Here is a 57,671-nt window from a genome sequence, read left to right as displayed (position 1 = left end):
AATGCCGGTGGGGATGAGTGTCTTTCTCCCCCCAAACTCCAGGTGAAATAGTATTCTCTCTTTTACCCTGGTGGCGGTAAACTGGATTTCGTTATAGCGGTGGTATGCTAAAACACTAGGACGACTGCCAATACCTACAATACCGCCTCCATCTATGCCAATACTGAATTTAGCAGGTAGGGTTGCTATTTTGTTGGGGTTATCTTCCATGTAGGTGATTATCTGTTTCAGCCAAACACGGGTATCTACCAATTCTTCTGCATCAATGCCTGCCGTGGGGCTTATCATTATATTACGCAGATGATCTATTTGTAATTGACGACTGGCTAAACCAACTTCTTGTAGTTTCTGGTAGATATAGTTGGGAGGCGACTGTGTTAACCCCCTCAGTTGTAGGTTTCCCCTATTGGTAACCTGTATCTTCTCCTGTTTACAGCAGTCTAATAGTAATTCTATGGCTTCCATCTGTGGCAGAGTTAGTATTCCCCCGGCAACTCTTATTCTGAGTAGAAATCCATCTTTTGCTTCCGTGCCATAATATAATCCTGGGCATTTCTTTGCTGGTAGTGGCCAATTCAATTTTTCTCCTCCCTTTCTAGTCAGACTCTATTATGACTAATTATGGCAAGTGGTTGTCTATTATAGGCATAACCGAAGAGGGTTTAGAGTCTCTTTCCCCTGTGGCTAGGTTTCTACTGCAACAGGCGGAGGTGATTGCTGGTGGTAGACGTCACCTTGAGTTTTTATCCCCTGAGGATACCAGGAAAAAAATTGTTTTACAATCCCCCTTGGAAAACTCTCTCCAGGAAATAGAGACATACCGAGGCAAGGCAGTTTGTGTCTTGGCTAGTGGTGACCCTATGTGGTATGGTATTGGGGTTACTCTTTGCCGTCGTTTCCCTCTACAGGAGATTACTATTATTCCTTCCCCTTCTGTTTTTAGTTTAGCTTGTGCTCGTTTGGGTTGGTCGTTGTCTGAGGTGGAAACTGTTAGTCTATGTGGGCGTAATTTTGCTTTACTACATCGCTTTTTATACCCCCAGGCTCGTTTATTAATTCTAAGCGCTAATGGGCAAACTCCTCTACAGGTGGCTTCCCTCCTCACACAAAAGGGTTATGGCAACTCAGAAATGGTGGTTTTGGAATGTCTCGGTGGTAAGAGGGAAAGAATTGTCAAGGGAATAGCTTGTCAATGGCATCACGCTGACTTGGCTGACTTGAATACTATTGCTGTTGTCTGTCATCCGGATTCTCCGGCTACCCCTATTCTCAATCCCCGTATTCCCGGGTTGCCTGACGAGGCTTATCTGAATGATGGACAGTTGACAAAAAGGGAAATCCGTGCTATAACCCTCTCTACTCTATCTCCTTTGCCCTATCAACTTCTTTGGGATGTGGGGGCAGGATGTGGTTCAATTAGTATAGAATGGCTTCGTAGTGATTCTCGTTGTAAAGCTATTGCCATTGAGAAACACCCTCAGCGTCTACAGTATATCGCCGACAATGCTATTGCTTTGGGCACTCCTCATTTGCAGATTATAGCAGGGAGTGCGCCTGAAGCCCTACATAATCTTCCCTCCCCAGATGCCATATTCATAGGCGGCGGCATTACTACCCCACAACTGGTAGAAACCTGTTGGCAGTTTCTCAAACCGGGTGGCAAACTGGTGGCTAATACTGTCACTGTGGAGGGTGAGGCGATATTATACCGATGCCTCCGAAAGTGGGGAGGGAATCTTATTCGTCTGGCTATCCAAAAGGCTACTCCTCTTGGCAAGTTTTTCTCCTGGAAGCCAATGACTCCTGTCACCCAGTATGTGGTTGTCAAACCCTAACTGTTTACTTTTTCCTCAAAAAGCCTGATGTATTTTTCGTAATTCTCGTAGATAGACAAGCCGGGTATTTCTTTTTTGAATTCTGGTGGGAGTTGATACTCATTTTCCGGATATTGACTTCTAATTTCTAGGAGTTTGCCATAGAATTCTTTCCAGGAATTCATTACCTCCATTAATTTCATAAACTGTTGTATGGTGTTTTTGTGCTTGCTTTCCAGCACCAGGTATTGTAACATTTTTCCGTAGGTTTCTGGATTTTCTCTGTTTCTTGGCAACCCAATTATCCTCCCCAAGGAAACAAATATATGTTGATTCTTCTCCACCAAATCCTCCATCGCCTTCATATTTTTTACATTTTTATCTTGCAAATAAGCCATCATGTCAGATATAGTTCGTAGGGTGGCAAAATCGGTGAAGTTGTATCTTTTGAAGAGGTATAACAGTTTCAAGCCGAATTCCCTTTCGCTAGCCAAACTTTCTAGACAGTCTTTATACTCTACCAATGCTTGTCTTCCTTCCTCTGTCTTCAACTCCGGTGTAATCTCTTCTAATTTCTCCCGAATTTTCCGCAAAAATTCTTGCCTGTCATAACGTTTTCTTGGCTGATTATTGTGGTTTTCTTTCCCTTGAGGCTCGTCGCCAAACATTTCTTCCAAAAGGAGAAAAACAAAATTATAATACTCTTGTTGTTTACTGCTCAAATAACGCAATTCTATTTGTGCCATTTGTTGGAAACTACTTTGGGCAGAAACTGCCAGAGACAATAATTCCACAATCTCATTCAACCCCTCGTAGCCCTTGTCATTTGATAGGAAGTGCGATTTTATTTCCAGATAGTAGCCGAAGTCGGGGGTTTTAAAATTGGGATTATCTAGTGTCTTGGCGATGGATGCTAAGACTTTCATCTCTGCCAGAAATTGGTTATGTAAACTAACACCACTTTCTGGTACTTCTTTTTTTTGTTGGCCTCCCTTTACCAACTCGCTCACATCTTTTTGCAGGAAAGAAGCTATTTTTTTAAGCATATGCCTCTCCTTTGTATCGGCTAATGCTGTAAATTTTACTCTGAGTAAATTATAGATTTTTTGTGGCTTTTTTGTCCAGAGTATTTTATTTTTTTTACCATTAAAAATTTTCTCTTACGAGAAATACTTAAAGGTTTTTACTGGCAGAGGCTACCCCACTGAGTGGATGATTTGCTAAGTTTTGTTAAAATAGATGGGAGTTATAAGATGGCAAAGTGCAATGGAAGAGAAGGAAATAAGCCTCAGTTATAGGGTAGCAATGCCTCAACCAGAATCTCACTTATTTGAGGTGGAATTGAGGGTGAGTAATTGGAGGGAAAACCAGTTGAATTTGAAGATGCCGGTGTGGACTCCAGGTTCATATTTAATAAGAGAATATAGTAGAAACGTACAAAATTTTCAGGCCTATGGTAGGAGTAAAAAACCCCTGCAATGGCGGAAATTGAGGAAGAATCATTGGCTAGTCTTTACAGAAGATTGCGATGATATTATGATAAAATATCAGGTGTATAGCAACGAGTTGACGGTAAGGACTAATCATCTGGATTCAACTCACGGTTTTTTCAATGGCGCTGCTTTATTTTTTTATATACCGAACTATGAAGCTCATCCCATCACGGTGACTATTTTTTCTCCCGATAATTGGCGGATATCTACCCCTCTTCCTGCTACTAAAAATAAGAACACATTTTTGGCAGAAAATTTTGACACCTTGGTGGATAGTCCCTTTGAAATAGGTGTCCAGGAGGTGTATGATTTCACTGTAGATGATAAGCCCCATCAGTGGGTTGTTTGGGGGAGGGGAAATATAGACATAGACCGAGTAATTTATGATACCAAGAGAATCATAAAAACCACGGCGGAAATCTTTGGCAGTCTCCCCTATTCAGAATACAAATTCATCCTGCATCTGTCGGGGGAGGGGTTTGGCGGGTTGGAGCACAAAAATTGTTGTGTTTTAAATTACCATCGTTTTGGCTTTCGGAAACCAGAGAAATATTATCAATTTATGCAGTTAGTGGCTCATGAGTTTTTCCACCTTTGGAATGTGAAAAGAATTCGTCCTAAGGAGTTAGAAAAATTCGATTACGACCAGGAGAATTATACCACATCGTTGTGGTTTTGTGAGGGGGCTACCAGTTACTATGATTTACTGATTCCCCTGCGGGCGGGGATATATGGTGTTTCAAGATTTCTGGAATTGCTAAGCAAGGAAATAAGTCAGTATTTCAACACTCCGGGAAGGAAGATTCAGTCTTTATCTGAGTCTAGTTTTGACGCCTGGATTAAGTTATATAGACAGGATGCCTATAGTAAAAACAATCAAATATCTTACTATCTCAAGGGAGAATTAGTGACAATGTTGCTGGATTTACTGATAAGGAATAACAGTGATAACCGTAAATCTTTTGATGATGTGATGAGGATAATGTGGCAAAGATTCGGGAGGGAGGAAATTGGCTTTACCCCGGAGGAATTACAGGGGGTGATTGAGGAGGTAGCCAACCAGGATTTATCAGAATTTTTACATTTATGTCTGGAGACAACAACAGAACTACCCTTTAATAAATATTTTGAACCATTTGGTTTAATTTTAGAGCCCAAGGCAGAGGAAAATAATACTCCCTATCTGGGGATAAATGTGCAAAGGGAGGGAAACGTAGATAGAATTACCTTTGTGGATGCCAACTCGCCGGCGGGGAAGGGGGGGATTTGTGCGGGGGATGAGTTATTAGCTATAGATGGTTTTAGGGTAACGGCGGAAACCCTCTCAGATAGACTGCAAGACTACCAAGTGGGAGACTGGATTGAGTTGACTGTCTTCCAGAAGGATATTCTGAAAACAGTAAAAGTCTGTTTAGCTTCTCCCCTGGGTAGTTATCAAGTGAGAATTCGCAAACGTCTTAGTCAACGACAAAAGGAAAATCTGCGACAATGGCTTGGTTTTGTTCCATGAGGGGGTATAGGGATTTATAATCATAAACCTGTATGGGGTGGGGGTTTATAATTGTAGGCCAATACAATAACTGTGTTATTCTACTAGTATGAGTCAGCTTGTGGAACGAGTATACACCTCTCCCAATTGTATTCTCTCTTTACAGGGTTTTGCCCAAGAGGAGAAAAACAATCAAACCCCTCTACCCACCATGTCAGTGGTGAGTCTAGTTAACTTGCAAATAGTGGGCCATCCTTTAACTTTACAGGGGGGGTTAGTCTTCTTAGAACACTTATTAAGGGCAACTAGTGCCTACTGTCAACAATTCTTAAGCGGCTTACCACACCCTGTGGAATTTGCTGACAATCACCACCATATCTCTTTTAGTTTTATCCCAGAAAGAAAAAGACACCTGCTGACCTGGCAACCTGAAAAGGACAATATAGAGAAACAGTGGCAAATAGAATTAACTACAGTTCAGCTTTTCGACTTGTTGGACACTTTAGACCAGTTAATAGTAGACCCCTACACTCTACCACAATTAAGGGACGAAGTCAAGCCCTTACCAAGACATTATAAAAGAGGGGAGAAAAACCCAGTAGAACAGAGTGCACCGGCTGCCTTGGGATTTGTGTTCTTTGCGGCGGCGGCGGTTGTTCTTTTCTTAATGCCCCATCCTAGCACAATAAAAGACCCAAATCAAGAACCAAGGCCTCCCAGAAACGAAACCAGTCAGCCTGTGGCGCCGATACCCCTAGAAACACCAAAACCGGGGCAATAAAAAAGGGCGTACTGCAATATGAGTTTTGTATTGCAATGCCGCCCCTTTATCATAACAAACCCCTACATCCTAATCCCTAGTCCCTAGTATACCTCCACGTGCCAACGCTCTTCTTTCTTCATCTGTTTGCGCAATTCTTCCCAATTCATGCCTCTTTTTGCGGCTTCAGCGGCGAAGGTTTCGGAGATGGGGGGTTCCATCCCTTTCAAACCACACATGTAAACATGAGTATTGGGTTTTTGTATTAATTCAAACAACTGATCGGCATACTCGCTGACACGATTTTGGACATACATTTTACCACCGTCAGGGGTTTTCTGCTCCCGGCTGATGGCATAGGTGAGACGGAAGTGGTTGGGATACTGGGCGGCCATCTCTTCCAAATCCTGCCTATAGAGGATATTCTGAGTATAGGGGATGCCGAAAATCAACCAGGCAAATCCTCTAAACTGATAGTCGGGGTTTAAGTCTTTTTCTTTAAACATCCGCCACAGGAAGGCACGGAAGGGTGCGATGCCGGTGCCGGTGGCTAACATGATAATATTAGCCTCTTCATCGTCTGGCAGTAGCATTTCTTTTCCTACTGGCCCAGTTATTTTAACTTCTTCCCCTACTTTCAGGTTACAAAGGTAACTGGAACATACCCCATATACTGTTTCTCCTGCTTCATTTTTGTATTCTAACAGGCGTACACAGAGAGATACAGTTTGGCCGTCTCTGGTATCGCCATGGCGGGTAGAGGCGATAGAGTACAAACGTACTTTATGGGGTTTGCCATTTTTGTCGACGCCGGGGGGGATAATACCGATACTTTGGCCTTCTAGATAGCGGAGATTGCCGCCAGAGATGTCGAAGGTGATGTGACGGACAATACCACTACCCCCTTCGGCAACCAAGTCGTAGTTTTCAATACACTTGCCGATGTAGGGGTTAGAGGGTTTATAGATGTTAAGGGGGATGTCTTTTTTCTCTTTGGATTTGACAGTCATGGGTTTCACATCAGTTTTTACGTTAGGGTTAGCTGGGGGGGAAGAAACGGTGGAATTCCCATCCAGGGGGGTGATATTGACGATTTTCCCTCCCAACAGGTGAATTCGTCGCATTTCTTGGTTCATTCTGGCATAGGGCACTACGATGAAAGTGCTGCCACAGAAGCGGATGGGATAGTTGAAATTATTCCCATCCTTTTTGGAGATTCCCACTACTTCAACGAGAAAACGACGGTTGTCATTGGCTGGATTGGCAAAGGTTTTGACAGTGTTAAAGGGACTCATTTAACTCTTAATATACTCCTGATTTTTAGAAATTTAGTTAAAGTTTGTCTTAAATTAATGATGATGTCAACGCAGGCCTACATGACGTCATATAGACGACGTCAGTGTTTATCTTACCTCAACTGCGGACCAAATACAATTAAAACTGTGATAGTATCTGAGTTAGTTTAGTCCATGAAGTGGGAAATTATTTTGTGTTGAGGAGTGTTTAACCGATGAAGAATCAAAGACTTTCTTCTGAACATTTGATAATACATAAAAACTACGAAAAACCTTTAAGGGTGGGGGTAATAGGAGTGGGAAATATGGGGCAACACCACACGCGGGTATTAAGTTTACTAAAGGATGTGGAGTTAGTGGGGGTTGCCGATGTGAATGTGGAAAGGGGTTTAGATGTGGCGAGTAAATACAGGGTACATTTTTTTGAAAACTACTTGGATTTGTTGCCTCATGTGGAGGCGGTGTGTATTGCCGTGCCCACCAGGCTGCATTACAAGGTTGGGTTAGACTGTCTCAAGGCGGGGATACATGTATTGATAGAAAAGCCCATTGCTGCCAGTATAGAGGAGGCGGAGTCGTTGGTGAATGCGGCGGCAGACAACAATTGTATTTTACAGGTGGGGCATATAGAGAGATTCAACCCGGCGTTTCAGGAGTTGAGTAAGGTATTGAAGACGGAACACATTTTAGCATTGGAAGCGCACCGTTTGAGCCCTTATTCCCAAAGGGCCAATGACGTGTCAGTGGTGCTAGACTTAATGATACACGATTTGGATCTATTGATGGAATTGGCGGGGGCGCCTGTTACAAGACTTAGTGCCAGTGGGAGTCGTGCGCCAGAATCCCCCTATCTTGATTATGTCACTGCCACTTTAAATTTCGCCAATGGCATTGTTGCCACTGTAACGGCTAGTAAGGTTACCCACCGCAAAATTCGTCGTCTTGTGGCCCATTGTCGTAATAGTTTGACAGAGGCTGATTTCCTCAACAATGAGATTCTTATTCACCGTCAGACTACTGCCAATTGTACTACCGACTATGGTCAAATTCTCTATCGTCAAGACGGTTTGATCGAAAAGGTATACACAAGTAATATCGAGCCTTTACACGCAGAATTAGAACACTTTGTAAGTTGTGTGAGGGGAGGCAAACCCCCGTCTGTGGGAGGCGAACAAGCCTTGAAAGCTCTACGGTTGGCCAGTTACATTGAACAGTTAGCCTTGGATGGCAGAGTATGGTTAGACTCGCCCCAGCTGGAACTAGCGGGGATATAATTATTATTGGGTGTTACTGCTTAGTAGTCTGGTCGGTAGTCTTTAAAGTCCAGAAGGGCAACTGTTGACTAGGGTTGAGATACACCCCTTCAATGGAGTTTTGGAAGAAGACATAGTCTTTGTTTTGCCATAGGGGGATATAGGGCACATCCTCCGCCAGAATTTTCTGGATTTGGGCAAATATAGCTTTTCGTTTTGCCTCTTGTTTTTCTTGTCTTTGTTGGTCAATTAATTGGTTGACGGTACCATTGTAGTAGAAGGAGCCCTGAGTTTGTGCCCCCCCTTCTACACAACCCTGTTTCTCGTCGCCACGGGTGCATTGTAAGAAGGGTTGAATGTAATTGTCTGCATCGAGGAAGTCGGGATACCAGTCTCCCAGGAAAGAGGCATAAACTCCCTTGCCCAGGTTACTAAAGGCGGTGGCGCTTTCTACCCCTGAGGGCACAAATTGGATTATACCGCCTAACTTCTCTTCTGCCAAGGCCCTGAGGGTGGAGGCAACACCACTACGCACTTTTGAGGCTGAGGGGTACCATATTTCCACCACTGCTGGATTGCTGGCAGAAAATCCCGCTTTTGTCAAGAGTTTTTTAGCTAATTCTATATCCCCTTCCCCCTGTTGGAATACTGGCAGGGAGACGTCAAATACGGTGGGGATTAGACTGTATAGAGGTTCAGCTTGACCTTGTAGTACTCTTTCTATAAACAGACTGCGCTGTATGAGGGAGGCGATGGCTTTTCTGACTTCTGGTTTGTCAAGGGGGGGTTGATTGCGATTTAGCACCAGGTAGCTGATAACGGTGCCCTTGCCTTGAAGTACTTGAAAAGAGCCATTTTTGGCCTGTTGGAGGAGACTAGTGATTTGGGGGGGGGCGAAAGTCTGATAGGCTACATCAATAGCACCAGTGAGGAAGCTGTTGTAGAGGTTGGCGGAGTTGCCGGCGTAGATTTGAATATCAATTCCTTGGTTAGCTGGTTTTTCTCCCCAGTAGTCAGAAAAGGGGGTAAGGGAGATGGAATCTCCGTCAAAAGAAACCAGTTTGTAGGGCCCTGTACCCACAAGCTCATTGGGTTTAAACTGTCCCTCGCCTATAGTATAACTTTTGGGGGAGACGGCACAGGCTCCGGGGAAGGCTAAAAGGGAGGTAAAGGCGGCAAAGGGTTTTTTCAGGGTGATGGTTAACTGGTATTCCCCTGAAACTTTAATATCTTTGACGATATCACTGAGGAGGAAGGATGGCTTGCCCCCGTTTTGAATAAATCTATCTAGGGAGAATTTCATTGCCTCGGCGTTGAAGGGGGTGCCATCATGGAATTTTACCCCTTTACGTAGGGGTATTGTGTAAACCAAACCGTCATCACTTATTTTGGGCATTGCCTCTGCTAGCAGGGGAATTAATTCAGTTGTGCCCACTTTGTAGGTGTAAAGACTTTCTGCCACATTGTAGATTATGTTCAACCCTGCTGCTTCGTAGCTATCGGCTGGATCTAATGTTCTAGGCTTCAGGGTAGTGCCAATTACGATTCTACCATTTCTGGGGGGACTATTAGTGTTACTGGTGCTGGGATTCTGTTGCCTGTTGCCATTACAGGCCACAATCAGGGAGAAGCAGAGGAGGGCCAAGGTAATATATTTTAAAACTTGTCTAAGGGGTTTCATGGGCACTGTCTCAAACACATCTATAGCCTTGTTAAATTTTGACATAAGGGGGATAACAAGGGGTTTTATTTCCCTTTTGCCTTCGCGCCCCTTTTCAAAATTTGTTACCCTAAAAAGAGATGATGAACAAATGTTAAGAAGTTATAAAGATTGTTAATGTTTGTCAATATTAGTCTGTCAAAAAAGCTGAAACAAATAATAGAAGAGAAACTGTTGTTTGGGAATAGACTAACGCCGGAATTAGTGGCCATCCTAACGGTTTATTTTGTCCAGGGGATTTTAGGATTGGCAAGACTGGCAGTTAGTTTCTTCCTAAAGGACGATTTACACTTGTCACCGGCCCAGGTTTCTCTTCTGATGGGTATAGCCGCCCTTCCTTGGGTAACAAAACCCCTTATTGGCTTTTTCAGTGACGGCAGACCCATTTTTGGGTATCGTCGTCGTAGTTATATTGTATTATCAGGTTTTTTGGGGGCATTGGCGTGGTTGAGTTTAGCCACTATAGTGAATGATTTGATAGGGGCAATAATAGCCATTTTAGGCACCTCCTTATCAGTGGCAATGAGTGATGTAATAGTAGACTCAGTGGTGGTTGAAAGGGCTAAGTCTGAATCATTAGCGAAAGCCGGCTCACTACAGTCACTGACATGGGGGTTTTCTGCCTTAGGGGGGATTATAACTGCTTATTTCAGTGGTTTATTGTTGGAATACCTTAGCAATAGACAGGTATTTCTGATAACCGCCTGTTTTCCCCTTCTGGTGGTGGCAGTGGCCTGGTTAATTGTGGAAAAACCCGTAAGCCAACCAGTAGACTTTTCTTGGCAAATTAGGCAATTATGGGATACTTTTCGGCAAAAATCCATTCTTGCGCCTGTAGCTTTTATTTTTCTGTGGCAGGCTACTCCTAGTGCTGATTCTGCCTTTTTCTTTTTCAGCACCAATGAATTGGGTTTCTCTTCGGAATTTCTGGGCAGGGTGAGACTAGTTACCAGCATTGCCTCCTTATTAGGGATATGGTGTTATCAGAAATGGCTAAAACAGCTTTCCTTCAGGGTAGTGTTAGGCAGTGGGGTAGTTTTATCCTCCCTATTGGGCATGACAACCCTGATTCTGGTTACCCATCTCAATCGCAAATTAGGGATAGACGATCATTGGTTTAGTTTGGGGGACAGTCTAATTTTAACAGTGGTGGGACAAATTGCCTTTATGCCCGTTTTAGTGCTATCTGCTCGTCTTTGTCCAGAGGGCATTGAGGCTAGTTTCTTTGCCCTATTGATGTCCATTTATAATCTAGCAGGTTTGATTTCTCACGAAGGAGGGGCATTATTAACCCATCTGTTGGGGGTTACGGAGAACAATTTTGACAATCTCTGGTTGCTGCTGGTAATTACTAACCTGTCCACCCTTTTACCTCTACCCCTAATTAACTTTCTTCCTGCCGGCGATATTCAACGAACATCCCATCCCGAAAACCTACCGCCTTCCGAAATTTACGAACATCATACCCCCGGCGAGGTACTGGGGGGTCAAATCTTACCAGAAGTCTTGGTGGAGGTTGATTTCTCTTCCCCCTCTTCCCCTCCTGCTGGGGATAACTAGGGCCTCTAATCCCCTTATTCCCGGGATGGAGGCCTTCTCCATGGGACAGATTCTCAGAAAAGGGCTAATACTTAAAGGGTACGGTCTTTTGGAAAGATAGAAGAATATGGACAAATACAGGCTTATTGATGAGAAATCAGGCTTGCCAATGAGAATAAGAGAGCTATAAGGGGCATCAGGGGGTTAAAAAGAAGGCTGAGGAACCTGGTATAAGCCTTGTGTACTCATCGCCAAAAAGTCCTGAGCCCAAAAAGTGGATAAAGATGTGTTTAGGGGTGTTTGCCATGAGTTTGCAGGGAGTCTTAGCCTTTGTAGAGGGGCTTAAAGGCTCCAGTCTGCCATCTTTCTGCATGAGGTATTGTTTTACACTATATATTGTCCATTGGCCAGACAAGTAAAAATAAATATGAATATAGATGCACTGGTGGACGAGGCGGAGAGGGAATTATGGCCTACTTTTGCCCAGATAGATCAACAAGTGAAATACCATCTGGAAAGGATTTTAAGTGCCTTCCGAGACAATGGGGTGGGGGTACACCATTTTGCCAGTGTCAGCGGCTATGGGCATAACGACTTGGGGAGAGAAGTTTTAGACAGGGTGTTTGCCCAGGTGTTTGGTGCGGATTCGGCGGCGGTGAGAGTCCAATTTGTCTCTGGCACCCATGCCATAGCCTGTTGTCTATACGGCATACTGCGACCAGGTGACGAAATGTTGGCAGTGGCAGGCCCGCCCTATGACACCTTGGAAGAGGTAATAGGCATAAGGGGCGAAGGTCAAGGTAGTCTAAGGGAATGGGGGGTCAAATACAGACAACTGTCTCTGACACCAGAAGGTATTATAGACTGGAAAGCCCTATCCACCGCCGTTACCCCGGGAACAAAACTCGTTTTCATCCAAAGATCCTGCGGTTATTCTTGGCGACAAAGTTTGTCTGTGGCAGATATTGAACAAATTGTCAAGATAGTAAAACAACAAAATCCTAACACCGTCTGCATGGTGGACAACTGTTATGGGGAATTCATCGAAAAATATGAGCCGACGGCAGTGGGGGCGGATTTGATAGCAGGATCCCTCATCAAAAATCCGGGGGGTACAATTGTTACTGCGGGGGGATACGTGGCAGGGAGGGCAGACTTAGTAGAAAAGGCTTGTTGTCGTCTGACGGCCCCGGGGATTGGCAGTAGTGGTGGGGCTACCTTTGACCAAAATCGTCTTCTGTTTCAGGGGCTTTTCCTGGCACCCCAGATGGTGGCAGAGGCGATGAAAGGGGGGCATCTTATTGCCTATGTCTTCTCCCGTCTAGGTTATGAGGTTAATCCTCTCCCCTTTGCTCCCCGTCGTGATATTATCCAAGCTGTTAAGCTGGGCACCCCCGAAAAGTTGATTGCCTTTTGCCGTGCCATACAACGTAATTCCCCCGTAGGGGCTTATCTAGACCCAGTGCCAGCCCAAATGCCAGGGTATGAGAGTGATTTGGTGATGGCTGGGGGTACTTTTATTGATGGTAGTACATCCGAATTCTCAGCTGATGGTCCCTTGCGCCCTCCCTATATAGTATTCTGTCAGGGGGGCACCCATTGGACCCATGTGTCTATCGCCCTCAGGGCTGCTCTAAAGGCCATTTTGGACTAGGGATTGGCAATGGGGCTGAGTTTCAAGTCTGGGTAGTCTTCCTGAATTTGATTCAGATTCCAGGTATTCCGGAATAATATTACTGGTCTATTACGAGAGTCTTTCACAATAAGAGTGTTAAACAGACGCCCAACCTTTTTCAGGGCTTCCCAACCGTCTACTACCCAACGAGCGACGGTGAAGGGGAGGGGCTCAAGATTTGTTTCTACATTGTACTCACTAGACAAACGATATTGTACAACTTCGAACTGCAGTTGTCCTACAGCGGCGAGAATGGGATCTCTGATAAACTCGTCCACAGCATACATTATTTGGATAGCCCCCTCCTCTTGTAGTTGGGCAATGCCTTTTTGGAATTGTTTGAATTTGGAGGGGTTAGGGTTTTTTATGTAGGCAAACAATTCCGGAGAAAAGGAGGGTATCCCCTCATATTCTATCTTCTGTCCTAAGTAGATGGTGTCCCCTATGGCAAATATCCCCGGATTGTTTAAGCCAATTATATCACCGGGATAGGCCTCTTCTATGGATTTCCTTTCTTGGCCAAATAGCTTCTGGGGATGTGACAGTCGTATTGTCCTTCCCAGGCGGGCATGGTTGACTGTCATATCTTTTTCAAACTTACCAGTACATACCCTCACAAAGGCCACTCTATCCCGATGTTTGGGATCCATGTTAGCCTGTAGTTTAAATACAAAACCGGAAAAATAGGGATGGGTGGGCTCTAATTGTCCCATGTTACACTTGCGGGGGGTAGGGGGCAAGGCATAGTCCAAAAAGGTTTCCAAAAACAGACGCACCCCGAAATTAGTCATGGCACTGCCGAAGAATACTGGTGTCATCTTGCCGGCATGAACCTCTTCTAGATTGAAGGGGCATCCCACCTCATCTAGTATTTCCAACTCCTCTCGCAGTTTACAGTATAAATCCGGCTCGATGTAGTCTTTTATCCGCAAATCCCCTTCTGCAATGACAATCTCTTCTGCCTGTTTGCTTCCATGGGCTACTCTTTCAAACAGATAATAATTACGGGATAGACGACAAAATACCCCTCTAAAGGTGTCTCCACTGCCTATGGGGTAGTTTACCGGATAGGTTTTCAACCCCAATTCTTTTTCAATCTCATCCAACAACTCCAGGGGTTCCCTTCCCGGTCTATCCATCTTGTTTACAAATGTAAATATAGGTATAGACCTCATCTTGCATACTTCAAAAAGCTTACGGGTTTGAGGCTCTAACCCCTTGGCGGCATCGATTAACATTACCGCATTGTCTGCCGCTGCTAGGGTGCGATAGGTATCCTCACTGAAGTCTTGGTGTCCTGGAGTGTCTAACAGGTTAATACAATAATGTTTATACTCAAATTGTAACACGGTGGAGGTGATGGAAATCCCCCGTTGTCTTTCCAACTCCATCCAGTCGGAAGTGACCTTTTTTTGTTCACGTCTAGCCTTTACGGCGCCAGCTTCTTGGATTGCGCCCCCATACAGCAGTAGTTTTTCTGTAAGGGTTGTTTTCCCAGCATCTGGGTGGGAGATGATGGCAAAATTTCTTCTCCTGCTAATCTCTTGTTTTAATTTCTCTTCTGGTGTGGCAGACATACTTCTCCTTTTTTATTTTATTTTCTCCAAGGGGATAGACGTACTATTTTTCCTCTCTTGTGGTCAGAATAGCAACTAAAACTACCAAGGTCACCTGGTTATACCTAGTTTATTTATTGTTACTTTTTTTTGCATTTTTTGAGAGTATAATTGAATTTTCCCCTGGAACATTGTATCATAACATAGAGTAGTAATGGGGAGTATATGGCCAGAAAAAAGACAAATCAGGAAATCGCCATTGAGGAGGAAAGACTAAAACAAATACACCTGCTTTTAGAACAATTATTTAAAAGGGAAGAGGTTACAGCCAAAGCGATTGTTGGTTGTCTATACGATATTGCTACCATCAATCTTATTAACAAATACATACCTTTTTGGGGAATTAATCCTACTGTTAAATATCTTACTCGTTTTCCCCGTCCCGTTGCCCAGTGGTTGGGGGTAAAATTGTATCTACAACCAAAGTGCCCTAAACTAATAACAGATTGGCTTTATTCTCTAGTAGAATTTCCTCCTCAGCCGCCGCAGCATGCCAACTCCCAAGTGCTAGCCACAGACTCATCGGTTATTCTAGAGAAAAACCTACAGGAAATCAAGTCCCTCCGTCAGAAAGTACAGTTTTTGACTGGCACCCTTATAACTACAGTGGTGGTGTTTACTGGTAGTTTTTTTTGGATTGCCCACAATTTGCACCTCAATCCCATAGAATTACTCTCCCCGACTTCTTCTAATTCTAGAGATGAACGAGTTTTGTCGCCTCTGAGGCAGAGGATTTTTTCAGTCCAAAATTAGTTTTAGGATGGATAAATCATCATTAAAATTGGGGGACCTATTGATAGCTTTAACCTGTTCTATTATTCTTTCTAGGTTTCCCCGGTGTTTGCCATGATTTTCTAGTAAAAGATGAAGAAAATTAGTCAAGCCAAAAACGGTGCCGTTTTCCTGAGGAATTTCATAAATGCCATCACTGAAAACGTATAAAAAACTATTTGTAGGAATCTGACACACCCTTTCCTCAAATTGGACATCTTCAATCATGCCAATGGGTAAACCTGGAGTGTGTAATGTCTTGTATTGCCACTGTTGCCCCTCCTTATAGATTAACACTGCGGGGGGGTGTCCCGCAGAGGCATAGGCCAACTCCCTGGTGTTGACATTATAGACTCCATACCATATGGTAAAATAGTTGGGGCGTTCTCCGTCTATTTGGAAGAGTCTATTCAATTCCTCTAAAATCGTCCAGGGCAGATAGGGATCTGTATTATACAGTGAGTTGTTTCGTACTAAGTTTAACACGGACACGGACAACAAGGCGGAATGAATCCCATGTCCTGCCACATCTAACAAGTAAACTACAAATGTTTCCTCGTCCAACCAATAATAGTCGAAAATGTCCCCCCCCAGTTTAGCACAGGGGATAAATTTTTGTTCCACCCTAATGCCCTGTTTTTCCGGAGATGGTAGTAGTGACAACACATACTCTGAGGCAATTTGTAGTTCCGATTGTAATAACAAATTAGTAGCCTTTAGTTCTTCTTCTGCCCGTTTTCTTTTGACAAACTGTCCAATTTGATTCCCAAGTTTAGCTATGTCCTTCAACAGTTCGTAGTCATATTCTATGGGTCTGCGGGAGTAAAACGCCATTAATCCTATATTTTCTTCCCCACTTTTAACGGTAAATAGAAACACCAGTCTTATCTTCTTACAGTTGGGATAACACAACAATTTTTGCTCATCTAGTTCCCTTTCATCGTAATTTAAATCCCATTTTTCCCAGGGGATTGGCTTTACTTCTTCCTCTCTTTTTTTTACCACCTCTAATATTTCTGGCTCATTAATGTGCCAGAGATTCTGCGGATATATTAGATTAGCCTCTGGTTTTAATTCCCAATAATCAGCGATTTCTGCTCCTATATTTTCGGCCAGATTTTCCAAAATTTTTTCGATTCCTTCCTCCTGGGTTTCCGCCTCGGCAAGGATTTTAATTACATCCCTTTCAACAGCCTGATATAGTTCAATTCTTTTTCTGTCAGTGATGTCATTAATTGTCCCAGAAATACCGACAATTTCCCCGTTAGTGATAATAGGAGAGGCAGAAATGCGCATCCAGCCAAAATTGCCATTGGGTTTTACATACCGCACTTGGCATCTTTTTGGGGGGGTGTTTTCCTCGGCTTGAAGGAGGCATTTCCAATAGTTTTTATAGATTTTTTGATCCTCGGGGTAAATATAAATCAAAAGGGGTTTACCCAGACAAGATTCTGGAGGTAGACTAGTTAATTCTTCCCAGGCAGGATTGAGAAATGTTAAATTCCCCTCTCTGTCGGCGTAGAATATTACCTCCTTAAGATTTTCTACTAAAAGACGATACTTTTCCTCACTTTCTTTTAAGGCTTTTTCTGCCTTTTTCACTTCTAACAGATAGCGGAGACGACGACATAGTACTGCGGGATTGATGGGTTTAGTAAGAAAATCGGTGGCGCCTACCTCATAGGCCTGATTTACTGATTCAAAGTCGTCTAATCCTGTTATCATTAGAATGGGGATGTCTCGATAGTAGGGGGATTGTCTCAAACTGCGACAACACTCAAATCCATCCATCACCGGCATCAGGGCGTCCAACAATACCATGTCCGCCTTTACATGAGAGGATAAGTCTAGGCATTCTTTGCCGTTTTCCGCCTCTATCACCTCATAGCCGTCTTTTCTCAGAATCCTACTGAGGTATTTTCTACTGGTAGACTCGTCGTCGGCAATCAGGATTACATTTTTTCTCCCACTGGGTTTAGACATGGAAAGGCATCACCTTTGCGGAGAGAGTATAAAAACAAAATCATCCCACAGTCGCTCCTGACAGACAATTATATACCCTAATGGGAGCGGTTAACTACCAGTACTATAGTCTAATTCCTAGCTCCGTATTATGCCCTCGTCATACTGCCTGCTGGGATTATATTTTAAGAAAATTAACAGAAATTTTTGTTATCCTATTAGACAGAGATTTTGGGGAGAAAAAGAGATGAGACAAGGTTTGAATTTATCCTTTTTAAACGGCTTTGGGAGTTTGATGCGGGCCCTAGGTGTGGCTTTGATGAAATTTGGCCCCGTTTATTTCCTTATTTTCATAGCCTATGGGGATAAATTTTTGCCCTCTCCCCTCAAACAGTGGAGTTATAATACTAGAACCACCATCAACAGTGTCCTGATAGGCTCTGTGAATTTAGAGGGTTTGAGGAATACAAAATATAATAACAAAAGGTCAGACCAGATTGTAGATGAGTACATGAATAAAAAATAGGCAAAAAAAGGAACTTTTACTGTCAACAATCCGTCGGCTAAGCCAAAATTTAGGGGGAAATCCCATGGGGAAAAAGTGTCGGAGAAGACTACTTTACTGTCTCCTCTCTCTCACCATAGCCGTCAGTATTGTCGTCACTAACCTTCAAGTAAGTGGGGCAATACCCTGGGGAGAGTTAATACTGAGGGGAATTCAGTTTATCCAAATCAGCAACCTCAGCGAGAAACAAGAGGTGGAAATAGGCAGTCGCATCCGGGAAGGACTATTATCCCAGGGTAAGATAGTATTATACCAGGAGCCGGAACTAAATGCCTATGTGAGGGAAATAGGTTGGCGACTGGCAAAGGTAAGTAAAAGACCAAACCTGCCCTATAGTTTTGAAGTGGTGGATGACTCCCAAATCAACGCCTTTGCCACCATGGGGGGGTTTGTCTACCTCAATACGGGATTGATTGCTGCCGCAGACAATGAGGCCCAATTGGCTAGTGTAATCGCTCATGAAATAGGACATATAGTAGCACGCCACTCACAGAAAAAACTACAACAACAGGCAATTACTCAAGGATTGTTAACAGCGGCTGGTCTGGAACAGTCCAAACTGGTACAATTGGGGGTCACTCTTGCCGTAAGTCTTCCCTATAGCCGCAAAGACGAAATGGAAGCCGATAGCCTGGGTTTGGAAATGCTACAGGCTGCCGGTTATGCCCCTGGTGCTATGGTTGATTTCATGAATAAGTTGGCTCAGCGAGGTAAAAATAATTTCCCCAGTTGGCTTAGCACACACCCCGCTGCCGTAGAAAGGGCAAAGGCTTTGGCGCAAAAAATCCCCCCCCTGCTTGCCTATCAGGGAGACGGTTTAGACGAAAATTATTATCGTTTTCGCACCCGCTCTCTACGAGCCCGTAAGTAGGGCAGTCTTCTCCCCGGGGCATATTATACGCCTGGTGGTTTCTTTTTTTTTGGCCCTTTTGTTAAATTTGGTAAAATAAATATTAAAAAATGTAAAATAGGGAACAGAAGACTTGACAAAGTTGACGTTTTAATATCCATGTGTTAGCTTAAAAATAACGGGCTCAATGGAGGTATAGCATATGGAACTATCAGGGAATCTTACCCTAGAACAACAGTTTAAGTTACAGGTTTTGAAGGAGCAAGTGAAAAAACTGAGTAAAGAGGAAGCACAAGAGTATCTGATTGAGCTTTTCCGCCAAATGATGGTAAAGGACAATCTAATCAGGCAAATTCTCAAAAATGTCTAAGAAACCCCCCGAAAAAGGGGTGGGATATTTTCTCTCACTCTCCCTACCCCCAACAAAACCTTTTATAGATTCACCCAATTCTATTGTAGCCCCTTTCCTCCCCTTTTCCCCCAGCTCTATTAAACATTTTCCTCCTCCATACACGGTAAGCTGGATGGTAGACAAGGTGATGTGAAAGGGGTCATGTCATTTTCATCCCAAAAGGGTTTAGTTAATCTGCGGGGGGTTAATCATTATTACGAGTGGGTTGGCTATTCTGACTCTTTCCCCTCCAAGCCGGTGATGGTTTTTCTCCACGGTTGGGGAGGTTCCTGTCGTTACTGGCGTAGCATTGCCGAATTATTAGCCCCCGACTATGACTGTCTACTATACGATCTAAGGGGTTTTGGTCGCTCCAGGGAGAATAACAGGGTTGCTATTGGCTACGAGTTGGAGGATTATGCTGAGGATTTATATTTGCTATTGGAGGCATTTAATTTAGACAAGGTTTATCTTCATGCCCATTCCATGGGAGCTTCTATTGCCCTAACATTTCTTACTATTGTCCCAGAAAGGGTACAAAAGGCCATTCTAGTTTGCAATGGTGTTTATACCTATAATCCTCTTACTTTTAATCTCTTTTACAGGGCCAGTATTTCTGTGATAAAATCCAGGGGGCAGTGGCTTCTTAAAATCCCTTTTGCTGATAGAATTTTCATGTCTAGATTCCTCCATAAGCCTATACCAAAACCCATGTATTCATGCTTCCTTGAGGACTTTCTCTTAGCAGAAGAGAAGGCTGCTATTAACACTATTTTTTCTTCTGTTAATCAGAAAAATGTGGAGATAATGCCTCGTCGTTTTGCCCAGATTTCTATCCCCACTTTAATGATTTCTGGAGAAAAAGACAGAATAATACCCGCCTCTCTTGCCAAAAAGGCAGTGGCTTTAAACAAGAAGAATATTGTCTATCACGAAATACCTAATACTGGACATTTTCCCATGTTAGAGGCGCCAAATCAATACCTTGATGTAGTCGAAAACTTCCTCAACGCCTCGCCATCATGAGTCTATGTGATGCCGCCAATGCTGGTATCCTTCAAGAAATGTCTAATACTGTTGCCAATTCCTTCTGCTGCTACTGTTTGAGTGGGATTATTTACGATTTGATTCACCAGTGTTTCCCCTCTGCCAACATTCCCTCTAATTTTTCTCTCTGTTTATCCCGGGATACAACTTCTTTCACCTATAACACCCCCCTGGGTAATTTTTTGCCGTTATCTTCCCTCCAGGAAATTTGTCTTTTCTGCCAACAACACTATAATCTATTCCACATAGAGGCTACTTTGTCTAATGACAGGTGGTTGAAGTTTACCTTACACCCCCCTGTTATAAGTCAATGGCTGAATACTCTCACCTCACTCTCCGCAATAACCGATTACTACACCCCTGCTGCCATAGCCAAGGCCACAGTTAGTAGACAGAAACAATTGCGGTTTATCCACTATTATACCCATGCTCGTTGTTGTTCTATACTAAGGGATGCTCATTTACAACAGATAATTGCTTTGGATAATTTGGATTTCCGGCTAAATCAGTGGCAACTGTTAAACCCCTCCTTCATCGACTACACCTGTCTGGATTTATCCAACTCCCATGAGGCTTCCTTGGTAAGGCAAATAGTTATAATCTGTGAAATGATATATAGGCAAAAGAATTTTTCCCTCGCCGCCGTTGACAATCTGGGGAAGGCTATTTTAGATGTAGAATGTCATGGTCGGATTTGGGGAGAAACTCTCAGAAAACACAAGAATTTATCTCTTGCCAGACTGGGATTGTTTGTGATTGGCCTTAAATTCTATCAGTTTCTAGTCTATCACCACTACCATGCCCAATTGCCCTCTGAGATTTGAAGATTTGTTTTGAGGGTTTTTTTGTCTGTTTGTGTCTATGTTGCCTGAAGGATGTTATTGGGAGGTGACAAGATGAGGAAAGTGATAATAAATGAAAAGCGGCATACTTGTTTTTATTTCCACATTTGATTATTCAATGCTAGTGACAGACAGCTTTATAATTCTAGTTTGTAATGGAGCAGAATATAAGACGGTAAAACGTGGTTTGAGGGATACGAGTCTGTCTGACAGAATCATCCCTATACCCATAGGTATCCAGGCAGTATACCGCTTTTTGGAGACATCAAATATAGACAAAAACACACCAGTTATATTGCTGGGATTGGCGGGAAGTTTGTCTAAGGAATACTCAGTGGGAGATGTAGTGGTTTATGACAGTTGTTGTTATTTGGAAAAAGGAAAGTTACTGACTAAACCCTGTAATGGGATGCTAAAAAACTATCTTGTTAAACGACTAAATGCTTCTACAGTCGGGGGGATTACTAGTGATATTTTACTGTGGGAGTCTAGCCAGAAAAAGAGACTATTCCAACAGTCTCAGGCTATGGTGGTGGATATGGAAAGTTTTGCCATTTTGAGTTATTTTGCCACTGCAGCGGTTGTTAGGGTTGTTAGTGATGGAGTGGATGACAATCTCCCCCAGTTAAATCAGGCTATCACCCCTACTGGAGAATTGGATGGTGTCAGAATGTTTTTTGCCTTCTTACGACAGCCAGTAAGGGGAATTAAACTTGTCAAAAACAGTCTAATCAGCCTGAGAAAACTAGAAGCGGTTGTAAGAAAGTTGGGGGATGGGGGATAGGGGTATTGGCGACATTTTTACTGATTGAGACGAACATCAGACAAATGACTCCCACTCCAATTTACAACAATCTACAACACCTGGCAAGAGAATTTGTCCTGGTAAGACACTGGGGTGACTATTCTAACATATGCTTATCCCCACAGATGCCTGACGAAATTTTACTGGCATATAATCTTCCTAGTAATGGTAGAGGGATATTGATTGGGGGTGTGTTTTTTGCTTTCCCGTTTTTCCCGTTACTGCCGGCAAGAGACATTCTCCAAGAGAATAGTCTAATCACCTTGGAAAAACTAGAAGCATGTTTAGGAGATATCCCTGGTGAAAATTAGGTAAAACAAGCTGGGGTGTTGGGTGGCAGTTGTCAAGAGAGGCTATATCAAGAAACTAATTTGCCTTTTTACAGATAGCTAGCAGGGGGTATAAAATCACTAACTTCTAAGACAACTAGCCTAAAAAAAAGACACTATTCGATACACGATGGTTGAAATAGACATCCCTGTTGGGAAGTGTGAGAGGGCTTTGACTTGTTTAAAATGGTAGATGGGTAGGTGATATTTCCCTTTGTTTTCCTGCAATGGCGACAGCTGAAAACTGGAAAAGAGGATTAAACTACTAAAGAAAACATACGAAACGTAGTCTAACCAGCCTAAAGAAACCCAGCCTAGAGAAACAGTTGTCAGATAGATTCCCACTGCTGGCAAGGAGGGTTAAATTCCCGAAACAGAGAAACAGTTGTAGGAGATATCCCGATATTGGTTGGCAGGGGAAGTTGAATTATGGAAACAGAGAAGGGGTTGTAAGAAATATTCTCACCCGAGATGGAGATAGAAGCAGTCAAACTGGCAAGAAAAATGTAGAAGTTGCTAGAAAAATTTTACTATAGGCTTACACGGACACCATATAGCCTTCACCCCCCAGGAGGCGACGGCAGACAAAGGCAGTTAAACTGGTGAAAAACATAGTCTAATCATCCAAAACCAGAAATTATTGTTAAAGACACTTCTCCTACCTACGGGTGGTAGGGAAAGTTAAATTCCCGAAATAGAGAAACAGTTGCGGGAAATATTTTTACCAGCAATACGATTTTCCATGGAATAATCAGCCTCAAACTGGAAACAGTTATTAGGGACATTTTGGCTGACAAAAGCCGACAAGGAAAGTTATACTCCCAGTCAAGACTAGCTAACAGACAGTGGAAACAGACGTCAAGTGGCTGATTCATACTCCACCACTCACCTGCTATGCTGACTAGAGTTTCTGCCGAATGGTGGAGGATGTGATGTCTTTTTACTCGTCTGCAACGGCTGGTGGGGAGATGGGGACCCATTCTAGTCTGCCTAATAGCGTTTGTCAAGGAGTTGGGTGTGTTTTTTGCCTTTTTGTGACGGCAGACAGTAACAGTAGGCAGGGAAAAGTCAGACTGATACCTGAAAGCAATAGAGACACTGGAAAGTAGCCGCTAGAGTATATAAGAGTATGTGAGTATAAAAAAAGTGTCTACTGGCTGTCTAGCTGCAGGGGGAAGTCATGAAAATAGAAACCACATATAGTATGCCTGAAGGAAATAGAGGCAGTTGTTAGAAGATGGCTTGACTGTGATACTGACTAAAATATCTACAAAGAAAGGACAGTGTTTTTATCTGTCCAAAAAGGCAGATGGGGGAAATTATAATCAGACTGGTGAGATTTTTCAAAAAAAGCAGGTTGGCAGACTTATAGGGGGTGGATTTTTTGCTTTTTTTGTAAAGTTAGACAATAACAGCAAGAAGGGAAAAAACAGTATTAGCAAAGCTTGAGGAGGATGGGGTGGCTGTTGAGGGTAGCAACTGGGAAACCCATTAAACTGTCTTGGGGAATATCTAAAATTGTTTAGTGACAGGTGTCTGGTGAGGGAATTGGGAAAGATTATAGTCGTCAGGAGGTTAGGAAAATTTCATAAAAGCAAGAGAAATCAAACCGGCGAAAAAATAGCATAAAGCCTGGAGAAAGCATAGGCGAAATGTCTAAAAGTATCCATTAGAGGATGTGTAGCAGGTAGGTGAGAATTTTTGTTGGCTTGCCACAGCCGACAACAGCCGACAAGGACAAGAGGTATAATCGGGCAGTGTGGGAGAATGGGATAAGTAGTAAAAAACATTTTCACTGGTGATTGATACCAACGTCAAACAATTAATCCATACTTCTACTAGATGCCATGCCGATTAAAATGTCTGCCGAATGGGGAGTGTTTCTTACTAGTTTAAAAGTTTAAAAGAGATTTAAAAAGACGAGAGGAATTATATTGGCAAGGCAAATATGATAATCAGACTAACAGCAGACAAGGAAAGGCTGAGGAGAGGGGATGTCTTTCGCCTTTTCATTTCCAACAGGGGAAAGTAACTGTAATGCCTCTCTGGTAGTAGCCATAAGCCAACAGAGACATCAGGAAACCACAATGCCCACCTCGAAGTGGCATACTAAATCCATAATAAACCTTAAGAAACCTGAACAAGAGTAATTATCAGGTGATACAGACATGGTAAAACTAAAATGCCAACTCCTAACTGGAATAGTTGTTGGGGTAGGTGTGGGGTGTTTTTTTGCCTTTTTACCAATGGCAGACAAGGGAAAAAACCACTAACCAATATAACTCGCCCAAAAGGGATATCGGGGTATTATTGCTGATAGTTAAGACAAGTATCGAAACCCGATTATTATTTCCACTAGTGTTTTTGCCTTATTACTCATAAAAATGGATAAAGGGAGTTTTCAGGGGGGATTTCTTTTTGTTTTCCTGCAACCACTGGCAAGACAAGGGAAGTAATGGGGTAAAAAAAAAATAGTGTAAGGGGGAGAAGGTAGAGACAGTTGTCAAAATTTACCACCTCGGCAAACTGATTAGTTCAATTAGTTAAAATGTCCAATGGGGCTAATGAAGAGTATCTAAAAGTCTCCAGTGAAAAACGCCCGCGGGGTGGTGGTTTTTTGCCTGTCTGAATAAAACAAATAAAACGGCAGACAAAGGCATTTAGACTAGTAGGTGAAGGGCTCATTGCAATCATAAGGGGGTAGAATTGAAAAAATAATGGGGGGGATTTTTAGCTTTTTGTAATGGTAGACAATAACAAATAGCAGGAGAGAGAAATTAGACTGGGGAAAAACATAATATAAAGCCAGAAGCAAATGGAAACAGTTGCAGGGGGATATCAACTGGGAAAGTGAATTAATTTAAGTAGTGTGTATTGGGAGACGTCTAAAAGTGTCTAGTGGAGGGTGTCTAGGGGTGGGGGGTTTTTTTCCTTGTTTAAAAACAGCCGGCGCCAGAAAAGACAAAATTGCCAAAAAACAATATCAACCAAGCCAAGTGGCGAGGCGGAATTGCTGACAAATAACATGACTAGTCTGAAAAAGTAAAAGTGATTGTCAGCCAAGACAAACGTCAAAAAACTGATTGACGTCTCTGACAGGGTGAATTTTAACCCCCAGGCGAGATTGTAATTCTCCTAGTGTCATGTCATCCAGGAATTTATCCTCGTCGTGTTTCAACATAATTGCGGGTAGAATAATCTCTTTTAGAGGCTGACGCTTCTGCAGATGAAATAATAAATCCTCGCCGGTAAGCAATCCTGTGACTGTAATTTTTTGACCCCAATAAATGCTATTCAAAGCCACTAATTCTACCTGTAGATTTTCTACTCGATTCAACATTTCTACCAGGGGTTGGAAGGCCTTTTCTACTGCATTGCCCACAACCCAAAAAAACTCTTTCTTTTGAGGAATTTTTGTGGGCAATCTTTTCCGAGCAATGGTTTCAAACTCCCTGAGGAAAAGTCGAATTGAGCCAACACCATTGCCGATTTGCGGATAGTCTTCATAATGGGATTCTGGGGGCAATTCTTCTTGGGCAATTAAAAACCATTCATCAGCTAACCAAGCAAAATTAGAACCACATTTTCTCTTAAATTCTATCTGTAATTGTTGCACCTGCTGGATGACTTCCCTTGCTTTTTCCCTGGTAACAGGTATTAATTCATCTCCTGGTGGCCGAAATTTGGTCAACCCCACCGGCACAACTGCTACACTAATTACTGCGGGTATTTCTCCTTTGTGGAAAGAAAACAAATCTAACAAAGTAGTGGTTAAGTGTTGCCCGTCATTAATATTAGGACAAACTACGACTTGGGCGTGAATTTGTAGTCGTCTTTCTTCGAACCAGGCTATTTGTTTTTTTATCTCTCCTGCCCGAGGATTTTTTAACAATCTTATCCTTATATCAGGCTCTGTAGCATGAACAGATACATAAAGAGGAGAAAGACGCATTTTCTCAATTCTTTCCCACTCTTTTGGGGTCAAATTGGTCAAAGTCAAGTAGCTACCATAGAGAAAACTAAGACGATAATCATCATCCTTGAGATAGAGTGTTTTCCTTTTGCCAGGCGGCTGCTGGTCAATAAAACAAAAAGGACACTTATTATTACACTGAATTAAACCATCAAAAAGCGCCGTTTCAAACTCTAGCCCCAAATCCTCATCATAGTCTTTTTCTATCTCTATAAAGTGAGTGTTACCCCATCTGTCTATGACTTCTAACTGCAAGTATTCGTCAGCACATAAAAATTGGTAGTCAATCAAATCCCTTGGCTTAACGCCATTAATACTGACAATCTTGTCTCCCACCTCAAAACCAATTTCGGCGGCAATGGAGTTGGGGATAACACGACTGATGACGGCAGGTTTCATGATGCTTTTATCAGATTTACCCAGACAGTATGGCAAAATCGCCAAAAATTCGATAAACTATTTATTAGTTTACAAAACTTAACTTGCTTTTGGGGCCGTAGCTCAGTAGGATAGAGCAAGCGCCTCCTAAGCGCTGTGCCGGCAGTTCGATTCTGCCCGGTCCCGTGTCTTTACTAATTTGTAGCACGAAAGAGACGAAAATAATTCCAGTAGTTGCCAAAGACGGTTTCTACGTAGTTTTTGGTTTCGGGGAAGGGGATGTTTTCCACGAATTCGTCTAAGTCGGCAAGGGAATAACGACTAATCCAATTACTAACATTACCAGGTCCAGCATTATAACTGGCTATGGCTAAAAGGGAGTTATTATTAAAGGTATCATGGGTATAGGCCAAATACCATGTGCCCATCTGAATATTGTCTTCGGGGCGGGTGAGGGAGTATTGTTGTAGTTTGATTTGCGGTGCAATCCACTGGGCGGTGGCGGGCATTATTTGCATCAAGCCGATGGCGCCGGCGGGGGATTTAATATCCTTCTCGAAGCGGGATTCCTGACGGATTAAGGCTATTACCAGGAGGGGGTTTATTTTTCTTTTCTCCGACCACTTTAGGATTATATCCTTATAGGGGAAGGGGAATAGGGCATACCAATATTCTGGACTTTCTCGCAACAGCCGCCATTGTTCATAGTCTTCTGGCTTAGTGCGGTTTCTTAGATTTAAAATATCATTGATTCCCTCTAAGTATTTACCCTGAATTTGTTTAAGGACACCCAGGACAAATTGCTCAGAAACACTGAGTTCCTTTTTGTCGGCTATTTCCGCCTGGAATAAGTCAATGGCGGTAGAGTCTTCTCCCAACAGGAATAATTCCTTGAATTGGGGGGATCCGGCTGGTAAAATGGGACGAGTGGAGGGGAAAGAAAGGTTAAAGGTGAGGTAGCGGAGATTGTGGAAGTCACCAGCTTCTTTTTTGCCCAGTTTTACTGCGGAACGCCAGGCATAATAGGAATAGGGGTAGTTTTGTAGGACGTATTCATATGCTTTGATGGCTTCCTGCTGCTGCCCCAGTTTTTCTGCCCATTTGCCTACCCAGAATGCGGCCCTGGGGGCTAAAATACTGTCAGGGTTGTAGACACTAATTTGTCTTGCCCACTGCCAGGCGGAGGTATAATCTCCTTTGTTGGCATATTCCTGGGCGATTTGCCAGCGAAAGTGGGCGGCTTCTTCACTGTTAGGGAATTCTTTAAGGAGTCTATCTCTTGTGGCAGTGGCATCGGAGTAGCGTTTAAGGCGGGTGAGGATAGTAAATTTTTGTTTCAGGGCGGCGGGGATTTCTTCTGGGAATTTTTTATCTACTTTGTTAAGATAGGAAAGGGCTTCATCGCCACTGGTGAGGCTTGCAAGACGTCTGTAGGCTAAGCCGGCGTTAGGGGAGGAGGGAAACTGTTTAACTAGTTGTAAATAGGCGGTTTTTGCTTCTCTTTGTCTGTTTGCCAACTGATAACTACGGGCAATGCGATATAGGTTTTCTGGGGTTTTGCCTGCTTTTTGATAGGCTGTAGCGGCGGCGAGATAATTCCCTGTCTGCCAGTAGAAGTTGCCAATGACATCCCAGTCTTCGGTAGACAGTTGGGGGGCGAAATTTTGCACCAGTCTATCCACTATACTCTTATTTTCGGGGATAATTTGGTATTTGGCCAGTACTAGATATAATTCCTTCCGTTGGGGGTTAGTTTCTAAGAGTTGCTTAGCTATTTGGTGACTGCGGGGGTGTTGGGGGAATTCTGTAATAGCCTTTTCCCAGTATTCGGGTTGATATTTGCCTAACTTGTAATAGGTTTCGGCGAGGATGGGATTTGTGGGGTATTGGGATATTAATTTTTCCCAGGTTTTAATAGCCTTTTCTGTATCGTTGGTTAATTCATGGGCTCTTCCTTGTAGGAGAATGATATAGGGGGCGAGAATGTGGTATTCTTTTTCTAGATTTTGCAAAAGGGGTAGGGCCTTGCCACCGTCTAATTCTCCTCTGATTATATCCAGTGCCAGGAGGTATCTTGCCCTACTTCTGTCGAGGGAGATTTTTTTTTCGTTGGCAATGGCTAGGAGTTTTTCTCTCCTCTGCTGGGGGGGTAAGTCAACGAGGGGTAAAACTCTGGAGGAGGAGGTGAGGGTATACTGGGTTTTATCACTATAGCGGGAGGCGACTATTTGCTCAAACATTCGTAGTAATTCTGGCGTCAAAGCAGTTGCACCGGCTATACTCATTAGAATTAGTAAAATTGCACCAATGGGCCACGTCTTCTTTTTTTTCGCCATTGTAAGCTGAGTGTCTGATTGGTTTTATTGCTTGATAATACTGGTATACTGTCTGAGAAAATCCATATTCATTAGTACCATTTTCTCTTATAACCATGAAAGTGCCACCTTTATTCCTTTGTTTTCTTACTCTAATGGTGGGGGTAACTGGGTATGGTGTCTCTTACCGGCTTAATGCACAAGAGAAGGAGATAACAGGGATGCCGCAAAAGTTGCCGGTGGAGGCAATGCTGCTGGTGGGGGGGAAGCAAATCGAGTTGGAGGTGGCAAAAACGCCCCAACAACAACAACTGGGATTGATGTTTCGCCCCTTTCTTCCTCCTAACCGGGGGATGCTATTTCCCTTTCAACCGGCTAGTCTTGTGACTTTTTGGATGAAAAATGTCCTTATCCCTCTGGATATGATTTTTGTGGCTGATGGCACTGTTGTCCAGATATATCACTCCTTACCGCCGTGCTACAGAGAACCTTGTCCTCTTTATCACTCTGACACCCCTGTCGACTACGTCATTGAATTGGCGGGGGGTAGGGCACAACAGTTGAATATCCGCCGGGGAGATAAATTGACGATAAAAATGCTATCTTCCCCTGCACAATCTGAAAATTAATGGCAAAATAGGAAATAATGATGTATAATACCCCCCCCGGGTTCTAAAAGGTCACTCCTTTCCCATCACCCCTATACATACGGCTGTGACTGACTCAGCAATACTGTTTGTTAAAGAAACAGAGTCTGGGTGACTATCCTCCAGCCGCGTCGGTGGGGTAAAGCTTAAAATCTAGTACAACAAAATACATACATAATCAAAAACTAAAAGGGTAGACAAACCATAGTAGTCCACTCGCCACCGGGTGGTGGTAACCTTTTTTGCCAGTTGATTTTTTAGAAATTTTTTAGGAAATAAATTTTTTTTTTGCCCTAAGATAATTTTCTAACAGAATAGTGAAAAATAGGGCTAATTTTCCTACAATAAGCCACCGAATGGGGGGAAAAAGTTAAACAAATTTAAAACAAATTTAAGAATATTAACGGGTGGAGAGGAGTGCTTATGATTATGATTTTTAAACCTTGTACTATTTTGAAGTTCATGGAGAGGATATGCCTAGCAAGACCTATCAGCGTTTCATCCAATTCCTTCAAGAGGAAATAAATCTATCTCAGGACTCCATTGCCATGGCACAAAAGACGGTGGAAGAAAATTTGGGCCTGATGCCGGTAGTATTGTGGCAATATGGCCTGGTGAATATCGAACAATTAAACAAAATCTATGAGTGGCTGGAAAAGGCATAATGCCTCTTCCCTTCGGCAGCCTAGGGGGGTGTTATTGTGTGGGGTAAAAGATGCCGAAGACTGAGGTGTATCCGTGCAAAAAAGTACTACTGCCGAGGGGGCCAATCTCACCATTACAGAAAAAGCCGCCTAGGGGGATGCCGGGGAAATAGTCGGAAAATAACTGGGAATCGAAGTTGGGTTGTTTATATAAGCCTTCGCCACGCCCCAAACAGGAAAACATGAGTGCGCCCAAGGGGTGGGAGGATTGACGGTAGCTGTAGTTGACCAGTAGTGTTTCCAGTTCGTCAGCTGAGGCTTTGGCGTCTCTAAGGTGAAATTGTACTCTCTGTCCTGGCCTAATTCTATTTCCTAGGGCAAGGGCTCCGTATTTGGGTTCTACTCCAATGAGGTTACGGATAAGAAAGTCGCCTGCTCCTAATTCTAATTGGAATTCGTCCTTAGCAATACCGATGAAAAGGGAATGTGTTGCCAATTTTTGTTCTGTTGGGGAAAGGGTGGCGATGAGGCGGCGTAAACAGTTTAGGGCGGTGTCGCTATTGCCACTGCTGTCAGACATTTCTAGGATAATATTTTTTTCGGCTTTGGTGACCTGATAAATCTGGCCTACGGGGCGACAACCCTGGGCAACAATGGCGTCCACTGCCACCCCTGATATGGCCACGCCGATGGCGCCCCTGGTGAGGAGTTGCCGTTTGGAATTACCGCCGTCATAATAGAATAGGGCACTGGTGCTGGCTAGGCCTCCGATTTTCACTGTTTTGGGATAGGCGTAATCTAGTCCTTCTAACAATTCGTTGATTCTACTGGCAAAAAAGGACTCTGCCAGGAGGATGAAATTGGGTTTTTCTTGGGCGTCTACCCCTATCAAATCATACCAGGCGGAGGGGGGACTGTCTAAATCGGGGAGATTTTCAGAGAGGATGTGGAATGGAGTTACCTTTGCCCCGCTCAAAGTTGCTACTGTCAGACTTAAACCGCATTTCCCCTCCATCTCCACTGGTTGATTGGCGTTTTTCATGCCGATGACGCCGACGGCGCCACAACCGATTACACAGGGAATGGGTAATTGTTTCTGCAACAGTGGCATGAGGCGGGAGTAGTCATTGGCATAGGTGACAGAGGCAAAGATTATACCTAAGTCTGGGGTGGAGGTTAGCTGGGTTTTGATTATTTCTACCACTTCCGCCACTGCTTCTTCGAGGGAGGGTTTAGTAGAGAGGGCATTTACCCATTGCATCCTTTCAGACATGTCTTTCCACCATCAATGGGGGTTTTTCAATTATCTCTTATTTCTAGGTTATCCTCAACGGGGGGTGCGGACAATTCCCCCCAATTACCTGACATGAATGAATTGGCTAGAATTTGCCAGCTAGGGCGTTTTTACAACGGGCGCAAATTAGGGGCTCATCCTCAAAACTGCCCACAGTGGTGGAATAGTTCCAACAACGATGGCATTTTTGCCCATCAGCCTTGACTACCGCCACTTTCAAAAGGGTATCAGTGAGGGGTATTTCGCCCTTGTATTCACTGGCTTGTAGGGAGGATTGTTCTGTGACTAATTCTACCTGGGATACAAGTAGAAGATAACGTAATTCGTCTACCCTATTGCCCTCATTTACCTCTTCGACGGGGTTGAGGCTATGGAGGGTTTCCAGCCAGTTGCCGGTGGTGTCATGTATCAATATTTTGGCTTCTAGAGATGCCCCTATTAGTTTGCCATTTCTGGCTTCTTCTAATACCTTGTTCACCCCTGTGCGGATTTTGCGTAAATCGGTCCATTTTGCCTCCTCAACGGGGCTTAACACCCATTTAGGTTCTAATTTGACCCAACCGGCCTGAAATACGGATAGATGGGATTTGGGGTAGGGGAGATTTTGCCATATATCTTCTGCCATGTGACATAATACAGGAGCAATGGCCTTAGTGAGGTTTTCTAGGATAATGGCCATTACTGTCTGACAGCTACGACGGCGTTTTGAGTTGGCGTGGGAGATGTAAAGACGGTCTTTGGCTATATCTAGGTAGAAGTTAGAGAGGTCTACTACACAGTAATTCTGTATTTTTTGGAAGAATTTAAAGAACTGGTAGTTTTCAAAAGCATCGGTGATTTCGCTAAAAACTTTATAGGTTTCGTGGAGAATGTATTGGTCGAGCTGAGGTAATTCTTCGTAGGGTACGGAGTGTTTTTCTGGTTCAAAATCGTGGAGGTTGCCGAGGAGAAAGCGGGCGGTGTTACGAATCTTGCGGTAGACATCGGCTAGTTGTTTGATGATGTTATCGCCAATGCGGACATCGGTGGAGTAGTCGGCGGAGGAAACCCAGAGGCGTAAAACGTCTGCCCCATAGGGAGGTTGTTCTTTTTGGTTTTTGCCGCCGTTAATGATAACATTAGGATCTACCACATTGCCGAGGGATTTGCTCATTTTATTGCCCTTTTCATCCAGGACAAAACCATGGGTTATAACGGTTTTGTAGGGGGCAATGCCGTTAACTGCTACACTGGTGAGAAGACTAGACTGAAACCAGCCGCGGTGTTGGTCAGATCCCTCTAAATACATGTCTGCGGGGTATTTCAATTCTGGTCGTTGTTTGACTACTGCCGCCCAGGAGGTACCGGAATCGAACCAAACATCCATGGTATCGGTGCCTTTGCGGTATTTTCTGCCGTTTTTGCGGTATTTTTCCGGCAACAATTCTTCCACTGACAATTCCCACCAGGCATCGGAGCCTTTTTGTCTTATAATGTCCCGGACATGGTTAATGGTTTCTTCATTTAAAAGGGGTTCATTGGTTTCCTCGTCGTAGAATACAGGGATAGGCACTCCCCAACTTCTCTGACGGGAAATACACCAGTCACCTCGTTCACTTACCATGGGGGTAATGCGGTTTTCTCCTTGGGGAGGAATCCAGGTGACGGTTTTGATGGCTTTTAGGGCTGCTTCTCGGAAACCGTCTATAGAGGCAAACCATTGTTCAGTGGCGCGGAAGATGGTAGGTTTTTTGGTACGCCAGTCATAGGGGTATTTGTGGACATAGTCTTCTTCCTTCAAAAGACAGTTTTTGGCGGCCAAGGCGGCGATAATGGCGCCATTAGCGTCTTTTAGGACGTTCAGACCTGCAAATTCTCCGGCTTCCTCGGTAAAATAGCCCTTTTCATCTACTGGGGATAGGACGGGCAAATTGTACTTCTGGCCCGTCATGAAGTCCTCAAGGCCATGGCCTGGTGCTGTGTGTACCAGCCCTGTCCCTGATTCTGTAGTAATATAGTCACCGCCAATAACTACAGGACTTTCCCGGTCAAAGAGGGGGTGACGGTAAAAACAGTATTCCAGGTCTGCCCCTTTGACGGTGGTTTTAACGGTTAATTGTAGTCCGAGGGTATCTCTAAGTTTTTGCACTAGGTCTAGGGCGACGATAAGGTATTTTGCCCCTTGCCAGTTGCCCTCTACTTCCACCACGGCATAGGTCAAATCGCCATTGACTGCCACCGCTAGATTTCCTGGGATTGTCCAGGGTGTGGTTGTCCAGATGGCCACTGCCAAGTCTGGCATGAAGGGGGATAGATGAGAAAGTTTATCATTTAGCCTGAGAAGGGGGAAGGTGGCATAGATGCTTCGAGAGACATGTCCTTCGGGGTATTCCAATTCGGCTTCAGCGAGGGCTGTTTGGGAACTTGGACTCCAGTGTACGGGTTTTAGGCCTCTGTATATATAGCCCTTGAGAGCCATTTGTCCGAATACTTCTATTTGTGCTGCTTCATATTCTGGTTGTAGGGTCAAGTAGGGATTATCCCAGTCGCCCCAGACTCCATAACGTTGGAATCCTTCTGACTGTTCTTTTTGGGTTTTAAGGGCGAATTCCTTTGCTTTTCTCCTCAGTTCCAGGGGTGTTAGACTTTCTCTTTCTTTCCCTGACATCCCCTGTAGTACTTTTAGTTCTATGGGCAGTCCGTGACAGTCCCATCCTGGCACATAACGAACTTTATATCCTTGTAAGATCTTGTACTTGTTGATAATATCTTTGAGGATTTTGTTGAGGGCATGTCCCATGTGGAGGCTGCCATTGGCATAGGGGGGGCCATCATGCAACACGAATACTTCTTTTGGGTTTTTTGCTGCTAATTCTTCATATATTCTGTTTTCCCGCCAAAACTTTTGGATTTCTGGTTCTCTCTTTGCCGCATTTGCCCGCATTTCAAACTTTGTTTTCGGCAGATTTACTGTGTCTTTGTAACTCTTCTCTTCCATATCCTTTCCCTTTCTCCTTGGGGAGCCTATTTCTATATGCCCCTAGCTTATCATCATAGGTCCTTTTTATTTTACGTTTACTAGCTCCTCTTTATGTGCTTCCTTTTGCTTTTTTTCTTCCCCTTTGTTGATATCCTTTCTTATTTAAATTATTTGCAGCACAGCTGTTTGAGCAATTTACCCTACATTGCCCCACTCTTTTACTCTCTCTATCCTAGCCCCCTCCCCCTTCTCTTGTCAAGGCTAAAAGAGCCTAAGATATAAATGTAGTTGTTGATAAGTTTGAGGAAAGGGTAAAAATGTATGCGGATGGGGAAATATTGGGGCTGCCAAGGGTGGAGTTGAAAGAGAGGGATTTGCTGCCCCCATGGCCGGGGATATACTATGTGGTGGATGGAAAGAAAGTTGTATGGTATATCGGCAAGGCGAAAAATCTGAAGAAACGTTGGCAGGGGAAAAGCCATCACCGGATATATCAACTAATGACTCAGAAGAAGAAGGAGTTTATTATTTACTACCAGTTGGTGGGAGAGGGAGATTTAGATGAGTGGGAGAGGAAGGCGATTGCTAAGTACAATCCCACTTTAAACGATGGGGAGGCAAAAAGGAAAAGGATAAGGCCAAGTGAGAGTCTGTTGAGGGAGACTATAATATCGTTGGGGGATTATTTAGTAGTGATTGGCAGGGAGTCGCCACGGATACATGACAAGGAGTTGTTGACTTGGTGTGAAAATTGGGGGGAAAGATGGTGGGTTTTGAATAAGATAGTGGGTTTAGAGGTGGTGCATATAGGGGTAGACTGGTATGAGTTGTTGAAATTTGCGGGGGGAGAGGAAGTTGCCCTAGGGATTTTAAATAGTATCTTCAAAAGCAGGAGGGGGTATGCTCACAAATGGGAGGGGTTTACACCAAAAAACCCTTATATTCCATTATGTGGCGCGGCTAGACTGTTGGTGAATGGTTATGGGGTGGAGGTGAGTATAATCAATTTCCAAGAATTTGAAACTTATAGGGATAGACTGACTTCGGAGTGGGTAAGGGTGATGACGCCGGAGTGGGTAAGGAGGTTAAATAATTTTGGCGTCAGAAATCCCTTTGGGTTTTTTCTAACAGACGGGGGGGAAGGAGAATCCCGAAAAAAAATAGCAAGAAGACTGGCTATGAGGATTCAACCCTATAGTGGCAATTGTATACCCAGTGTGTTTCAGGAGGAGTTGGAAGAGGAGAATCTGAGGGGAAAAATGATAAGGATAAAAAGGGAGTATCAGGAGGGGAAAAGGGGGTTTGGTAGTAGAAGTGGAGATTAGGAGGCGACGCTGGTGGTAGCAGTGGTGGTGGGAGTGGGAGTGGAGTCTGTTTGTCTTTCCCTTTGACGGGAGGCGGCTAGAAGCCCTAACAGACAACAGATGGTGGATTCCGCTCCTTGATTCATGTTAACGCCTTGAGGGTCAATGCCGTCACAACAAGCGCCGGTGGTGAAGTCATATAGCCTTACCCCTAGCCGATTTCTGCCCAAAAACCATTCTACTGCGGCTCTGGCCATGTCTAGGTAGAAGGGGTTTCCGGTAATTTCATAAGCAAGACAACAGGTTTCAATGGTATAGCCGGCCTCGATGGGTTGCTGTCCAAAAATGGCTCGTTGTTGACCACGGATATACCAGCCTTGATTGCCAATGAAGTCAAAGTAGCCGTTGCGATAGGTTTGTTCTAACAGAAAGTCGAGGGATTGGAGTCCTATTTTCTTGTATGATTGTTCGCCAGTGACCTGATAAGCTAAAAGCATAGCCTGAGGGAGTTTAGCATTGGCGTAGGTGAGTTCATCGCCAAACCATAGCCAGTCTTCACTGCAGCTGGAGTGGTAGAGGGAGGCTAATTGTTCGGCCATTTCTGTGAGAAGACGACGGACGGCTACGGCCCCTTCGTATCTTTCCAAAAAGCTAGACAGGCCACAAATGGCATAGGCTATGGCACGGGGGTATTGGAGGGAAAGGGTTTCGATGGTGCGCTCAAAGATGTTTTTTGCCAGCATCTGCATCTTGTCGTCGGGGGAGGTGGAGACTGTAACGCCTAAACCCCACAAGGCACGCCCAATGGTGTCTTCACTGCCACATTGGTCAATAAACTGCCTGGAATAGTTCATAAAATTGTGGAATCTGCCATCGGGCATCTGGGCATAGTGGATAAAACTAAGATAGCATCTGGCCAAGTCGAGGGCGCGGGGCTCTTTATATTGCTGATAGTAGTTCAAAACAGCTACAAGAGCGCGGGCTACATCGTCGGTGCAGTAGCCGTGTCGTCTATCGGGAACACTGTAGATGGCATGTTGAAATATGCCCGTGTCATCGGTGAGGTGGATGATGTGTTCCAGACGAGCTTCAGCCATTTCCCCCACAAAGACGGTCTTGCCTCTAGTTTGCAACAAGGCGATGGTCTTTTTCTGTCCGGAGATAATCTTGTCAAAGAGGAGGGCATAGGATTTACCTACATTTTGCCACACCATCTGACGGCCGAATTGGTAGGCCAGCTTACGCATTCTGTGACGGCCCGCTTCATCTTCTATCAGTTCGAGGAGGGTATTGGAAAGGGCTTCTACATCTTGGAAGTTGACTAGTCTACCCCTGCCGTCGGCCAGCATTTCTTCTGCGTAGAAGTAGGGAGTGGAGACGATAGCCTTACCCATGCCAATGGCGTATGCCAGTGTGCCACTGACTATTTGTTCTTTTGACCTATAGGGAGTCACATATATGTCGGCGGCGCCTATGAATTCGCAGAGTTGTTCAAAGTCTACATATCTGTCGAAGAAGAGGACATTGTTTTCCAGATTCAATTCTCGCACGCGTCGTTTAAGCCATACACGGTATTCTTCCCCCTCTCTTCTTTTGACTTCAGGGTGCGTGGCTCCAAGGATGATATATACTACTTCTGGGTGAGCCTTGACCACGGGGGGTAGGGCCTCTAACATGAATTCTATGCCTTTGTTTCTGCTAATCAAACCGAAGGTGAGGATGACGAAACGGCCTTCTACTTTAAATTTGTCCTTGTAGAAGTTGGGATCTATAAAGGCTGTATCCGGCACTCCATGGTGGATCATGGCGATTTTACCTTCTGGAATGCCGTATACCTCTTTTAGGATGGCAATGGCTTTTTTGCTGAGTACTACCAGGTATTCTGACGCATCTGCTATTCTTAGTAGGGTTTCTCGCAGTGCTGGTGTCGGCTCTTGTAATACAGTATGCAGGGTTGTAACTACTGGTTTTTGAAGGTTTAGAAGTAATTCTGTCACGTAGCGCCCATAATTTCCGCCGAATATGCCAAATTCGTGTTGGACGCACACTAGGTCCACCCCTGAAAAGTTTATATATTCTGCTGCTAGCCTGTAGTCGTCTATCCTATTTTGCTTTATTTCAAATACTACCTCTTCCGGGTAGTCCAGGGAGTCTGCCTCATTGGTTATTGCTATTACCATCGACTTTTGATTGTTTTTCCTTAATGCCTGTCTTAGGTCCGCCGTAAAGGTTGCTATTCCACATGCTCTTGGTGGGTATGTCCCTATCAGCGCTATTTTGTTTTCTTTTTTCATATCTTTTCTCCTTTTTTCTCCCATCCTAATCTTATCTTCTCCTCACTTCTCTTCTTCTTTTTTCTTCCCCTTTACGCCCATCGCCTTGCCCTTCTCCTCCTGGTACCCCCCACACTTCCTTTCCTTCTATCCTCCATCTAAATAGTTGCGAATTTTTTTTATTAAAAAAATGCACATCACCGACGCCTTGGTAGTACCTTCGCCTACCGCCAACAACCCTATTTTATCACAAACACCCCCCCTCTGTCAAGGGGTAGGGGAAAACCGGAAAGGGGGAAAATATAATGGGAATAGTACTAATGAGGAGGAAGATATGACCATAGCAGAAAAGTTGAGGATTACAGAATTAACAAAGAGTAATAGAGAGATGGAAAAATGGTGGCAGGAGACGATGGCATTGACCAGGAGGCTATTTATACAATTACAGAGAAGGCCCTCAACCTTGATGGCAGGGATAATACAACCGTTTATTTGGTTGATTTTGTTTGGAGCGTTGTTTGAAAGGGCGCCGGCGGAGTTGTTTGGCGAAAAGGGGAGTTATGCCCAGTTTCTGGCGCCGGGAATAATTGTGTTTACCGCATTTTCCAGTGCCTTAAATGGGGGTTTGCCGGTGATGTTTGATAGGGAGTTTGGCTTTTTGAATCGTTTGTTGGTGGCGCCCCTGGTTTCTCGTTTTTCCATCGTAGCAGCTTCGGTAATCTACATTGTCACTTACAGTTTCATTCAAACGGCAGTGATTATGGTGGCAAGTGCCCTTTTGGGAGCAGGAATACCAGATATTACAGGAATAGTTGTAATTGGGCTGATAATTTTCCTGATAGTTATGGGGATAACAGGGTTGAGTTTGGGTTTAGTCTTTGCCTTGCCTGGGCATATTGAGTTGCTGGCTGTTATATTTGTGATTAATTTGCCCTTATTCTTCGCCAGCACGGCCTTGGCGCCGTTATCATTTATGGCGGGTTGGTTACAAATAGTTGCCAGTGTTAATCCCCTAACCATCGCCATTGAGCCAATACGTTATATTTACCAACATGAGGACTGGAGTTTTGCAAGTCAGGTAATGACTACGGCCTGGGGAAGTCTTACCTTAACTCAGGTTTTTGTCATTCTTCTGCTGCTAGATGTGGTAGTCTTACTAGCAATTAGACCTTTACTGAATCGTCGTTTAGCCTAGAAGTAGGGGATTGGAGTGGGGGAAACCTTCCCACCCCCCTTTGCTGTCTCTTAAGTGGTGGAAGGGCTGTTGTTGAACTACTGGAGGTGTTATAATGAGGAAGGTGGCAACTGGTATAGGTTTGGTTATTTCTGGACTACTGATTCTTCCCGCAAATGCCCAAACTGTTTATCAGAGACAACTGAATCAGCCTTTTCAGAGGAATGAAATGAATCCTCTCAGTGGTGAGGGGATTAACCCTCTGGATATTATTCACAATGCTAATTTTGGCAATCTGCGAGGAATGTCGGAATTTGTGGAAGATAGTGCTAATGGTATTAGCAAGGCTGCGGAGGATTTCAAGAGACAACAACAAAGGTTGATTCTGGAAAGACAACGACAACAACAAGTGAATACTAATTCTTCTTCCCCATAGGTAGACAACTTTATGGGGGGATGTCTTTGTTGGGGTGAAGGTTAGCCATCTCCCCTAGGAAGGCACAATCCACATGGAGGGGGAATTGATATTTTTTCCCTTGAGTTTGCTGTCTTAGTGGCTGAAGAGAGTTATTTTTAGCTGAGGGTTATACAGTGAGTGGGGTTAAACCCAGGCACCGTAATTGGCGACTAGGGCAACCAGTTTGGGGATGTGTGTTGTATTAGAATATTGGCAAAGGGGTGTTGATTTAGACGACAATAAATCTTCGTGAAAATAGCAATACAAAAAATAGTAATACAAATACTGCGAGGGCTTTTTGTTTTGATGGAATTGGGTCAATTGTAGGCATTTAACTGTGCCATTGCTGGGGGGTTTTGTGTAGTTAAAAACGGCAGTATAAAACACGGTTAGAATACTCAACCATATGAAGATGCCAACACCCTGTCTTTTTAGTCTTATTCTGTCTGGTATGACAAATAAGTAGGCCACCAACAAACTCGAAGGGACAGCTGGGCCAGTTTTTATGTTATAGTTGTTCAGTAGACTATTAGTTTGTGTTAATATAGTAATTGTATCTGAATTTTGGGGGAAAGGAGGAGCGAAAAAGTACTAAAGTAACCAACTAAATATATTCTAGGATAATAGCCATAAATGAATGGTTATTGTTTTTAGTAATCAGTTATAAATGCTCAAGAGAAAAAATTCAGATTGTATGACGTATTTGTAGCCAAACAGAGGGAAAGATGGTGGTCATAAACTCGTACAATTAACTTTTTGAATAATAGCCGGGATGACTCATTGTACTGGCTATTGTACCCCGAGATGGCATCATTTTCTATTGAGCCAGGCTAGTAACCAAACAGTATATAATTGTGATGGTGGAAAAGAGAAAAGTAGAGAAAGTGACGTAGAATGTTGCCCTTTCTGGGGAAAAGAAAAGAGATAAAAAGGGGAATAAAAGAACCCCTCTAGAATTATTCGGTGGAAAAGAAAACAAATTAGGGCACGAAATGCAAGCCATTGGTAGGGAGTGCTAGTGGTATTAATATTAATTAGGACAGAATGGCTATAATTAGTGCGACAGTTAGAAATAACTTTTCGAGACAATGTCTTAGGGCTAGGGCGTGGGCGACAAAACAGTTAGTGATATTGATGCAATAGTCATGGTAAAATGGGTGCCAATAATGGTCAATATAACTTAACTCACCCGGAGGGGGAAGGAAAGTTGGGGGGGGAATTTTATTGTCAAAAAAGCAAGATATCGACTGGATTATAAGTAGTGCTATACCAGAGGTAAGGTAAGAGAAAAATATCCTGTAAAAACATATAAAATCAGACAAAGGCAAAGCCATTAATAACGGCTTTTGGGGACAGAAAAGATTGGCATTGTAGGAGAAAACTATGGAAAGGGAATAGAGGGGGAAGGAGGAAGAATGAGAAGAAAAGAAAACAGAAAAAAATCCCCACTCCTGGGGATTCGGAAGTATCGTATTTTTCCCTGTATCAGAGGATAAGGGAGAGGGGGATTAGAAGGGATATTTCTAGAGGGTAATTATGAGATAATTGTCCTGGAATTTGGCACTTTTAACGGGTTGGCCTTTGAGAGGAGGGGGCAAAAAGATATTGCGTCGTTGGTCACCGGCTGATATAGTAATTTCAGGGCCGGACTGACTAAGTTTCACCTCTTTTTTACTGAATCCTGGCAAAAAGACTCTAATTTCCCGTTGAACAGGATTAATAGTAAGGGGTTTTGGCGCGTCGGCTGCAAGGATTTGGAAGTCAGGCAAGTCTTCAATAATAGTTTCCCTGTTGCGCCTAATAAGACAGACTGGCAGGGGTTTAAACTCATTGCGGAGTTGTTCTAGTGTATTATCACGGTCATAGTTACCAGCTACAAAACCGGCTATCTTGGCGACGAGACTAGAGGATTCTTTTTCCCCTTCATTCAATAAAACACCGCCGACACTGAGGTTAACCTGTTGCGCGCCACCCCAGCAATACTTAGCGGCGGCAATGGCATTAACACTGGCGTCGGTGACAAGGAAGGCACAAACACGGGTAGAATCAGCAATAGCCTGTTTTCCTTCTTCTAGGATATGACTGAAATCTTGGACGGGTTGAGGAGTGATATTTTCGGGAGTAAGGGTGACATTGAGGATGGCACTACTGACGGGTTGAACAAAGGGGGATAAGGCCTTTACAATGTCAGAGTTTTCTAACAGATTTTGGAAACGGCGGAGATACCAACTGAGGGTATCGGGGAGGCCAAACATTCTAAGGGTATTGAGGCTGCTGTGACCATCGTAGATGATAATATCATAGTTACCGGATTGGTATTGTTCTCGTAAGAAGTATAGGGCAAGGGCGTCATCCATGCCGGGGATAATAGACAATTCCTGGCCATAGATGTGTTTTAATAGGGGAGAGCGGAGGTATTGGGCTTCTAATTGTTTAAGTTTTTCCCAAATTGTCTCTAGCAGTTGACTGGTTTGCAGTTGGATGGCGTCGAGGTTGTTGCCGAGGGGGGTAATATTCCCCCAAGCATCTACTCCCACTGAATCGCGGGTTACCAATAAGACTTTTTTACCGGCAGAGGCATACTTACGGGCGGCGGCAGTGGCGAGGGTGGTGCAGCCGACACCGCCCTTACCTAAGAAGGTGAGGATAAAAGTCATAATAGTTCAAGGGGAGTAATGGGACAGGTATAGATACACCCTCACCGGCAGGGGGCCGGGGGTGTATAATCATGATAAGGCTTGTTATTCTACTACTTCCACTTCGTCTTCAAAAAACCAACTAGTGGTGGAGTCGGGAAATTCCACAAAGACGCCGATTCCACTGCCGTCTGTCATTTTAAAGGATTTGATGACGCCTATTTGTCCTTGTTGGGCCTTTTTTATGATGTCAGCTGGGACTTTTTCCCTGAGACGACAAATTCTAACCTTTTGTCCAATTTCCATAGTAACTTAATCATATACAATTTTTAACAACTCTCAATTGTAACGGAATTTGATCCTTTTCCAAGAGAAGGGGGATTGCTGGAGAGAAATCCTAAAAGGGATGTAGACTTATGGGGCAGACTATTGTTGTGAAAATTGGGACTTCAACGTTAACAGATAGTAAAACGGGAAACCTAGCCCTTTCCACCATAGCATCCCTGGTGGAGACATTGACTTATTTGAGGAGGGAAGGCAATAGGGTGATACTGGTATCCTCTGGTGCAGTAGGGATAGGTTGTGCTAGACTAGGCATAAGGGAGCGCCCTCGTAATCTACACTTAAAACAGGCCATTGCGGCGGTAGGACAGGGTAGACTAATCAGGGTGTATGATGACTTGTTTAGCCAACTAGGACAGTCCATTGCCCAGATTTTGCTTACCCGCCGGGATTTTGTCGACCGTAACTCTTACGTAAACGCCTTTAATACCCTCAATACCCTATTGGAAATGGGGGTGATACCGATAGTAAACGAGAATGATACAACCGCGACAGACGAATTGAAGTTTGGGGATAACGACACTCTTTCGGCACTGGTGGCCAGTCTGGTGGAGGCGGATTGGTTGTTTTTATTGACGGACATAGATGGATTATATTCGGCAGATCCACGGTTAGTGCCATGGGCCAAACCCATTGACGTGGTGGACATTGAGCAGGTGGATGAGCTAGAAATAGAGGCGGGGGATAGTGGCACCGGTTGGGGCACAGGGGGGATGAAAACCAAACTCAAAGCGGTGAAAATAGCGGCGAGTGCGGGTGTTACAACGGTAATAACCCATGGTAAGAATCCGGAAAATATTGTTAGAATTTTACAGGGGGAGGAGATTGGCACTCGGTTTACTGCCTTGCCTAAGACGGAGAATGCGCGTAAGCGGTGGATTGCCAACGGTTTGATTTCCATGGGGAGGATATACATAGACGAAGGGGCGGTGGAAGCCATTTGTCGACAGGGGAAGTCTCTTTTGCCGGCGGGGGTAGTAGCGGTGGAGGGTAAATTCAACTCTTCCGAGGCGGTGGATTTGGTTGACTCTGAGGGGAGGATAATTGGCAAGGGGATTAGCAATTATAGTCATCACGAGTTGCTGCAGATTAAGGGTAAGAAATCAGCTCATATTGGGCGTATCTTAGGTTATCAGGCCCCCCAGACGGTAATACACCGGGATAATCTAGTCATTTTTGATTGATTTTGCTATCCAGTTGCTTGATCAGACTCACCACTACATTGCTTTTTTCTTCCAGTTTATGGAGTAGTTTTTTAGCTTCTGGTATATTTCCCCCACTTCTTAAAAAGATGATTTCTTGTGCTACCTTATGTAATTGCTGATGTTCTCGTTCTAGACTCACAAATTCGGGCATTGTACCATACTTAGACTGGCCCTCGGAGTATATCCATTTGCCCAACTCACACTGGGTGTGGGAGGGGGCTGGTGGTGTTTCCGTGTTACCATTTACGTATTGGTTTAGTTTTATGCACCACATAAAGTGGTGTAGTCCTATTAGTTTCAAATCGATATCCATAGCCTCTTTTTATGGGAACTTACGGAAGCATATGTTTTCATCTTACTGGGGAGGTGGGGTTATAGAAATTAATTTTTGTTGATGTGGGAGGGTTCATGGTAGATATTTCCAGAGTATAAGGGCGTCTTCGCCTGTTTTTTGGTAGTATTTTTTGCGTCTACCGGCTTCTTTAAATCCAAATTTTTTGTAGAGGTTAATGGCTTTTTTGTTGCTTTGTGCTACTTCCAAAGTTGCTCTTTCTAGTCCTCTGTTGTAGGCTTCTTCTAGGAGATTTTTTAGAAGTAAACTCCCCAATCCTCTGCCTTGGTAATCTGGGTGGATGGCGAGAATTGTGATGTGGGCTTCTTCTAAAACTGCCCAAAAACAGCCCAAACCAATTACTTTTTTAGTTCCTCCTAGATTGAGGCTAACTGTTAACAGACAACTGTTGGGGCTTTCTATTTCTCTTCTGTAGCCTTCAAGACTCCAAAGCCCTCCGAAACAAATATCGTCTAATTCCAGTGCTTGTGATAATTCCTTTTCCGTTAGAGGTTTTATTTCTACACCACCCGGGGTCATGGATTAAAAATTTTAGATTATAAGCGATTTTTTCTTGTTTTATAATTATATCATGAGCAGGTAAATCGTAAAACATGTTCCAATAATTTAGCAGAATAATTATAATAACACCAAGGAATAATTAGGGAGAGTATGGCAAAAGTCCCTTGGATGGTGGGGTAAGCTATTTCAAAGAGCACGAGATGTTTAAGGTTTTACGCAGAGGGGCATTAAGGATTTGCAGCACAATAGTCTGGTTGCTGATATTGTTTTTTGTCACATCACTAGGAGTTATATATTATAGCTATGAAATTGAACCAGGGTGGGTGGAAGTAAAACACATTGATTTGAAATTAAAGGGGTTGGGGGAGGAATTTGAGGGGTGGAAAATAGTGCAGATAAGTGATATACATATCAACGAGTGGATGACAGGAGGGAGACTGAAGAGGATAGTAGATTTAGTGAATAAACAGGGAGGAGATATTGTAGTTTTAACGGGGGATTTTTTTACTTCAAAGACTGGGTATGCAGAGAGGTTGCGCAATGAGATTGTACCACGACTGCCCCGCAAGACTAGGGGCAGAAGACTGTTTAGGAAGATTTTTTTGAGGTTGGGTAAAATAGAGTCTGAGTTGTATGAAGGGAGGGATTATGAGAAAGATAAGGAAACTCTAGGGGAATGTTTGAAGAGACTGAAACCGAAATATAAGAGTTTTGCGGTGTTAGGAAATCATGATTATTCTACTAACTATCTCCTGGTAGAGGAAGCCCTAAAAGAGAGTGGAATTGTTGTGCTTAAAAACGAGGTCTATACTATTAGGAAAAACAAAAATTATTTGAACATTGCAGGGATAGATGATATAATGTTCGGCAGGGGCGATTTGGATTTAGTATTGTCCAATTTGCCCAAAAAAGGAACTAATATTGCCCTAGTGCACGAGCCAGATTTTGCAACCAAGGTGTGGGGGACTCATGGTTTTCAATTACAGTTGTCAGGACATTCCCACGGAGGACAGGTGAGAATACCCTTCAAAAAGGGGGGGTTTTTACCACCTTATGGCAAATTATACCCGGCGGGGTTGTATAAATTCGGTGATTTCAGGCTGTACACTAATAGAGGGTTAGGAATGTCATATCCCCTTATGCGTTTCAATTGTAGGCCGGAAATTACCGTTTTTACCCTGTCAAGGGAACGATGATAATGACGATTCGTTACAATAGAGACTGACTGGTAGTATTCCTGACGAGGGCGTAGAAATAAAACAACTGGAGAAAAACAGAAACAATGGGAAGAGTAGTAGGGATAGACTTAGGCACAACTAACTCGGTAATAGCGGTAATGGAGGGGGGTAGACCTGTAGTAATACCCAATTCAGAAGGTAGTCGCATTACCCCCTCTGTGGTGGCTTTTAACAAGGAGGGGGAATTGTTAGTGGGACAGATGGCGAGAAGACAGGCGGTGTTGAACCCCCAGAATACCTATTATGGCATTAAACGCTTCATGGGGCGCAAATATAGTGAGTTAAGTGAGGCAAGTAAACGGGTGCCCTATACTATTCGCCGGGATGAACTAGATAATATAAAAATCCGTTGCCCTCGTTTGAAAAAAGAATTCGCCCCAGAGGAAATTTCTGCGATGATACTGCGACGACTAGCAGAGGAAGCAGAGAGGTATCTGGGAGAGGAGGTGACAGGGGCAGTCATCACCGTACCCGCTTATTTTAATGATAGCCAAAGACAGGCCACCAGAGATGCAGGCCGGATAGCTGGTCTGGAGGTGTTAAGAATTATTAACGAGCCGACGGCAGCAGCATTGGCCTACGGGTTAGACAAGAGAAAGAATGAGAGAATCCTGGTGTTTGACTTGGGGGGGGGCACTTTTGATGTGTCCATACTAGAAGTGGGGGATGGGGTATTTGAGGTGAAGGCTACTAGTGGGGATACCCAGTTAGGAGGCAATGACTTTGACAAGAAAATTGTAGACTGGTTGGCAGACAGGTTTTTAGAGGAAGAGGGAGTAGACTTAAGGAAAGATCGCCAGGCGTTACAAAGACTAACAGAGGCAGCGGAAAAGGCGAAAATAGAGTTGTCTGGGGTAAGTGTATCTGAGATTAATTTACCCTTCATCACCGCCACTGAAGATGGGCCAAAACATCTAGAGGCCACCCTTACTAGGGCACAATTTGAGGAATTGTGTGGGGATTTAGTGTCCAGACTAAGACGTCCTTTGCAAAGGGCATTGAAAGATGCCGGCATGACGCCTTTTGACATTGACGAGGTAATCCTGGTGGGGGGAAGCACCCGTATTCCCATGGTACAGGATTTAGTGCGCAGTTTTATCGATTTGGAGCCCAATCAGAATATTAACCCTGACGAGGTAGTGGCTATGGGTGCTGCTATCCAGGCGGGTATTCTTGCCGGCGAGGTGAAGGACATTCTGCTACTGGATGTTACGCCTCTGTCTATTGGGGTTGAGACTGTTGGTGGCCTCACCAAGAAAGTAGTACCTAGAAATACAACGATACCGGTAAGAAGGTCAGAGATATTCTCCACTTCGGAGAATAATCAGACGATGGTGGAAATTCACGTGGTGCAGGGGGAAAGGGAGATGGCGGCGGACAACAAATCCCTAGGCAGATTTAAGCTGACGGGGATACCCCCCGCCCCCAGAGGTGTGCCTCAAATTCAGGTTTCTTTTGACATTGACGCCAATGGCATCTTACAGGTTATTGCCAGGGATAAAACCACTGGCAGAGAACAAAGTATTGTAATCCAAGGGGCTTCCAACTTACCTCAGTCTGAAATAGAAAGGATGATCAGGGAGGCGGAGGAATTTGCCCAGTTAGACAGGCAGAGACGGGAGAGGGTAGAAAAACGCAATCGGGCCAGGGCTTTAGCCGATCAAGCCCAGAGGAGACTGAGGGAAGTGGCCTTAGACTTTGGCACCCAGTTTGCCAATCGCTATCGTCAGGACATTGACAATATATGTAAAGAGATTCTGGACGCCCTGGAGAAACAAGATGATCGCCGTTTGGACAAGAGTATAGCGGATTTGGAGGACGTTTTATACGAACTCAACCGAGAGGTGCGTCTCCAGTATAAACAGGAAGAAGGAGAGGGCTTTTTTGAGTCCATCAAGAAAACCTTTATGGGGGATGACGAGGAGGAGTATGACTGGAGACGGCAGCGGCAGTCAAATCCTCGTTACGGCAATAGGGACTATCCTAGCAAATACCCCCCTAGTGACAATAGTAACAGTTATCCTGCCGCCAATCCTCCCCGCTATAAACCCGAGGGGGGTTATCGGGTTGGCAAGAAAAACCTTTCCATCCCTTACGAAAACGATTGGGATGACGACGACAACTGGTAATGGGGCGTGGGTGGTGGGGGGTTTTCTAATGGGCCCTTGTAGTCGAAATGGAGCATAGGGAACTCGAATCCCTGACCTCTGCGGTGCGATCGCAGCGCTCTACCAGCTGAGCTAATGCCCCAGGTTATTCCATCTGTTGTTCCATTATAGCAGATTCTGTTGTTTTTTTGGCCAGCACCTGATTAATCCAGTCCAGGTCGATTTGGGAGAGACGGTCAACGCACCAGTTAGCGTGCCGTTGGAGTATGTGGAGGGGGTAGGTGTTGGCTACGGCTACCACAGTCATACCGGCGTTTTTGCCACTAGCGATGCCTACTAGTGTGTCTTCGATTACCAGACAGTGTTGGGGTTTTATATCTAAAAGGGGGGATATTTGATTTAATTTTGTTAATGCCAAGAGATAGGCTTCTGGGGAGGGTTTACTGGCTTTGATTTCATCCCCGGCTACTACAACAGGAAAGTGTTGTTTCAGGTTAGTTTTTTCTAGGACATATTCTATATCTTGTCGTAGGGCGCCACTAACTATTGCCAGAGGGAGATTTCTTGTCTGGAGGGATTGGATAAATTCTCTTACCCCTTCAAAAATGGGTATTGTCTCCATGGTTGATAGGATTTGTAGGTAGAGTTTTCCTTTTTTTTTGACCAGTTTATCCAGGTATTCATTTTGGACAAATCTGCCACGGGCTTCTAGAATATTTTTAATAGCAGAATAGTCGTTTCTCCCCAGACAGTATCTTTGATATTCTCCCGGTCGAGAAGGCTGTAAATTTTCCTCCAAAAGGAGCTCATCTATTAACTGCTGATGGATCTCCTCGTCTTTGATAATAATGCCATTGAAGTCAAAAAGCACTGCCTTTATACTCATTTTTCCTCTAGATGTGCGGGGGAATTCTAGAAGACATAAAGGAATATTAGCGGTATTTAACCCTTTTTGGTTTAGGAAGGACTACCCTATTGTTTGCTACAGATTCTACTATACCAAAGGCGATAAAATTGCTGAGGAGATATGAACGGCCGTAACTGAGGAGTGGTAAAGGGATACCAGTAATGGGTGCTAAACCAATAGTCATGGAGATGTTGAGAATGGCCTGGAAGGCAGTCATGCCCAAAACGCCAATGGCAATAAGGGAACCAAAATTGTCTCTTGCTTGTAGGGCAATCAATACAAGCCGCCAACATATCAACCAGTATATTACTAAAATAATCAGACAACCTACAAAGCCAAATTGGTCGCCAATGGCACTAAAGATAAAGTCTGTATGTTGTTCAGGGACAAAGTTAAGATAGGTTTGAGTGCCTTTGAGAAAACCATTGCCCCATAAACCACCCGAGCCTATGGCAATTTTAGACTGAATTAAATGATAACCGCCACCAAGGGGATCTTGTTCAGGATTGAGGAAAAGGGTAAGACGGGCTTTTTGATAGGGTTTGAGCAAATCCCAGAGAATATGTCCTAACTGGCCGGCACCATAGTTTATTACGAGGGTTACCAAAGCCCATAAACTGCGGATTGCCTGTGGGAGGGTAAACCAGGCTATGAAAATCATGCCAATTAAAAAAACTAGCCAGATGGGGAAGACAATGTTGTACAAGAAGGCGGAGATGAGGGGTGAGAGGATTAACAGTATCCATCCCAGACTGGCATTGGCCCAGTATATCATGGTGAGGGCTATGGCGCCAAATACTAACCCTGTGCCCAGATCCGGTTGTAACATTATCAAAGTCCAAGGTACTGCTACCAGAAGAGCTATGGGAAGGAGACGGGAAATATGAGAGGCGTCCTTTTGAGCCAAAATGGCGGCTAAACTGATAATTAGGGCGACTTTGGACAATTCGGAGGGTTGAAAGTTGAAGCCGGCAATGTTAATCCAACTCTGGGCACCATTTATGGTTTGGCCTATGAACAATACTAATACCAGGAGGGAATTGCTAAACCAATAAATCCACCAGTGTAGTTGTAATAGTCTTTCATAGGAGAAATAGGACAGGCGCATCATAATAATGCTGCCTATCAACACTATGATTAACTGTTGTTGCCAGTCAGTGCCTTGTTTATAGGCTTGAGTACTATAGATAACTATAGTGCCAAATAAACTCAAACCAATAATCAGGACGATTAATAGCCAGTCTAAATGATTTTGCTTGGAGTTGTCATTCATCAGCCATGAATGGGTGATAAGACCTTATAATTGTAACCTTTCTGCCACAGTGAGGGTGAGATAAAGATGATGGACAACAAGTCTAATGGTCATAATAGCAACAATTCTTTTATGACCGCTGTCAGTCGTACTGTTAGTGACATTTGGAATACGGTCCAATCCAGGGTATATCTTCCCCCTTTGAAGTCTAATCGTCCAGTTCCCTCCTTGTATATTCGTTGTGGACAATCCCACTACCGTTATCCTCTTCTGGGAGATCGTTATGTAATCGGGCGTAGTAGCAAGAACTGTGATATAGTTATCCGTAGTCCAATTGTAAGCCAGATTCACTGTGTAGTAGAAAGGGATGAGAAAAACCCAAGGCGGTTTGTCATAAGGGATTTAAACTCTACCAATGGGGTTTACTATGGGGAAAAGAGGTGTGATTCTCTTACTCTTTATCATAACGATGTAGTAACCCTAGGTCCTCCGGAATTAGCGGAGGGAATAGAAATCCGTTTTGACAAGGGTTTAAGCAATTGGACATATCTTCTGCGTCATGGCGTTTTTACCACTGGCTTTGGTTTACTGCTAGGACTAAGTTTTATTGGTTGGGAGTGGAGTAAATACCAAGTATATCCAATTCCGGACCATGTGGGGGGGCAAACAGTGGTATATGCCAATGATGGCAAGACTCTACTGGCGCCTCGGATTGACTCAACCCACCGAGAATTGGAAAGCCTTTCAGACTTTGGCTTAATCCCAAAAGCCCTCATAGCCTCGGAAGACAGCCGTTTTTATTGGCATTTTGGAGTTGATCCTATTGGCATAATTCGTGCTTTCCTGGTTAATAGGGAGGGGGAAATCAGACAGGGGGCCAGTACAATTACTCAACAGTTGGCCCGTAGTATATATCCAGCAGTAGGAAGGGAAAACAGTCTTGCCCGTAAATGGCGGGAGATGATGGTAGCCTTGAAACTAGAGGCATTATACAGCAAGGATACTATCCTCAAGACTTATCTAAACCGGGTTTATCTAGGCTTCAACCTATATGGATTCGAGGATGCAGCCCATTTCTACTTCAACAAGCCTGCCAAGGAGTTAACTTTAAACGAAGCTGCCACTCTAGTGGCCATTTTACCGGCTCCCAACGCTTATAACCCGGTACAGAATTACGATGCGGCTGTAAATTTGCGCAACCGGGTGATTTCCAGGATGTTGAGTTTGGGGATGATTAGCCAGGAGGAGGCGGCAGAGGCCAGAAGGTCTAGAATTGAAATTAGTCCTCAAGCCAGGGATGCCTTTTCCCGGGTGATTGCCCCATACTACTACAGTCATGTTTTTAGGGAAATGAGGGAGTTGTTGGGGGAGGATTTGACGAAAGAGGGGGATTTTATCATCGAAACTGGACTTAATCCCAAAATCCAGAAACTGGCGGAGGAGAGTTTAAAGGAGCATCTTGCAACCAATGGTAAACAAAACAACTTCAGTCAAGGAGCCCTCGTCACCCTCAACAGTAAAACCGGGGAGATAGTAGCCATGGTGGGGGGTAAAGACTTCCAAGAAAGCCAATTCAACCGCGCCACCCAAGCCCAAAGGCAACCTGGGTCAACTTTTAAGGTATTCGCCTATACAGCAGCCCTAGAGAAGGGTATTCCCCCCACTAAAGTATACTCTTGTGCCCCTTTGCGTTGGCGGGGATTTTTGTATAGGGCTTGCGAGAGGGTGGGGGGTGCGGCTAACATGGAAATAGCCTTGGCACAGTCGGAGAATGCTGTTGCCCTGAGGGTGGCCCAGGATGTGGGCTTAGACACGGTGGTGGCTACTGCTCATAAAATGGGTATCCAATCCCCCTTACAGGCGGTACCAGGGTTGGTGTTGGGGCAAAGCGAAGTCAACGTGTTGGAAATCACTGGCGCCTATACCCCCTTTGCCAACAACGGCATTTGGTCACGCCCCCACGCTATCAAAGTGATACGGGATGGCCGAGACTGTGAGGACTCCCAAAATCACAAAACATGTAGGATAGTATATCAGTTTAACGAAAATGGGGACGAGCAGAAACAGGTAATTAAACCCCAAACCGCCCAGACCATGCACCGCATGTTACAAAAGGTAATCACTTCAGGCACAGGCGGGGCAGCCCGTTTGGGATATGATGAAGCCGGTAAGACGGGCACTACTAACAAGGGGGTAGATTTGTGGTTTATCGGCTATCTTCCCAAAAACAATCTTATTACCGGTATTTGGTTAGGAAATGATGACAATTCCCCCACCCACAGTAGCAGTAAACAGGCGGCCCTTTTATGGGGAAAATTTATGAAAAAAACTCTTTAATCTCTGTAAAAAATTGAACACTTTAAGCTACAATAAAAATAGGAAATAGAAGGGGGAGAGGCTATGTTTTTTTTAGAAACAAATTCTCTGAGCAAGCAACAAGAAAACCAAGAGACGGAAAAGGTGGTAGAAATTCGAAATCTAGACTTCTTCTACGGCAAAGGGGCAATGCGAAAACAAATACTGTTTGACATTAATCTCACCCTAAAGAAAGGAGAAATTGTGATAATGAAAGGGCCTTCCGGCTCGGGCAAAACTACCCTTCTCACCCTCATTGGCGCCCTCCGCACTGCCCACCACGGAAGTTTAAAAGTGTTCGGGCAAGAGTTAGTAAATGCCCCAGAAAAGCTACTGATTCAAACTAGGAGAAAAATAGGCTACATATTCCAGGCTCATAATTTATTAAACTCCCTTACCGCCCAACAAAATGTAAAAATGTCCTTGGAACTACATCCAGAATATACTGATAGGGAGATAGAGAAAAAATCAAGGGAAATATTAGAGGCGGTAGGGTTGGGGGAAAGAATAAACTACTATCCGGAAAACCTATCTGGAGGGCAAAAACAAAGAGTGGCAATAGCCCGGGCATTAGCACCCCATCCCCAGTTGGTTTTGGCAGATGAGCCTACCGCCGCCCTAGACAGTAAAGCCGGGCGGGATGTGGTAGACATCATGGAAAGACTGGCACGAGAACAAGGTTGTACTATCCTTATAGTTACCCATGATGACCGTATTTTGGATGTAGCAGACCGTATCATCATGATGGAGGATGGTAGATTGAAGGATGAGATGTAGGGTTTAGCCTGTCCCCATCAAGAAGGGGAATCTGGCATAGTGGTTGCAAGTGCCGGGGGCGGGGAATATATGAGGAGAAAAAAGCTCTGTTGGTAGCTACCACTACTGTTTGATGGCCGGTGTTTGCTGTCTTCAGGGGCTATATATCAAAGGCAAACCCCCACGCCACCCGCCAAGGGAAATATAATAATACAAAATTGGGGGTGAACGTGGGCATCGGCGCCCTTGATTGGAAGCCGGCAGAGGTATTAGCCGACGGAAGCCCCTTAGCTACGAAAGCCAAAGACTGTCCCCTCGCCGACTTTTCCTGGTTTGGTATGGTTTCAATTGGCGCAACTGTCATGTAAGACACTTATGTGTTTAATGCCCCTGAGGGCCTACACGCCCCACCCCCAGTGATGTGGAAATTCTCCCCCTGCGCTCCTAACTTTGTAATATTAATGTATTTAAAGTTTACTTTTGTATTTTAAAAGATCACTGTTTATAATAGCATTGGCAGACAGTTTTAACGTTGAGCGTAATGTATTATGAGACGATAGGCCGTGGGGTTTATAATCATAGGTTAGTGCGGGAGAGGGTGTGGAGTAATTCTGTTGCCGAAAAGGGTTTAGCCAAAAAATCATCGGCAGACGATAGTCCTGGAGGTTAGAATAATCACAGGAATTTGTCGCCAATGGGAATGTTTTTTTATACTTGCCAATAACCCAAAACCATCTTTCTTTGGCATTTCTAAGTCGGAAATTACAGCGTTTTTCCCGTCTTTTGCCTCGCCGGGTAATTGGCATTTTCTAAAGTCCAGGCTAACATCTTTCTGACATTGGCTGAGTCGTCTACAGTCGGAATTCTTTTGTATCTTCTAGGGGTTTTTTCCAGCCATTGGATTAAGGATTTTGACTCTACTAACACTGCTATACTGCCATCCATCTGCTAAGACAACGCCATATTCACTGCCTCTTTTTCCCCCAATAGCTATCCACCACAAATCCTACCTCATTTCCATTCTCCCCCGTTATCACCACTAGGGGCATCCAAACCCTCGGCATTTTCTCCCTTATTGGCGAGGCATAGTGAAATTGCAGCCAATCCGATAGGAAGACTAGTTTTATCTTATTGCCTATATCCGGGAAAAAGAGTTTAACTTCCCCGATAGAATTGGTGGCAAAAGCCAATAAAAAACCTCTCACCCCTACCAACAAAACCCTCATTACAGACACGGATAAGGGGGTAAACCTAGTGCCTACATTCAACTCTGTTTTTACTTCCACTCTTCCCCCCATTGCCTCCACTGCCTCCCTTACCACATCCAATCCTACCCCCCTCCCCGCCAAGGATGTTACCTGACTGGCTGTGGTGAAACCCGGCGTGAAAATTAGTTTTATCAATTCTTCTTCTGTCATCCTCTTTAATTTTTCTCTTTGTAACCCCATTTTTTCTCCCTTTAATCTTATTTTTTCTATGTCTATCCCTCTGCCATCATCAGCCGCCGTTATAATTATTTCATTGCCTTGGCTAACAGCCTTTATGGAAATTAATCCTTAGGGCGGTTTTCCCTTTAATTTGCGCTCGGATGGGTTTTCAATTTCATGGGCAATGGCATTCCGAAATAGGTGTGTTATTGGCTCTTTTAGTCTCTCCAAAATGTTCCTTTCTATTAATCCATTTTTCCCTTTTACTTCTAAGAAAACATCTTTACACTGAATTTTAGCTATCTGATTCCCTCCCTTTTTTCAGGTCATTATTATATTTTAAAATAGTCTTATTCCTATTTTTATATACGATTAATGAGTCTATTAGTAACTGTTAAATATCGCAGTATTTTCTCGAATTCTTCTTCCAGGCATATGGTAAAATTTTCCTTCAATGCCAAGTCTTCATTATCTTTGAGGGAGTGGAGTTTCGTCAAAAGCAAATTTAGTCGGTTTCTATCTATGGTTAGCCGGAATACCAGCCAGTTTAATTCCGGTAGTGGGAGAGGAATTGGTGTTATTTTCCAGGGATACTTTGATTCTTTTGGTGTTGGGAGTTCGACAAAAGTGGAAGGAATAAGTTGTGCTTGCCCGGATAAAACCAACGCCTGAATGTTCCCTAGATTCTTTAGTATATAGTCATTATGCCCTAACAAATTAACATAAATATGGCTTTTTAAAGAGGAGCAAAAATCAGCAAAATACGGTAAGTATAACATGAAGGCAACCCCAGTTAAATGTTCCAAACAATCCACTAACTCTGAAGGGTATTGTTTGCTGTTTTGCCTTGCTAATTATTCTGATTTGTTGTAGAAATGTTTTCGGTTAATCTTCAAAAATATAATTATACTTTTACTCCTATAAAAACCTCGTATTACTCGTAGCCAAAATGCTAATTAATTTAGGAAAAATAGTAAATATTTGCTATAATATTGTCTGCAACCATTGGGGGAATTTCTTGTGGCTGTGAGGATAAATTAACTAATTCTTTGAGACAATCAACGGCTAAAAGCAAATGGTTTTTTATCTCCTCATTGATTTTAACTTTGCCCACCTTGATAATTAAAAAAAAATCCTCCAGCTGATGAGCCAAATCACTTAAATGTGTATACTCAACAATAGCGGCGCCCCCCTTGTGTGTGACTTGTAACAGTTTTTCCACATCTGGTGGGGAGACTAAAAGGGTGGCATGTAATGTCTCAATGTATTTTTTAGCCTCTTGGAGAAATTCTAGTCTAAGTCATTGCAGTTTGTGGCTGTCATTCATCATGGGAAGACTTCTACAGAATCTTTTAATTGCATAGTGTGAGAGATGGTATCTGCGAGGGAAGCCGTAACCTGACGGGGAATGGAAAGAGTCTCCTGAGAAAAAGAAGCAAGGGATTGTGTCAGCTGGAAAAGATTTTGTGCTATCTCTGTATGAGAAGTAGTGGCACTGACAATGGGTTGGAGGTTATGGTTGATTAACTTGACAATTTCCTCAAAATTCTCTTTTGCCCGAGTTACTGTTGTGTTGCTTTTAGTAACTTGATTAGTGCCATTTCTCATGGCGGTGACCACATCGGCAGTCTCTTGGCGGATTAACTGCACAATTTCTTCAATTTCCCGGGTAGCGGCGGCAGATTTGTTAGCCAATTGCCCAATTTCTTCTGCTACCACGGCAAAGCCTCTTCCTTCTTCGCCGGCACGAGCGGCTTCTACACTGGCGTTAATAGCGAGTATATTAGTTTGTAGGGCAATCTGGTTAATGAGGGATAATGCCTTAGTAATTTTCTGGGAAGAATCCCCCAGTTGTTTTACCTTTTTTGCGGTATTTTCTATGATATCTTTTAGATGTAAAATGGCGTGGACTGTCTCTTCAATGGCTTTTTCGCCGGTTTTAGCAACTCGGCATGAGAGGCTGTCTTGGCCACATGGGTGGTGTTTTCCGCTATTTTTTGGATGGAAGGGTTTAATTGTTGCACCAATTCAAACACCTCTTCAATCTTTTCTGACTGATAGATGGCGTCGGCGGCAAGGGTTTTTATTTCTTCTTGCTGTCTAGTCGGAGACTGTGTTACCTTTATGGCACTCTCCTTGACACCAAGGACAATATCCCTTAGACTCTCAATGATACTATTGAAGAAATCAGCGACGATTCCCACCTCCCCCTCACACAGAGGCGCGTTTACTGTCAGGTTACCTTTTGCTGCTTCCTCCACTACCCCTTGAAGAATAAACAGATTTTTCCCAATTCTTTGTTTTTGTTTCTGTAGCATCTGTGCTAAGTTTTCTGCTACTTCTAGGGATTTTTGTTTTTCTGCTAGTAAATTCTTAACTTCTGCTACCAGGTGGTTAAAACTTTGGGCAAGATATACAGTTTCCCAACTACCTTCCTCTGCTGCTTTTACTTCCATATTTCCTGTGGCAAATTCTGTGGCTGTTTCTGCCAGTTTTCTTATGGGTTTAGACAGTTGACGAGAAAGGAGAAAAATCACTCCTATAGCCACAAAACCCAAAATAATTGCCACTGCCAAAAAGAGTGTTAGTAGTTGTTGTACCGCTCTTTTAAAATATTTTGTAACTATAATTACTACAATTACCCAATTAGTGCCAGGTATGGTAAAGAGATTATATTTTTCCCTTGCCAGGTGAAGGTAGCACTTACACTATAAGGTTGTTCTTATTCCAAATAATTTCCACCTTCCACTGGACCCAGTACTATGTTATTAATGTCATATTCTTTTCGAAATTTCAAATGCATTATCTTCGCTTCAAAATTATCTAAATTTATATATTACAATTGCCCTTTTGGGAGATAATTTTTTCTCTTTCAGGGAGTAATTTATCTTCCGCCTCCCCGTAATCCTGATAATTTCAATATTTTTATGGCTCGACAAGAGTAGGTTTCTGAGAGGG

Annotated in this window: 50 protein-coding genes and 2 tRNA genes (1 of these 52 running past the window's edge); 26 read left to right on the top strand and 26 right to left on the bottom strand. The window is 43.8% G+C overall.

Annotation, left to right across the window (positions count from 1 at the left end; genetic code table 11):
• A protein-coding gene (cobG, locus tag IGQ44_00260; protein HIK36415.1) for a precorrin-3B synthase crosses the window boundary here: on the bottom strand, nucleotides 1-579 show its start. It extends 786 nt beyond the left edge of the window; the window shows 579 of its 1,365 coding nt (coding positions 1-579); its start codon is at nucleotides 577-579; the stop codon falls past the left edge of the window.
• A gap of 32 nt (nucleotides 580-611) precedes the next feature.
• Between cobG and cbiE the strand changes: the two genes are divergently transcribed.
• Nucleotides 612-1,835, top strand: coding sequence for a precorrin-6y C5,15-methyltransferase (decarboxylating) subunit CbiE (gene cbiE / locus IGQ44_00255; protein HIK36414.1), 1,224 nt, complete (start codon nucleotides 612-614; stop codon nucleotides 1,833-1,835).
• Here cbiE and IGQ44_00250 read toward each other — a convergent pair.
• A complete protein-coding gene (locus IGQ44_00250; protein ID HIK36413.1) occupies nucleotides 1,832-2,860 on the bottom strand; it encodes a hypothetical protein in 1,029 nt (342 codons plus the stop codon). The genes cbiE and IGQ44_00250 overlap by 4 nt on opposite strands.
• A gap of 259 nt (nucleotides 2,861-3,119) precedes the next feature.
• Between IGQ44_00250 and IGQ44_00245 the strand changes: the two genes are divergently transcribed.
• Nucleotides 3,120-4,817 carry a M61 family metallopeptidase gene (locus IGQ44_00245; protein HIK36412.1) on the top strand — a complete coding sequence of 566 codons (1,698 nt, stop codon included), beginning with the start codon at nucleotides 3,120-3,122 and terminating at the stop codon, nucleotides 4,815-4,817.
• An 88-nt stretch (nucleotides 4,818-4,905) separates the two neighbouring features.
• Nucleotides 4,906-5,577 (top strand): DUF4335 domain-containing protein, encoded by a 672-nt coding sequence (locus IGQ44_00240; protein ID HIK36411.1) that lies wholly within the window; start codon nucleotides 4,906-4,908, stop codon nucleotides 5,575-5,577.
• Between the two features lie 83 nt (nucleotides 5,578-5,660).
• On the opposite strand, the gene IGQ44_00235 is transcribed toward IGQ44_00240, so the two are convergent.
• On the bottom strand, nucleotides 5,661-6,851 hold the full coding sequence (locus IGQ44_00235) for a ferredoxin-NADP reductase (GenBank protein HIK36410.1): 1,191 nt from the start codon (nucleotides 6,849-6,851) through the stop codon (nucleotides 5,661-5,663).
• A gap of 215 nt (nucleotides 6,852-7,066) precedes the next feature.
• Here IGQ44_00235 and IGQ44_00230 point away from each other — a divergent pair, with 215 nt between their 5' ends.
• Nucleotides 7,067-8,125 carry a Gfo/Idh/MocA family oxidoreductase gene (locus IGQ44_00230; GenBank protein ID HIK36409.1) on the top strand — a complete coding sequence of 353 codons (1,059 nt, stop codon included), beginning with the start codon at nucleotides 7,067-7,069 and terminating at the stop codon, nucleotides 8,123-8,125.
• A 13-nt stretch (nucleotides 8,126-8,138) separates the two neighbouring features.
• On the opposite strand, the gene IGQ44_00225 is transcribed toward IGQ44_00230, so the two are convergent.
• The gene (locus IGQ44_00225; GenBank protein ID HIK36408.1) at nucleotides 8,139-9,785 is read right to left on the bottom strand and encodes a peptide ABC transporter substrate-binding protein; all 1,647 of its coding nucleotides are present in this window, start codon (nucleotides 9,783-9,785) and stop codon (nucleotides 8,139-8,141) included.
• 156 nt (nucleotides 9,786-9,941) lie between these two features.
• Here IGQ44_00225 and IGQ44_00220 point away from each other — a divergent pair, with 156 nt between their 5' ends.
• Together IGQ44_00220 and IGQ44_00215 are read left to right on the top strand one after the other, a co-directional pair.
• Nucleotides 9,942-11,384, top strand: a complete 1,443-nt coding sequence (locus tag IGQ44_00220) for a folate/biopterin family MFS transporter (GenBank protein HIK36407.1) — start codon at nucleotides 9,942-9,944, stop codon at nucleotides 11,382-11,384.
• Between the two features lie 406 nt (nucleotides 11,385-11,790).
• Entirely contained in the window at nucleotides 11,791-13,017 is a 1,227-nt protein-coding gene (locus tag IGQ44_00215) for a methionine gamma-lyase family protein (GenBank protein HIK36406.1), read from the top strand.
• Here the strand turns inward: IGQ44_00215 and prfC are convergent.
• Nucleotides 13,014-14,615: a peptide chain release factor 3 gene (gene prfC / locus IGQ44_00210; GenBank protein HIK36405.1), complete on the bottom strand. Its 1,602-nt coding sequence runs from the start codon at nucleotides 14,613-14,615 to the stop codon at nucleotides 13,014-13,016. The genes IGQ44_00215 and prfC overlap by 4 nt on opposite strands.
• Before the next feature lie 204 nt (nucleotides 14,616-14,819).
• On the opposite strand from prfC, the gene IGQ44_00205 reads away from it, so the two are divergent.
• The gene (locus tag IGQ44_00205) at nucleotides 14,820-15,407 is read left to right on the top strand and encodes a hypothetical protein (GenBank protein HIK36404.1); all 588 of its coding nucleotides are present in this window, start codon (nucleotides 14,820-14,822) and stop codon (nucleotides 15,405-15,407) included.
• Here the strand turns inward: IGQ44_00205 and IGQ44_00200 are convergent.
• Nucleotides 15,393-17,408: a SpoIIE family protein phosphatase gene (locus tag IGQ44_00200; protein ID HIK36403.1), complete on the bottom strand. Its 2,016-nt coding sequence runs from the start codon at nucleotides 17,406-17,408 to the stop codon at nucleotides 15,393-15,395. The genes IGQ44_00205 and IGQ44_00200 overlap by 15 nt on opposite strands.
• Nucleotides 17,409-17,634: 226 nt before the next feature.
• Between IGQ44_00200 and IGQ44_00195 the strand changes: the two genes are divergently transcribed.
• From IGQ44_00195 to IGQ44_00165, 7 genes are all read left to right on the top strand, one after another.
• Nucleotides 17,635-17,913 (top strand): hypothetical protein, encoded by a 279-nt coding sequence (locus IGQ44_00195; GenBank protein HIK36402.1) that lies wholly within the window; start codon nucleotides 17,635-17,637, stop codon nucleotides 17,911-17,913.
• Nucleotides 17,914-17,977: 64 nt separating this feature from the next.
• Nucleotides 17,978-18,823 carry a M48 family metalloprotease gene (locus tag IGQ44_00190; GenBank protein HIK36401.1) on the top strand — a complete coding sequence of 282 codons (846 nt, stop codon included), beginning with the start codon at nucleotides 17,978-17,980 and terminating at the stop codon, nucleotides 18,821-18,823.
• Nucleotides 18,824-19,004: 181 nt separating this feature from the next.
• Nucleotides 19,005-19,172 (top strand): NblA/ycf18 family protein, encoded by a 168-nt coding sequence (locus IGQ44_00185; GenBank protein HIK36400.1) that lies wholly within the window; start codon nucleotides 19,005-19,007, stop codon nucleotides 19,170-19,172.
• 183 nt (nucleotides 19,173-19,355) lie between these two features.
• A complete protein-coding gene (locus IGQ44_00180; protein ID HIK36399.1) occupies nucleotides 19,356-20,219 on the top strand; it encodes an alpha/beta hydrolase in 864 nt (287 codons plus the stop codon).
• A complete protein-coding gene (locus IGQ44_00175; GenBank protein HIK36398.1) occupies nucleotides 20,216-21,064 on the top strand; it encodes a hypothetical protein in 849 nt (282 codons plus the stop codon). Before IGQ44_00180 ends, IGQ44_00175 begins: the two co-directional genes overlap by 4 nt.
• 136 nt (nucleotides 21,065-21,200) lie before the next feature.
• A complete protein-coding gene (locus IGQ44_00170) occupies nucleotides 21,201-21,866 on the top strand; it encodes a hypothetical protein (protein HIK36397.1) in 666 nt (221 codons plus the stop codon).
• Nucleotides 21,867-21,871: 5 nt separating this feature from the next.
• The gene (locus IGQ44_00165; protein ID HIK36396.1) at nucleotides 21,872-22,198 is read left to right on the top strand and encodes a hypothetical protein; all 327 of its coding nucleotides are present in this window, start codon (nucleotides 21,872-21,874) and stop codon (nucleotides 22,196-22,198) included.
• Nucleotides 22,199-22,878: 680 nt separating this feature from the next.
• Here IGQ44_00165 and IGQ44_00160 read toward each other — a convergent pair.
• Nucleotides 22,879-23,196, bottom strand: a complete 318-nt coding sequence (locus IGQ44_00160) for a hypothetical protein (GenBank protein ID HIK36395.1) — start codon at nucleotides 23,194-23,196, stop codon at nucleotides 22,879-22,881.
• A 2,075-nt stretch (nucleotides 23,197-25,271) separates the two neighbouring features.
• Entirely contained in the window at nucleotides 25,272-26,588 is a 1,317-nt protein-coding gene (locus tag IGQ44_00155) for a TIGR03279 family radical SAM protein (GenBank protein ID HIK36394.1), read from the bottom strand.
• A gap of 91 nt (nucleotides 26,589-26,679) precedes the next feature.
• Here IGQ44_00155 and IGQ44_00150 point away from each other — a divergent pair.
• Nucleotides 26,680-26,753: transfer RNA gene (locus IGQ44_00150), tRNA-Arg, on the top strand.
• An 8-nt stretch (nucleotides 26,754-26,761) separates the two neighbouring features.
• Here IGQ44_00150 and IGQ44_00145 read toward each other — a convergent pair.
• Complete coding sequence (locus IGQ44_00145) at nucleotides 26,762-28,903, bottom strand: transglycosylase SLT domain-containing protein (GenBank protein ID HIK36393.1); 2,142 nt, start codon at nucleotides 28,901-28,903, stop codon at nucleotides 26,762-26,764.
• Between the two features lie 95 nt (nucleotides 28,904-28,998).
• Here IGQ44_00145 and IGQ44_00140 point away from each other — a divergent pair, with 95 nt between their 5' ends.
• Together IGQ44_00140 and IGQ44_00135 are read left to right on the top strand one after the other, a co-directional pair.
• On the top strand, nucleotides 28,999-29,511 hold the full coding sequence (locus IGQ44_00140) for a DUF192 domain-containing protein (protein HIK36392.1): 513 nt from the start codon (nucleotides 28,999-29,001) through the stop codon (nucleotides 29,509-29,511).
• A gap of 491 nt (nucleotides 29,512-30,002) precedes the next feature.
• Nucleotides 30,003-30,194: a DUF2949 domain-containing protein gene (locus tag IGQ44_00135; GenBank protein ID HIK36391.1), complete on the top strand. Its 192-nt coding sequence runs from the start codon at nucleotides 30,003-30,005 to the stop codon at nucleotides 30,192-30,194.
• 31 nt (nucleotides 30,195-30,225) lie between these two features.
• Here IGQ44_00135 and IGQ44_00130 read toward each other — a convergent pair whose 3' ends face one another.
• Entirely contained in the window at nucleotides 30,226-31,446 is a 1,221-nt protein-coding gene (locus IGQ44_00130; protein ID HIK36390.1) for an FIST C-terminal domain-containing protein, read from the bottom strand.
• 106 nt (nucleotides 31,447-31,552) lie between these two features.
• Complete coding sequence (ileS, locus tag IGQ44_00125) at nucleotides 31,553-34,444, bottom strand: isoleucine--tRNA ligase (GenBank protein HIK36389.1); 2,892 nt, start codon at nucleotides 34,442-34,444, stop codon at nucleotides 31,553-31,555.
• A 299-nt stretch (nucleotides 34,445-34,743) separates the two neighbouring features.
• Between ileS and IGQ44_00120 the strand changes: the two genes are divergently transcribed.
• Nucleotides 34,744-35,751: a GIY-YIG nuclease family protein gene (locus IGQ44_00120; GenBank protein HIK36388.1), complete on the top strand. Its 1,008-nt coding sequence runs from the start codon at nucleotides 34,744-34,746 to the stop codon at nucleotides 35,749-35,751.
• Here the strand turns inward: IGQ44_00120 and IGQ44_00115 are convergent.
• On the bottom strand, nucleotides 35,748-38,024 hold the full coding sequence (locus tag IGQ44_00115) for a glycosyltransferase (GenBank protein ID HIK36387.1): 2,277 nt from the start codon (nucleotides 38,022-38,024) through the stop codon (nucleotides 35,748-35,750). The two genes, IGQ44_00120 and IGQ44_00115, sit on opposite strands and share 4 nt — an antisense overlap.
• A gap of 313 nt (nucleotides 38,025-38,337) precedes the next feature.
• Between IGQ44_00115 and IGQ44_00110 the strand changes: the two genes are divergently transcribed.
• Entirely contained in the window at nucleotides 38,338-39,198 is an 861-nt protein-coding gene (locus IGQ44_00110; protein HIK36386.1) for an ABC transporter permease, read from the top strand.
• Nucleotides 39,199-39,292: 94 nt separating this feature from the next.
• On the top strand, nucleotides 39,293-39,613 hold the full coding sequence (locus tag IGQ44_00105; GenBank protein HIK36385.1) for a hypothetical protein: 321 nt from the start codon (nucleotides 39,293-39,295) through the stop codon (nucleotides 39,611-39,613).
• A gap of 1,544 nt (nucleotides 39,614-41,157) precedes the next feature.
• Here the strand turns inward: IGQ44_00105 and IGQ44_00100 are convergent.
• Nucleotides 41,158-42,291, bottom strand: coding sequence for an ArsA family ATPase (locus tag IGQ44_00100; GenBank protein HIK36384.1), 1,134 nt, complete (start codon nucleotides 42,289-42,291; stop codon nucleotides 41,158-41,160).
• 84 nt (nucleotides 42,292-42,375) lie between these two features.
• A complete protein-coding gene (locus IGQ44_00095; GenBank protein ID HIK36383.1) occupies nucleotides 42,376-42,576 on the bottom strand; it encodes a DUF2862 domain-containing protein in 201 nt (66 codons plus the stop codon).
• A gap of 110 nt (nucleotides 42,577-42,686) precedes the next feature.
• On the opposite strand from IGQ44_00095, the gene proB reads away from it, so the two are divergent.
• Entirely contained in the window at nucleotides 42,687-43,796 is a 1,110-nt protein-coding gene (gene proB / locus IGQ44_00090; protein HIK36382.1) for a glutamate 5-kinase, read from the top strand.
• Here proB and IGQ44_00085 read toward each other — a convergent pair.
• Nucleotides 43,783-44,130 (bottom strand): CZB domain-containing protein, encoded by a 348-nt coding sequence (locus tag IGQ44_00085; protein ID HIK36381.1) that lies wholly within the window; start codon nucleotides 44,128-44,130, stop codon nucleotides 43,783-43,785. The genes proB and IGQ44_00085 overlap by 14 nt on opposite strands.
• Before the next feature lie 93 nt (nucleotides 44,131-44,223).
• Complete coding sequence (rimI, locus tag IGQ44_00080; protein HIK36380.1) at nucleotides 44,224-44,688, bottom strand: ribosomal protein S18-alanine N-acetyltransferase; 465 nt, start codon at nucleotides 44,686-44,688, stop codon at nucleotides 44,224-44,226.
• Between the two features lie 182 nt (nucleotides 44,689-44,870).
• Here rimI and IGQ44_00075 point away from each other — a divergent pair, with 182 nt between their 5' ends.
• Both IGQ44_00075 and dnaK read left to right on the top strand, forming a co-directional pair.
• Nucleotides 44,871-45,866 (top strand): metallophosphoesterase, encoded by a 996-nt coding sequence (locus IGQ44_00075; GenBank protein HIK36379.1) that lies wholly within the window; start codon nucleotides 44,871-44,873, stop codon nucleotides 45,864-45,866.
• 86 nt (nucleotides 45,867-45,952) lie between these two features.
• Nucleotides 45,953-48,037 (top strand): molecular chaperone DnaK, encoded by a 2,085-nt coding sequence (dnaK, locus tag IGQ44_00070; GenBank protein HIK36378.1) that lies wholly within the window; start codon nucleotides 45,953-45,955, stop codon nucleotides 48,035-48,037.
• A 48-nt stretch (nucleotides 48,038-48,085) separates the two neighbouring features.
• Here the strand turns inward: dnaK and IGQ44_00065 are convergent.
• From IGQ44_00065 to rodA, 3 genes are all read right to left on the bottom strand, one after another.
• Nucleotides 48,086-48,158: transfer RNA gene (locus IGQ44_00065), tRNA-Ala, on the bottom strand.
• Between the two features lie 3 nt (nucleotides 48,159-48,161).
• Complete coding sequence (locus IGQ44_00060) at nucleotides 48,162-48,902, bottom strand: HAD family phosphatase (GenBank protein HIK36377.1); 741 nt, start codon at nucleotides 48,900-48,902, stop codon at nucleotides 48,162-48,164.
• 46 nt (nucleotides 48,903-48,948) lie between these two features.
• The gene (gene rodA / locus IGQ44_00055; GenBank protein ID HIK36376.1) at nucleotides 48,949-50,196 is read right to left on the bottom strand and encodes a rod shape-determining protein RodA; all 1,248 of its coding nucleotides are present in this window, start codon (nucleotides 50,194-50,196) and stop codon (nucleotides 48,949-48,951) included.
• 69 nt (nucleotides 50,197-50,265) lie between these two features.
• Here rodA and IGQ44_00050 point away from each other — a divergent pair, with 69 nt between their 5' ends.
• The 3 genes from IGQ44_00050 (at nucleotide 50,266) to IGQ44_00040 (ending at nucleotide 53,654) form a co-directional block, all read left to right on the top strand.
• Entirely contained in the window at nucleotides 50,266-52,512 is a 2,247-nt protein-coding gene (locus IGQ44_00050; protein HIK36375.1) for a PBP1A family penicillin-binding protein, read from the top strand.
• Nucleotides 52,513-52,575: 63 nt separating this feature from the next.
• Nucleotides 52,576-53,307 (top strand): DevA family ABC transporter ATP-binding protein, encoded by a 732-nt coding sequence (locus tag IGQ44_00045; GenBank protein HIK36374.1) that lies wholly within the window; start codon nucleotides 52,576-52,578, stop codon nucleotides 53,305-53,307.
• Nucleotides 53,308-53,504: 197 nt separating this feature from the next.
• Complete coding sequence (locus IGQ44_00040) at nucleotides 53,505-53,654, top strand: hypothetical protein (protein HIK36373.1); 150 nt, start codon at nucleotides 53,505-53,507, stop codon at nucleotides 53,652-53,654.
• Nucleotides 53,655-53,753: 99 nt separating this feature from the next.
• Here IGQ44_00040 and IGQ44_00035 read toward each other — a convergent pair whose 3' ends face one another.
• The 7 genes from IGQ44_00035 to IGQ44_00005 all read right to left on the bottom strand — a co-directional run bounded on the left by IGQ44_00035 (nucleotide 53,754) and on the right by IGQ44_00005 (nucleotide 57,289).
• Nucleotides 53,754-54,092: a hypothetical protein gene (locus IGQ44_00035; protein HIK36372.1), complete on the bottom strand. Its 339-nt coding sequence runs from the start codon at nucleotides 54,090-54,092 to the stop codon at nucleotides 53,754-53,756.
• Nucleotides 54,049-54,231, bottom strand: a complete 183-nt coding sequence (locus tag IGQ44_00030) for a hypothetical protein (protein HIK36371.1) — start codon at nucleotides 54,229-54,231, stop codon at nucleotides 54,049-54,051. The genes IGQ44_00035 and IGQ44_00030 overlap by 44 nt, the downstream gene beginning before the upstream one ends.
• Before the next feature lie 20 nt (nucleotides 54,232-54,251).
• Nucleotides 54,252-54,836 carry a hypothetical protein gene (locus tag IGQ44_00025; protein ID HIK36370.1) on the bottom strand — a complete coding sequence of 195 codons (585 nt, stop codon included), beginning with the start codon at nucleotides 54,834-54,836 and terminating at the stop codon, nucleotides 54,252-54,254.
• A 239-nt stretch (nucleotides 54,837-55,075) separates the two neighbouring features.
• On the bottom strand, nucleotides 55,076-55,378 hold the full coding sequence (locus IGQ44_00020; protein ID HIK36369.1) for a hypothetical protein: 303 nt from the start codon (nucleotides 55,376-55,378) through the stop codon (nucleotides 55,076-55,078).
• 296 nt (nucleotides 55,379-55,674) lie between these two features.
• The gene (locus IGQ44_00015) at nucleotides 55,675-55,977 is read right to left on the bottom strand and encodes an Hpt domain-containing protein (protein ID HIK36368.1); all 303 of its coding nucleotides are present in this window, start codon (nucleotides 55,975-55,977) and stop codon (nucleotides 55,675-55,677) included.
• Nucleotides 55,978-56,039: 62 nt separating this feature from the next.
• The gene (locus IGQ44_00010) at nucleotides 56,040-56,432 is read right to left on the bottom strand and encodes a hypothetical protein (protein HIK36367.1); all 393 of its coding nucleotides are present in this window, start codon (nucleotides 56,430-56,432) and stop codon (nucleotides 56,040-56,042) included.
• A gap of 170 nt (nucleotides 56,433-56,602) precedes the next feature.
• Nucleotides 56,603-57,289, bottom strand: a complete 687-nt coding sequence (locus IGQ44_00005; protein HIK36366.1) for a methyl-accepting chemotaxis protein — start codon at nucleotides 57,287-57,289, stop codon at nucleotides 56,603-56,605.
• Between the last annotated feature and the right edge of the window lie 382 nt (nucleotides 57,290-57,671).

Origin of the sequence: Geminocystis sp. M7585_C2015_104, from assembly GCA_015295805.1 — a bacterium.
Classification (GTDB): Bacteria; Cyanobacteriota; Cyanobacteriia; order Cyanobacteriales; family Cyanobacteriaceae; genus DVEF01.
Note: the sequence above shows the minus strand (reverse complement) of the source record. Positions and strands in the feature narration are given on the sequence as shown.

Coding starts and splice junctions, on each gene's coding strand:
- cbiE (HIK36414.1), top strand. CDS start 612: ATGACTAATTATGGCAAGTGGTTGTCTATTATAGGCATAACCGAAGAG.
- IGQ44_00250 (HIK36413.1), bottom strand. CDS start 2,860: ATGCTTAAAAAAATAGCTTCTTTCCTGCAAAAAGATGTGAGCGAGTTG.
- IGQ44_00245 (HIK36412.1), top strand. CDS start 3,120: ATGCCTCAACCAGAATCTCACTTATTTGAGGTGGAATTGAGGGTGAGT.
- IGQ44_00240 (HIK36411.1), top strand. CDS start 4,906: ATGAGTCAGCTTGTGGAACGAGTATACACCTCTCCCAATTGTATTCTC.
- IGQ44_00235 (HIK36410.1), bottom strand. CDS start 6,851: ATGAGTCCCTTTAACACTGTCAAAACCTTTGCCAATCCAGCCAATGAC.
- IGQ44_00230 (HIK36409.1), top strand. CDS start 7,067: ATGAAGAATCAAAGACTTTCTTCTGAACATTTGATAATACATAAAAAC.
- IGQ44_00225 (HIK36408.1), bottom strand. CDS start 9,785: ATGAAACCCCTTAGACAAGTTTTAAAATATATTACCTTGGCCCTCCTC.
- IGQ44_00220 (HIK36407.1), top strand. CDS start 9,942: ATGTTTGTCAATATTAGTCTGTCAAAAAAGCTGAAACAAATAATAGAA.
- IGQ44_00215 (HIK36406.1), top strand. CDS start 11,791: ATGAATATAGATGCACTGGTGGACGAGGCGGAGAGGGAATTATGGCCT.
- prfC (HIK36405.1), bottom strand. CDS start 14,615: ATGTCTGCCACACCAGAAGAGAAATTAAAACAAGAGATTAGCAGGAGA.
- IGQ44_00205 (HIK36404.1), top strand. CDS start 14,820: ATGGCCAGAAAAAAGACAAATCAGGAAATCGCCATTGAGGAGGAAAGA.
- IGQ44_00200 (HIK36403.1), bottom strand. CDS start 17,408: ATGTCTAAACCCAGTGGGAGAAAAAATGTAATCCTGATTGCCGACGAC.
- IGQ44_00195 (HIK36402.1), top strand. CDS start 17,635: ATGAGACAAGGTTTGAATTTATCCTTTTTAAACGGCTTTGGGAGTTTG.
- IGQ44_00190 (HIK36401.1), top strand. CDS start 17,978: ATGGGGAAAAAGTGTCGGAGAAGACTACTTTACTGTCTCCTCTCTCTC.
- IGQ44_00185 (HIK36400.1), top strand. CDS start 19,005: ATGGAACTATCAGGGAATCTTACCCTAGAACAACAGTTTAAGTTACAG.
- IGQ44_00180 (HIK36399.1), top strand. CDS start 19,356: ATGTCATTTTCATCCCAAAAGGGTTTAGTTAATCTGCGGGGGGTTAAT.
- IGQ44_00175 (HIK36398.1), top strand. CDS start 20,216: ATGAGTCTATGTGATGCCGCCAATGCTGGTATCCTTCAAGAAATGTCT.
- IGQ44_00170 (HIK36397.1), top strand. CDS start 21,201: ATGCTAGTGACAGACAGCTTTATAATTCTAGTTTGTAATGGAGCAGAA.
- IGQ44_00160 (HIK36395.1), bottom strand. CDS start 23,196: ATGGGTCCCCATCTCCCCACCAGCCGTTGCAGACGAGTAAAAAGACAT.
- IGQ44_00155 (HIK36394.1), bottom strand. CDS start 26,588: ATGAAACCTGCCGTCATCAGTCGTGTTATCCCCAACTCCATTGCCGCC.
- IGQ44_00145 (HIK36393.1), bottom strand. CDS start 28,903: ATGGCGAAAAAAAAGAAGACGTGGCCCATTGGTGCAATTTTACTAATT.
- IGQ44_00140 (HIK36392.1), top strand. CDS start 28,999: ATGAAAGTGCCACCTTTATTCCTTTGTTTTCTTACTCTAATGGTGGGG.
- IGQ44_00135 (HIK36391.1), top strand. CDS start 30,003: ATGCCTAGCAAGACCTATCAGCGTTTCATCCAATTCCTTCAAGAGGAA.
- IGQ44_00130 (HIK36390.1), bottom strand. CDS start 31,446: ATGTCTGAAAGGATGCAATGGGTAAATGCCCTCTCTACTAAACCCTCC.
- ileS (HIK36389.1), bottom strand. CDS start 34,444: ATGGAAGAGAAGAGTTACAAAGACACAGTAAATCTGCCGAAAACAAAG.
- IGQ44_00120 (HIK36388.1), top strand. CDS start 34,744: ATGTATGCGGATGGGGAAATATTGGGGCTGCCAAGGGTGGAGTTGAAA.
- IGQ44_00115 (HIK36387.1), bottom strand. CDS start 38,024: ATGAAAAAAGAAAACAAAATAGCGCTGATAGGGACATACCCACCAAGA.
- IGQ44_00110 (HIK36386.1), top strand. CDS start 38,338: ATGACCATAGCAGAAAAGTTGAGGATTACAGAATTAACAAAGAGTAAT.
- IGQ44_00105 (HIK36385.1), top strand. CDS start 39,293: ATGAGGAAGGTGGCAACTGGTATAGGTTTGGTTATTTCTGGACTACTG.
- IGQ44_00100 (HIK36384.1), bottom strand. CDS start 42,291: ATGACTTTTATCCTCACCTTCTTAGGTAAGGGCGGTGTCGGCTGCACC.
- IGQ44_00095 (HIK36383.1), bottom strand. CDS start 42,576: ATGGAAATTGGACAAAAGGTTAGAATTTGTCGTCTCAGGGAAAAAGTC.
- proB (HIK36382.1), top strand. CDS start 42,687: ATGGGGCAGACTATTGTTGTGAAAATTGGGACTTCAACGTTAACAGAT.
- IGQ44_00085 (HIK36381.1), bottom strand. CDS start 44,130: ATGGATATCGATTTGAAACTAATAGGACTACACCACTTTATGTGGTGC.
- rimI (HIK36380.1), bottom strand. CDS start 44,688: ATGACCCCGGGTGGTGTAGAAATAAAACCTCTAACGGAAAAGGAATTA.
- IGQ44_00075 (HIK36379.1), top strand. CDS start 44,871: ATGTTTAAGGTTTTACGCAGAGGGGCATTAAGGATTTGCAGCACAATA.
- dnaK (HIK36378.1), top strand. CDS start 45,953: ATGGGAAGAGTAGTAGGGATAGACTTAGGCACAACTAACTCGGTAATA.
- IGQ44_00060 (HIK36377.1), bottom strand. CDS start 48,902: ATGAGTATAAAGGCAGTGCTTTTTGACTTCAATGGCATTATTATCAAA.
- rodA (HIK36376.1), bottom strand. CDS start 50,196: ATGAATGACAACTCCAAGCAAAATCATTTAGACTGGCTATTAATCGTC.
- IGQ44_00050 (HIK36375.1), top strand. CDS start 50,266: ATGGACAACAAGTCTAATGGTCATAATAGCAACAATTCTTTTATGACC.
- IGQ44_00045 (HIK36374.1), top strand. CDS start 52,576: ATGTTTTTTTTAGAAACAAATTCTCTGAGCAAGCAACAAGAAAACCAA.
- IGQ44_00035 (HIK36372.1), bottom strand. CDS start 54,092: ATGCCAATTACCCGGCGAGGCAAAAGACGGGAAAAACGCTGTAATTTC.
- IGQ44_00030 (HIK36371.1), bottom strand. CDS start 54,231: ATGGATGGCAGTATAGCAGTGTTAGTAGAGTCAAAATCCTTAATCCAA.